Consider the following 54,857-nt stretch of genomic DNA (forward strand, 5'->3'; position numbering starts at 1 on the left):
ATTCCCAAACAGTGGAGCAGCAGTCTTCCAAGTACGCTAACTTTGGACCTATTCTGTCGTACATCAACCAAAACTATAACAAAATCACCAAAATCGAAGATATTGCAAAGTCGTTTTACATGTCCAAATATTATTTGTGTCATCGTTTTAAAGAAGCCACGGGACTTACGGTTATTCAATATTTAAATAACATTAAGATTCAACATGCTTGCAACTTGCTGATCAATACAAAGTTAACGATACTCGAGATTGGTAACGAATGTGGCTTCAACTCGTCCATGTATTTTTGTAAGATCTTTAAACAAACGGTATTTATGACACCAAGGGAATTTAGAAAGAAAGCTAGATAAGATCATCTGTTATAGTTTTAGGCTAAAATTCATGACAGCTTGTGGGACGCGTATAAGCGTAATACGGGCTTATCTTCTAACGAAAAGAGGAATGTAAATTGACTAGTCTTCCCCTGCATCCGGCTTTGTCCGGAAAAACAGTTGTGGTAACCGGCGGTTCCGGCGTGTTGTGCAGCTCCATGGCCAAGGAGCTTGCCCGCCAGGGTACCAAGGTCGCTATTTTGAACCGTACTGCTGATAAGGGCGAATTGATAGCCAAGGAAATTTGTGAGAGTGGTGGAGAATCCATCGCTGTTGCCTGCGATGTGACCGATGTTGAAAGCGTAAAGCAGGCTGAGGAGACGGTCCGTCGTCTGCTCGGTCCGTGCGATATTCTGATCAATGGAGCAGGCGGCAACCACCCCAGTGCGAATACGAGTTTGGAGACATTTCATCCTGAAGATCTGAACCAGTCTGGAATCACTACCTTTTTCGATCTCAGTGTACCTGGCTTCCGCAATGTGCTTGATTTAAATTTTATCGGGACTTTAATCCCAACACAGGTTTTTTCCAAAGGCATGATCGGACGACCTGGCGCTGTGGTCCTTAACATATCCTCCATGAGCGCTCCCAGCCCAATGACCAAGATTCCCGCTTACAGCGCTGCCAAAGCCGCCATCAACAACTTCACCCAGTGGCTGGCCGTACATCTAGCCGAATCTGGCATTCGGGTGAATGCCATTGCCCCCGGATTTTTCCTGACAGAGCAGAACCGACAATTGCTCACCAACGAGGACGGCTCGCTTACCGAGCGTTCGGCCAAGATTATTGCCCACACCCCTATGCGCCGTTTCGGTGAGCCTGAAGACCTCCTCGGAACGCTGCTTTGGCTGGCAGATGAAACCGCTTCTGGTTTTGTGACCGGTGCAGTCATTCCTATAGATGGTGGTTTTATGGCCTATTCGGGGGTATAGAATCTTCACTTTCCATCCCTTGCCCTTCTATTTACAATTACGAAGTGGCAAGGGGCTTAGTGTGTCAACAACGCTCTACTATGGTTTCAACTGAATCCGTTTACATAAATAATAAGTCGAAGGAAGCATTGCTCAATTGGTCATGCTTTAATTTATCACATTCTCCTATGCGTATATTCAAGCAGGATTACACTTGTCTTGTATACAAGATATCGAACCTCTATGAAAATTCTTCAATTCCATCCACCGCTTGACGGCAAACAACTAGACTCACGAGCAAAAAAATGAATAACACAGACCAGCATTATTTCTTGATATAGCCAGCGAACTGCCGGAGGAATTCGAGAGAATGTATATCCTTTCGGAGATGATGGTGAACCAGATCATCCATTTTGCTTGTATCCTGATTCAACATATATTCAAGCATAGTTTGGTGCTCATGCCAGATTTCCATCAGCTTCCCTGCTTCCAGCATATGGAGCTTGCGATATCTGATATAGTGAACATTTGATTGCTGAATCAGCTGCCAAAGAAATTCTCGGCCCACCAATTGGAACATAGTATGGTGGAACTGATCGTCCAAAATGAGAAATTGATCCGTAGCATGATCGTCTTCAATGACAGCCCTCTGCCTGTCCAAAATTTCGCTCAGCTTCTGTATATCGCTTAATGCAAATTGCGTAGAAAGCTCCTTCATAATCTCTTTTTCCACTGCGCTTCTCAAGTAGCTCATTTGTTCTACGGACTCCAGATCAATATATGAGACAATGTTCCCCTTCTTGGGAAAAATATCAATATAAGACTCCAGCGCAAGCTGTTTCAACACATCGCGCAGCGGAGTTCTGGACAACTGGAAGCGTTCTGACAAGGTCGTCTCGCTGAGCAGAGTCCCAGGCTTTAAGGTCAACGACAAAATATCATTTTTCAAAAGCTGCTTGATTTCTTCCTTTGTAAACATAACATTCCTGCCTTCACTTTATAAATCTAGTCTTATTATAAAGCATTTTGATGTGATAGACTCCTCAAAAATTGTCATTGACAAGGATAAACTTTGCATTTTATGATCAAGTCAATCTTGTATACAAGATTAAAAAAATCAATCAGGGAGGGTATCGTTATGAACATGACCTGGAGATGGTATGGGGAAGGCAATGACAATATTACACTGGATCATATCCGGCAAATTCCAGGAGTTATGGGCATTGTTTGGTCTTTACATGATAAGATAGCCGGTGAAATATGGGAAATGGAGCGAATTCAGGAGGTAGCTGATCAGATTACAAGCAAGGGCTTTAGTACGGCAGTCGTAGAGAGTGTAAATGTCCACGATGATATCAAAATCGGCCTCCCATCCCGCGAACAATACATTAACATTTATATTGATACCATTCGCAAATTGGCCAAAGTAGGAGTCAAGGTGATTTGCTATAACTTTATGCCTGTCTTTGACTGGACCAGAACGGAGCTTTATAAGGAACTGCCTGACGGATCTAACGCCCTCTTTTATGAAAAGGCTGCCATTACCGATAACCCCCGTCAAATGGTGGATCGGATTCTCAAGGGAGCCGGGAAGTTCACGATGCCAGGCTGGGAACCGGAGCGGTTGGCGAGACTGGATGAACTGTTTGCTGCTTACGCAGATGTCACCGAAGACAAGCTGTTTGACAACCTGAAGTATTTTCTTGAGCGCATCATCCCGGTTTGCGAGGAGGTTGACATCAAGATGGCCATTCATCCTGATGATCCGGCATGGCCCATCTTCGGGTTGCCGAGAATTGTCCGAAGTCGTGAGACCATCCGGCGCATCCTAGATGCAGTGAACAGTCCATATAATGGTCTAACCTTCTGCACAGGCTCACTGGGGACTAACCCTGAGAATGATTTGCCAGCTATGATTCGGGAGTTCCATGATCGTATTCATTTTGCACATATTCGTAATGTCAAGGTGTTTGAGAATGGCGACTTTATTGAAGTGTCACATCGCGGGAAAGACGGAAGCGTCGATATACCGGAAGTGGTTAGAGCTTATCACGAAAAAGGCTATCAGGGATATGTGCGCCCAGATCACGGTAGACATCTATGGGGAGAAGAAAAGAATTGTCGGCCAGGCTACGGTTTGTATGACCGTGCACTGGGAGTTATGTACTTGCTTGGTGTCTGGGATAGTCTCGCTCAAAGCAAAGGAGTGAAATAGATGCTCCAGCTTGACCGGAAAGGTCTTTTAGATAAGGCGGCCTGGGAAGCAGTAGGCATCGAACTGCCGAAGTATGATCTGGAGCTTGTAGCCCATAACACCCGAGTTAGACCGCAATGGGTGCATTTCGGCGCAGGCAATATTTTTCGGGGGTTCGTAGCCAATGCACAGCAACAACTGCTGAATAGTTTGAAAGCGGATACAGGTATAATTGCGGCCGAAACCTTTGATTTTGAAATGATTGACAAAGCCTACAAGCCTTACGACAATCTAACCTTGCTGGTGTTAATGAGTGCAGACGGTAAATTTCACAAAAGTGTGGTCGCAAGCATCGTTGAGAGCCTTGCAACGGAGCAGAATCGTCCGGACGACTATCTCCGTCTGCTTGAAGTATTTGAAAATCCGACTCTGCAAATGGCCAGCTTCACTGTCACGGAAAAAGGATACGGCCTCACCGGGCCCGACGGTAAGTATCTGGCTGTTGTGGAGAGGGATTTAGTGAATGGTCCTGAACAGCCGGTGCATGTGATGAGCATAGCTACTTCGCTTGCCTATCGGCGTTATTTAAAGGGACAACATCCAATGACCTTGGTAAGCATGGATAATTGCTCCCATAACGGCGATCTGTTAAAGGATAGTATGATTGCTATCGCCAAGGAGTGGACGCGCAGAGGCCTGGTAGAGAAAGGATTTGCAGACTATCTGCAGAATGAGGAAAAAATAACCTTCCCGCTGACTATGATTGATAAAATCACCCCCCGCCCTTCCTTACAGGTACAATCTGCTCTTCGAGAGCTGGGGTTAGCCGACATGGAGATTGTCGTTACCTCCAGACATACGTATACGGCTCCCTTTGTCAATGCTGAGGTTAGCGAGTATTTGGTCATTGAAGACAAGTTTACAAACGGGAGACCTGCACTGGAGGAAGCTGGCATCATCTTCACAAATCGGGATACGGTAGACAAAGTGGAGAAGATGAAAGTCACGACCTGTCTCAATCCGCTACATACAGCGCTGGCCCTCTCCGGTTGTCTGCTTGGGTATCAGCTCATTGCAGATGAAATGAAGGACCGCACCTTGCGTCGTCTAGTGGAAGCCATCGGCTACAAGGAAGGCTTGCCTGTTGTGGTTGATCCCGGAATTATCCAACCCCAAGCGTTCATTAACGAGGTATTGCAGGAACGCTTCGCCAATCCCTATATTCCAGATACGCCACAGCGGATTGCAACAGATACTTCTCAAAAGATGAGCATCCGTTTTGGCGAAACCATAAAGTCGTATGTTAGCACAGCAGGGCTTGATCCCACCGACCTGACTGCTATTCCCTTGACCATTGCGATCTGGTGTCGTTATTTGCTGGGGGTGGATGATCAAGGAGCACCCTTCAAACTCAGTCCGGACCCGTTACTGGATACATTGCAGGGGTATTTGCAGAATACGAAGCTAGGCGATCAGACCTCTGGGGTTCGCAACCTCCTTGAGGATGAAAAACTGTTCGGCGTCCGATTATATGAGATTGGTCTGGGCGACAAGATTGAAGCCATGTTTCATGAAATGCTATCAGGTCCCGGAGCAGTCCGAAGCACCATAGAGAAGTATGTGAACTAGAACTTACATTAAACAATCCCCCTGCCACGAAACTTTGGTCAGGGGGATTTGTAATTCTCATGTTTGTTAGCTTGTTGTCAACAGTAGAACCGGGCCACAACTCTGATTAGAATCCTGCCGTCCAACCCGCATCAGCAGCAATAACTGCCCCATTCACAAAGCTCGACTCGTCTGAAGCCAAGAAAAGGGCTATTTTCGCGATTTCTTCAGCCTGCCCTACACGAGGAATTACGCCTTGCGTGACCTTCGTTCGAGATGCGCCAAACTCATTCAAGTTATGAATCGTTGAAGTAATGTTGGTAGCTGTTGCACCTGACGCAATGGCATTGCATCGAATGCCTTTTTGAGCATACATAAATCCCGTGTTTTTCGTAATACCGACTACCGCATGCTTTGAGGCGGTATAGGCAGCGCCTGCATGCGCACCACTGAAGCCACCCGTAGATGCCGTATTTATAATTACTCCATTTCCTTTATCCAGGAAGATCGGGATTACTTTGCGAATCGCACGCATAACGCTTTTTGTATTAATATCGAATATCAAATCCCATGTCTCGTCGTCCACATCCCCTACTGGCGCCATGTTATCCATAACGCCCGCATTGTTAACCAAAATGTCGAGAGTTCCGAATTCATTAACAGCTGTATCGATCAAAGCATGTATATCATTCAAATCAGCAACATTGGTTTTTATTGCAATGGCGTTTCCTCCAGCTGATTTAATTCCTGCTGCAACCGCTTCTGCTCCTTCAATGTTCAGGTCTGAAAGAACAACACTTGCCCCTTCTTTTGCAAATAATTCTGCAATCGCTTTCCCCATTCCTGATGCTGAGCCTGTAACGACCGCAACTTTTCCTCCCAAACGCATGAAAGATCCCTCCAATGTTTTTTAATCAACCGTTCATTTGAAGTATGGATCAACTGCTAAATCAAAGTCAATTGTACGAAAGTACAGGCGAATAATCTATCTTTCATACCATAACCCTGATAGTCCCCTTGTAAGATAAAACTGTGTGTATCACGTTGATAAGGAGCAGGATGCATATTATTAAGAGTTTATCGATTTATTTTTACAATTTCTGTAGAATTATATATATACTTTTCCAGAGTAATGGTATATTCTAGTAAAAACAATGCTCATATAAAAAAATATGACCTTATGGAGGGACAGGCCTTGAAGAGACTTTTCGCTTTAAGTTGTGCTTTCTATCTGTTAATCGGCGTCACCAGCGTGGTGCTTGGGACATTACTGCCGACTTTACTGCCTCACTATGGACGGGGGTACAGCGATGGTGGATTGCTGCTGTTCCTGCAGTTTTTCGGATTTCTTGTCGGCGTTCTGCTCACTCCCTTCATGGCTCTACATATGGGCCGCAAGTCCATGCTATCTATTGCCTTGGCCAGTATTGTGATAGCAGGTACCGTATTGGGTGTACTCCCCTCATGGAATTGGGTCATCGCAATGGCCATCTGGATTGGCTTCGGCTCAGGTATTATTGAATCTTCCATCGGAGCGTTCACCATTGAGTTCACCGAGGAGCAAAAAGCCGTAGCGATGTCCAAGCTGGATGTCTATTTTGCACTTGGTGCACTTCTTATTCCTGCGATTGTAAGCCTGTATATTTGGCTTGGAATGTGGTATCTGACCTTTTACACCATCTCCCTTCTGACCTTTATCTTGGCGCTGTTTTGGCTTACTATGCCTGCTTCCGCCTCCTCTCATCTTACCCAAGCAGACATCCGCACTACTGAACGTTCAGTTGAACAAGCCCGTTACTCAGGACAGCATCGTGTATTGCTAGGAATCTTCATTATATTCTTCTTTGTTTATATGGGCCTTGAACTGGGGCTCATGAACTTCCTACCTTCTATTCTGACCGAAACGCTACAACTTCAGGGATCCGTAGCCTCGCTGGGTGTCAGCGTACTTTGGATTGCAATGATCATTGGTCGTATGTTCTCAGGAAGGATTGCAGAGTCAGCAGGATATATTCCTTTCCTACTATGGAGTGCAATCGGAACTTTCTGTTTCTTAGTCGCTATGGTGTTTATATCCAGCCAATGGGCTACATACCTTCTAATTTTTGGTGCAGGGATATTCATGTCTGGACTCTTCTGTATCGCACTTGTCTACGCCAACGTACTGATTCCGGGAATGACGGAGCGGACGACCAGTATTCTGATTGCGTCAGGCGGAATTGGCGGCTCAGTGCTTCAATACGTAATAGGCTGGAGCATGAGCGAATGGCCAGTGACAGCTAGCCTCTGGATCTTAGGAGGATTTACTTTGATTTTGCTGCTGGCACTTATTCTCACACATCTGTGGAATAATCGGGGCAGCCGAGTAATTGACTCCCTTGTCCATCAGGGCAAGGAAGGATGATATTGTTTTAGTCCTTAGGGGAGGTGAGGCCTATCGCGTTTTTGCTTTTCGGGCAGATTCTGTTGCTGCGGTTATCTCTCATATCTGTGAAATCGCAGGAACAGTCAAATTGTGGCTTCTTTGTCCATTAGGACATGGAAGGTGATTTTCTTATTTTGGGGAGGTGAGTTCAGCCTCGTTATGCTGATTGGGCGTTACTCTTTTTAAGGATGACTTAATGAAATGTATATTCTGATATGGAGGGGAAATATCGTGCATACCTTGACCAAAGAACGTTTCAGATACGGAAAAGGCATTACTTTGATTGACGATTCAGGTAAGGAGTATTTGGATGGCGTATCTGGCACCTTCAATCTGTCGCTCGGTTATAATCACCCTCATGTCGTCTCCAAAGTACAGGAGCAAGTCGCCAATCTTGCCCACATGTCTTCATCCTTTACCGAGCCTTACGTTGAAGAAGTCCTAGACCATCTAATCCAATATGCCCCGAACGGCATCGATGCCGGGTGGATGAGAGATATTACCGGCTCCACGGCGAATGAATGTGCTGTGAAACTGGCCCAGAAATATACCGGAGCAACTGATATCATCAGCCTGCATCTGTCACATCATGGACAGACCCAGTTCGCAACAGGCATTTCCGGTAATGCCTTTCGCCGCAAGAATTTTCCCAATTCAACTGCGGCATATTCTCTGCATGTGCCTGCCCCCTACTGCTATCGTTGTCCCTTTAATTCTTCACCAGACAAGTGTGGTCATCACTGTATTGAAGCCATATCGGACGCCATTGAATATGCAAGCTCAGGCTCTGTGGCCTGCATGATTATTGAACCCATTCTGGGCAACGGAGGTAACATCATCCCGCCTGCAGGATATTTCAAGCGCCTCCGTCAGTTATGCGACGAGCATGGGATGATTCTGATTGCTGACGAAGTGCAGACTGGGATTGGGCGGACAGGCTACATGTTCGCAAGTGAGCTGTTTGACATCCAACCGGATATTATTACTCTTGCCAAGGGTTTGGGCGGCATTGGTGTCCCGGTTGCGGCGGTCTTGATGCAGTCTCGTCTCGATGTCCTGGAGAAGCATGAGCATTCCTTTACCTCGGGCAGCAATCTGATCTCGGTCACGGCAGCCAAATCCACGCTGGAGGTTGTAAGCGAACCCGGTTTTCTGGAAGCCGTCCGGTCCAAAGGAAACCTGCTCGGATCCCTGCTGACCGAGATAGCTGACAAGCATGATTGCATTGGTGAGGCTCGTGGCGTCGGACTGATGTGGGGACTGGAAATTGTAGACGAGGACGATGGCCCGGATGCAGTGAAAAGCAATGGAATTATCGATCGTGCATTTGAGGAACAGCAATTAATCCTCAGAGGTTCCCGTTACGGTTATGGCAACGTGGTCAAAGTGAGACCTTCTCTCACGGCTACAGAAGATGAGATTGTCGAAATTGTTAAACGGCTTGACACCGTTCTTGCTACCCTTCACTAACGATCTGCCCAATAGGCCAAAGGAGGAATTATTCATGCTTGCACTGGTATACAAATCAGCTTGGGATGTCGCACTTGAGGAAAGACCTATCCCGGAGATTAAAAAAGATAACGATGTACTCGTCCGGATTCGGGCGACAGGCGTATGCGGTACGGATCTAGGCATCATTAGTGGCAAATATCATGCCGTGCCGTCCACGATCTTGGGCCACGAATCAGCGGGGGATGTGATCGCTGTAGGATCAGCCGTCAGTTCACTACAGCCTGGAGACCGGGTGGTAATTGATCCAACATACTACTGCGGGCAATGCGAAATGTGCAGGACAGGAAGACAGAATCATTGCACACACAAATCCGTAACAGAGACCGGAGTCAGCGCCGACGGTACGTTCACCGATTATTATGTGACTGAGGACCGTTTTTTGTACAAGCTGAAGGACCATATCAGCTACGAAGAAGCGACGCTGACCGAACCGCTGAGCTGTATGCTGACCGGAATCAACCAGATTAACCTGCTGCCTAACTTCACAACCGTTATTATAGGTGCGGGTCCGATCGGGATTCTGTACAGCTATGCTCTTGCTTCGAAAGGCGTAACTGGTTGCCTTGTTGACATCTCGGAGGAACGGCTCGCCATAGCGGATTCTATTGCCCCCGAACGGTGGTCCGCGCACGCCACACTGGAATCGGCCATTCATAAGCTGGCTCCGTTAAAAAATCAGGTGGACATGATTGTGGACACCACAGGAGTGGTCGGCACTGAGGTACTAAGCCAGCTTGCGAGCGGCGGGTATTTGATGCTGGTGGGGCTAAGAGATGGGATAAGCTCGTTTAATCCGAAAGAGGTAGTTGACCGTAGCCTTAAAATCATCGGCTCCATTGATTCTCTGGGCACGTTCTCCACGGCACATTACCTGATTGAGCAGCAAATCATTCCCGCCAAAAAAATCATTACCCACTCGTATCCGCTGGACGACTACCATGAAGCCTTCAAGACGCTTGGATGCAATATCAGCGAGCGGACACTTCAGCCTTCGTCGCAGGCGATCAAGATTGTGCTGCAATCGAATGGCTCCGGCAACTAAATTTAGCTACTAACAAGGGGGAGAATGGACATGACGAGCATCCATCATGTTACACCGACGAATAATGAATACACAGGAGACCTATCAGCGTCCGTTCCGGTCAAAGCGGTCATCTTCGACATGGACGGGGTGTTGGTAGACAGCGAACCGATTTATTTTGAAATTGAACGCAGCTCCTTTGCCCATTTCGGTGCACCCATGACGGAAGAAGAGCACCATACCTATGTCGGAGTGACACTCGAATCCATGTGGCGTCAAGTGCTGGACAGGCATCAACTCACTCATACATTGGAAGAGGCGCTTGCCTATCACCGAAAAAATGTGATGCAGACCATAACAGCACACGAGGGCCTGGTGGCGATCAACGGACTGGAACGGTGGCTGGACTGGCTACAGGAAAAAGGAATTCCGGTTGCAGTAGCCTCTTCCTCTCCACGGTCGTTGATTGATCTCATTATGGAAAAAACGGGACTGGGCCGTTACTTTGATATTCGAATCACCGGAGAAGAAGTATCCCAGGGTAAACCGGCACCGGACATCTTCCTATATGCCGCCGAACTGCTCGGCACAGCCCCCGCACATTGCATTGTTATTGAAGATTCGCGGAACGGTGTTCATGCAGCCAAGAGTGCGGGCATGCGCTGCATCGGTTTGCACAACCCAGGCTCGGGCCAGCAGGATTTGTCCAAGGCAGATCACAATATTTTCAGCTATGATGACCTGTGGGCGCTTAAAGAGAACTTGCCCTTCGGAGAATAGTTTCCTGCCAAGAGAAGGACCGTAAGATGCTGGAAGGCATATCTCCCCTATAAATATATTAAACCGCATAACCTTTAAAATGGATGAGGACATATATAAATATGCCCCATAGAGTACACAGTTGAGTATGTTAACCTACCCTGTGTGTACTCTATGGGGTATGCTTTACATCAAATATTTTTTAACCCCATTTTGTTACGCAAAAAACTGAACTTAGGAATGCCATAATCGGAATTTTTATAGTATGTATTTTATGTGTCAAGTAGCAGTTTTCCGCTTTGCCATCCTCATCAGTCCCGGCTTTCACACCCAAATACACCTCTTCCCTTTTGGGTCCATTAAAAACCATTTTATTATAAGACGCCTGCTCTTAATCATTACTTTATGTGCATATAAGCTAGTTTATAGTATCTCATATTGCTGTGCTCAGTTGTACAGTCGTTTTTCAATGATGTTCTACTGGAGGATCACTGTGAAGGTCTTGATCCCGCTCTGTAAAGTTCCAGCGAGTAAAGGTAACCTCAAAACCCTCTCGGGTTGGCGAACAGGTATAAGGACCGGCCTGATTTCCGGTGGTGTAGGGAAAACGCGCCACACGTATCGTTCGCCATCCGTGCTGCTCCGTCCTTGCGCGAATAATTACAGCATCCTTGATGATGGAAGCGCGCAGGGTGACTTCTTCACCGACCCACTCTGGCACAGCCGCAAGCGACCAGTCAGAATATCCAGCGGTTACGACTGTGGAAAGCTGAGGAATGCCGTCATTGATTTCTATCCCCGCTTTAATCCATTGCTCCGGGCCATGGTATAACAAAATACCTGCCTGATCGTAAAGCTCCGTAAATGATGCGAGTTGAAACGACACTTCCACCGCCGTGTTATGATTCCAATCCGATAATAGAGCGGACCCATCCTCAAATTCAAAACCATATAAAGTCTTTTTCCAGAAGTCTCTTCCCTTTTCAGGCGCAACCTTAAGAAAATCTCCTTCTTTCCGGGCATATAGAGGTGAATTGATCCAATTCCCTTCCTCCCATTCCATTCTCTTTTTAGTCATCTTTTTGTCCTCCCTTGTTCAATAAAGGTGTGTCGTTCTAAGCAAACATTAGATACCAATAGATCGCGATCTCGTCACTTTCTCTATTTAGACCTTTGTAGACGTAGGAGTCGAATCCACCGATCACAAAACCGCAGCTTTCATAGAATTTACATGCGCGAACATTATTGCTTTGTGTCTCCAGCATGATCCCTGGCATTCCGCCATCTTTCGCCCAGCGTTTAGCCTGTTCGATTAGTTTCTTACCGATACCGAGGCTTCTATATTGCTTGTCGACTTTGATATCTTCCACATATGCATATTTGTTCCAATTTCTTTTCAGAACAATTTGACCTACAACTTGATTATTTACGAGCGCTAAATATATGATTTGATCGGGATTGCTGATATAGTTCGAATAATCCTCAACTGTATCTTCCTCAAGCTGATCATCATCGTAGCTTTTTTTGCTAATAGGCCTCTCCTTCACCGTATATTCGATTTGCTGTCCCGTTAATTGCAAGACAAGGGTAGAATCCACGATAAAGCTACCATCAATGTTAGTACCACGCTCACCGTCCTCAGCCTTCAGTTCTCTGATTAAAATATCCATTTTCACCTCCCCCATCTTGAAGCAAAATCAAATTGCATTAATGCTGCACATTCTTCAAATCTACATCAGTTTAACGCTGTTCCGTTCTAACCATTATAACAAAGTTTCGCCATTTTCTGTATAATCCATCAAACATATTAAACCTTCTCCCATTCCCGATTCCGCTCATAAAGTGAGCTAGTAATAATACGGTCCAGCAGCTGCGTAAAGGTTATGCCTGCTGCAGCTGCACTCTTCGGAAGCAGGCTGTTAGCAGTCATTCCGGGTAAGGTGTTTACCTCCAGTACATAAGGTACATTCTGACACAAAATCATATCGACCCTTGCATACACCTTGCACTGCAGCAGCCGATAGCTGACAAGTGCCGTCTCGCGCACACGCTGCTCAATAACGGGAGGAAGCTGGATTACCTTCTCCTCAGCGCCGCCGATCTCATATTTCGCTTTATAGTCAAACCATTCAGAATGAGCGGAGCGAATTCTGATGATTGGTAATACCTCGCCATCCACAATTGAGCAGGTAAGCTCCGTCCCTTGAATAAAAGGCTCAACTAAAAGCGTCTGATCCAAACCGCAAGCCTCCTGAATAGCCGAGTGAAGCTCCATCTCATTATGCACAAGCTGGATGCCGATGCTGGATCCTCCCATATTTGGCTTCACAATAACGGGGTAACCCAACTGCTCTACCGCTTGCTGATCATAATCGTCCCTTCCCTGCCAGCAGAGGCCTGCAGGCGTATGCACCCCTGCCGACTTCAGCAGCATCTTGGACAGCTGCTTATTCATGCACAGGCTGCTTGCCAGAACACCGCTCCCTGTATAGGGAATGCCTAGTGTCTCCAGCGCTCCCTGCACCGTGCCGTCCTCGCCATATTGGCCATGCAGCGCCAACAGTGCAAAATCGATGCCTGCGTGCTGAACCTGTGCGATTAAATCCGCTGGCTGATCAATCGCAATTGGAACCACTTCATAGCGGCTGCGGTCCAAATGATTCAGCATCTCTTGACCTGTCTGCAGCGAAACCTCACGCTCAGTGGAAGTCCCTCCCATAATAACGCCTATCTTCATCATGACCCCCATTTTCTTGAAAAATCATAGTGCAATTACAGGCTGTTCTTATGACCACATGCCTTATGAAAGTTACGCACCTGTTGGCCTATGATCTGAATCCCCCGCTCGATCTGTTCATCGGATACTCGGGAAAAACCAAGCCGCAAAGTATTCGTCCCTTCACCTTCTTGTATAAAAAACTTGTCTCCAGGTGTATATATAACCCCTTGATTTATGCATACTTCAAGCAACTGGCGCGTATTTACGCCTGACGGAAAGGTAAGAAACACATGTAAGCCCCCATCGCCAGATAGTTGCGCCTCAGAGAGATGGGTTTCACAGCATGCCTTTGTAAGCTCGTATTTGCGCTTATACTCCATACGTGCTCTTTTTACATATTTCTCAAAATTTCCATTGAGCAGATATTGATATAATATCGATTGGTCGATCGTTGAGGTATGAATGGTGCGCGCCCGCTTAATGCTTTCCAGAGTGTCAATCAGCGCTCGATCTCCAAGCACCCAGCCTACTCGCAAGCCAGGGAACAGCACCTTGGAGAAGCTGCCTATATAGATTACTCCGTTCCCTCGCCCTGCTGTTGCTATTAATGGCGCAATATGAGCTCCTGAATAGCGCAGCTCCTCATTAAAACCATCCTCAATCACCGGAATCTGATAGCGCATCATTAAATTCATTACAGCGCTTCGCTTTGCTGGCGACATGACAATGCCTGTAGGATTGTGATAGGAAGGAGTCAAATAAGCGAGATCGAAGCTATTTGTCTGCTTCTGCAATACCGCTTCAAGCTGATCTACATTAATACCATCCCGCTCCATTGGAATACCGGTAATCTCAAAACCTTGTAGTTTTAAATTTTTGATCGCTGTGTGATGGGTTGGATTTTCACAAATTACCGTACCGCGGCGCGCTGAAGGGCGGAGTGCCGACAACACAATGTCAAAGCCTTCTGTAAACCCGCTTGTAATCAGTATATCCTTGCCGCTTATATCGACGCCCTTATTCTCCATATATCCCATCAGGTAATCGATCAGTGGTTTGTAACCCTTGGCATAGCCGTAGTTGAGCAGCACCTGCCCTTCGATTGCCATCCGATCCATAAAGGCTCGCCTTACATCTCCCAGATCAAACAGCTGCTCATCCGGTGCGATGCTTGTAAACGAGATGGTTCCTTTTGGGGTGCGAATGCCCTGCTTCATCATATCAAGCTCTGCAGCCGATACAGCGTACTTGCTCATTCTTGTCTTCCAATCAATCTGCCAGGCGAAGGAGGCGTCAGACCCTCCGTTATCCACAGCCAAACGGCCCACCATAGCGGCCACATAGCTGCCTCTACTCGGTATCGTATACGTAAATCCATCGTCCTCCAGACCTTCATAGGCTGCAATAACTGTATTGCGACTCACCTTGAGCACACTGCTCATTTCTCGTGTGGAGGGTAGCTTCTGATCCTTATGAAACGTCCCTTTTATAATTAAACGTTTAATATATTCTTTTACTTGTATCGCGACCGGACGGTCACCAACAAGCTTAAAATCTTGGAACATGGTTCATCACCCTCCATCTACAATGATGGCACAGGTAACAAAAGAAAAAAAGAACCACCGCCCCGGACTTTTCATCCTTCGATGGTTCCTTCGATTTTATTCCAGCACATCCGCATCATAACCGTGCCCCCAGATGGTTGTTTACCCAAAGATTATCTTTTGACTAATCTCGAAATCCTTAATGGTTGCATCCGGTCTTAAAACTTTATTTTGATCCAGCTCAGATAACGGACCACCATTTCTAACCTTCTTTATCCAATCATGATTTGCAAGTGCCCCTTTCCCTATAGTCTAACCCTGCTTGCCCTAATTACATGAAAATAACTTCGGCCTCATCCTCTTTTCCTGACCATTTATGCTGATAATCATTAACCTTAGCCTGGGAAATTCGAATGCCTACTGTAAAATCGGGGCCAACGGCTTGGCGAATTGCAGTAGCCACTTCAACCAAGAGTCGTATCCGGTTTTCAATGGATCCACCGTATTCATCTGTTCGACGATTCGTATAGTCCGTAAGGAACTAATCAAGCAAATAACCATTTGCTCCATGGATCTCCACGCCATCAAATCCTACGCTCTTCGCACGAACGGCTGAAGCAACAAATCCACGGATGACTTCCTCAATATCTTCTTTCGTTGCAGCGATCGGAGTAGAAAACGATTCAGCACCACCATAAAAAGCTAGAGGTTCACCCTTTGGAAGCACTTCTGACGGAGCTAGATTTTGGGACTTGAATCGATTTCCTTGTGATAAGGCTCCTGCATGCTCAAGCTGCACAACAATAGAAGAGCCTGCTGTATGAACAGCATCCACCACTTTTTCCAAGATGTGGTTTGCTCCTCATTCACTAAACTAGGCTGATTAAAATAACACTGGCTATACAATTCGTCTGTATATGTTCCTTCTGTTATGATTAGACCAAAGCCCCCTCTTAAACAATTTATTTAGTACCCCAATTCACATCCACCTCTAACATTAGATTCATTCGTAACACATTCAATACTTGATTTATGATCATCGAACAAGTACATTATTAACCGGTAAAATTGATGTTATCGAACGATTAATTCAACAAAATTGACTGTTATTAACGAAAGACGTGGACGTATGGAACTTCGTTATTTGATCACATTAAAAACCATTGTCGAAACAGGAGGCTTTAAAAAAGCAGCTGAACACTTGGGTTACGCTCAGTCTTCTGTCACGACACATATTAAGGAATTGGAATCTGAGGTCGGCAAGCCCATCTTTGATCGCTTAGGTAAGAAGGTGGTTCTAACCCATCACGGTCATCAGTTTCTCCCTTATGCACTTAAGATCATTGAGCTCTACACTCAGGAACTAACGACCAATGATGAACCTACCGGCAACTTGACATTAGGAATCTCAGAGTCGTTAATGATCTGCCGTATTCCATCATTGCTTGTTGAATATAGACAAATGTATCCCAAAGTCAATCTTTCTCTGAAATCTTTGGATTATCAAGATGTCTCTCATGCTGTTCAGACCGGTGAGATTGATTTCCTTGTCGCCTTGGAGAAAGAAGGCTGGGGAGCTAATGTGTTAAGAGCGGTTTAGGCATCTCCATGGTTCCTTTTTTCTCCGTTAAAGAGGAACTAGAACATAACAAGCATCAGGGTGAAGAGGTTGGACCAGACTGTCCTGCAATATCAACATATTTGGCATATCACAAAGATAAATGGCTCTCACCTGCTATGAAGGAAATGATCAAGCTCATTAAAAGACATGCGGAGAAATGGGTCTAGTTTCCTGTGAGGGTGATATCATATGTATTTTGTAGTTATAAATTATTCTTCTCTGTATATTGACATATCGCAAGTGACTTTCAGGGTCTTATATATCATGATGTACTATTTTAGGAGGAACGCAACCAGATGGATATTTGTTACTGTTATCACGGCAAACAAGTTTGTGAACCCAGCTATTCATGGGGACCCGGCATCAAAGGACAATACAAAATCATGTTTATCCATGCGGGTAGAGGCGTTTACCAGATTGACGGTAAGACCTTTCATCTTCAGCAAGGCGAAGGATTTATCGTATACGATAACATTCTTTGTTACATGGAGGCAGACCAAACTGATCCTTGGATTTATTCTTGGATAGCCTTTTCGGGTAACGGGGTTATACCTCTATTCGAGCAGGCGCACATTTCTCCCCTTCATCCCGTATTCAGGTACTCCCCGTTGTTTTGGTTTGATTCTTATTTGGAGGAATTTTCCGCCTGCGACGTGAACCACAGCACCAGTGAACTGCGAAGACAGAGCATTTTGTTCAGGTTACTTGCCGATTGGATCGAAATGTTGGTTGCTACGAGTCAACTACTGCCCGAGGTACGGCCCAAAGACGCCTACATCCGTAAAGCGGTCGAGTTTATTCGAATGAACTATAACCAAAGAGTTTCCATTTCCGAGGTCGCACACATAGTTGGCATTGATCGTGTCTATCTGTCCGTTCTTTTCAAGGAAATTCTTAATGTTCCCCCTCAGCAATACTTGTTGAACCTCCGGATGGACAAAGCAAGCGATCTGCTGGACAATTCGCAGCTGTCCATCACGGAAGTCTCCTATTCTGTTGGCTATAGCGACCCGCTGCTGTTCTCCAAAATGTTTAAAAAAGTGAAGGGACTTTCTCCATCACACTTTCGCGCAAGGCTTAAAAGAGACAGCTTAATGGGTCTTTCAAGCCTTGACTGATTTGTTCGTTTAATGAATCGTATTGTTGCTCTGACATTACCAGGGGACATCCCCGATATTATGCATAACCTGGTCGATCTCTTGAAGATCCGCTGCTGATAGCGGATCCGCATGTACTGCTAGCACGTTTTCCTCAATTTGACCTACACGGCTTGCACCGATTAGCACCGAATCGACGCCGCCTTCGCGTAGCGCCCATGTCAACGCCATTTGCGGTAGCGTCTGACCGCGGCGCTTCGCGATCGTCTCTAGCGCACGGAATTTGTTGATCCGCTCCTGAGATACGGCCTCCGGTTTCAGTGTGCGCTGGCCTGTTTTAAACTCAGTTTCCAGCTTATCGATGTATTTTCCCGTCAACTGTCCGCGACCAAGCGGGCAGAAAGCCACTGTGCCGGCTCCCACTTCAGTCAGTACGTCCTGCAATCCGTTCTCAATCCACCGGTTCAGCATGGAATACATAGGCTGGTGGACGAGCAGCGGTGTACCAAGGTTCTTAAGGATCATAGCTGCTTGCTTCGTTTCCTCCGGTCCGTAATTGGATAAACCGACATACAGTGCTTTGCCTGATTTTACAGCATGAGCAAGCGCTCCCATCGATTCCTCTAATGGGGTATCACCATCGGGACGATGATGGTAAAAGACATCGACATAGTCGAGTCCCATTCGCTGAAGGCTGCGGTCCAGGCTTGCAAGCAGGTTTTTTCTCGAACCCCACTCACCGTACGGGCCAGGCCACATATAGTAGCCAGCTTTAGTTGAAATAAACAGCTCATCCCGATAAGGTGCAAGGTCTTTTTTTAGTACGTGTCCAAAGGTCTCTTCGGCCGATCCGGGAGGCGGTCCGTAATTGTTTGCCAAATCAAAGTGCGAGACACCAAGATCGAAGGCGCGTAATATCATTGCACGACTATTCTCAAACGGTTTGTCCCCTCCAAAATTTTGCCACAAGCCGAGCGAAATGGCCGGCAGCCTGACGCCGCTCCGTCCAATCCGCCGATATTTCATTTGTTCGTATCGATTTTCTTGTGCGATATAAGTCACCTGATTTCATCCTTTCTCATTCCTAGCGAAATGCTGACCTCCCACGTACCCGCTTCTTATTTTTCATTTCATGCCTCCCTCAAGACATGTCATAAGGTTGAGGACTTAACCTTAGGCAGCTCAAGTATATCTAACAATTATTATGTATTGGAATGTCACTGTGATAAAAGTACATGTCATAATGTTATTAGATAACAGGACAGCTCCTAAAAAAGAAGCCAAGAGCGAGTAATGTGCTCTTGGCTTGCTTGAAAAGGCGCTGCATTCGACTTTGGATTTATTCTGCCAGCATAAATACCCTTGAATAGTTTCTCTAGAGGAATTTGCTCGCTTTCCCGATGGTGCTCTGATATCCGACCGAAGCCAGTCTTCACATGTCGTTTACCAATAAGTTCGTGTCAATGTAAGGGCTAATTCTTGGTTTGCTTTTCACCTATTTTTCGAATTTGTATCCAATACCAAACACGGTAGTAATCAGATCGCTTGCATCCAATTTCTTGCGAAGCCTTTGTATGTGTGTATCAACAGTCCGAGTATCGCCGACAAAATCATATCCCCATACAATATCCAGCAGTTCCGAGCGTGTGAACGTTTTGCCTCGGTGATTTATCAGAGTCATAAGTAAATCAAACTCTTTCGGAGTCAAGTCAATTGGAATACCATTTTGTTTGACAAGATGTTCCTCGACAATAATTTCGATTTGTTTAAACCGAATTACTTTACTCTCCGTATTTTTTCCATTGTTTGCTTGATCTACCCTCCGGAGGATTGTCCGAATCCGAGCAATAACCTCCCTTAAATCAAAAGGCTTTGTAATATAGTCATCCGCGCCGAATTCAAGACCAAGGATTTTATCGGTGATATCCGATTTCGCGGTAATCATCAAGATCGGTATGTTATAACTTGCAGTTACTTGTTTGCAAATATCTAATCCGCTTTGATCCGGCAGCATCCAGTCAAGTAGCAAAAGATTAGGTTGAAATTGTTGAAGTTCAACCATCCCCGCTGCTCCATTTGCCGTAGTTCGCGTTTCAAACCCCTCCATTGAAAGTCCGTATGATAATAAATCTGCTATTGGTGTATCATCTTCAATAATGAGAATTTTTGCTTTATTCATCATAACCCCCGTCTTCTCTCGTTAATCCGCGATATCATAATGTTAATGATTAGTTAGGGAATAATCAACTCGGAACATAATACAGTAATCTTTGCACCTTGGACTGCAGTTCATGAAAACATCAGCCGTTTCTGGCGTTTTGTGTCACACAACGAAGGATGCCTATTTTATAACAAAGAAAAACAACCTTGCTCCAGTCCGAGGACTAAGATAAGGTTGCACTTAAAAGGAGGTTTATTGATTCTATTTATAAGCCACACGTTAATGGCATTTTTGCACAACGGACAACATACCGCCAAAACATCCAGTGAATTGAATATTCACAAAAATACGCTACTTTACCGCGTAAATAAGATCAAAAAATTACTCAATTCCTCGCTTGATGAGGGTGACGAACTCTTCTCTTACCAGTTGTCTTTCAAAATTTTAGATTATATGTCCTCGCAGCTGTAGCCTTGTTTTTCCCAACTACAGTACACGGTACTTCATGAAGATCTGTTAGGAATGTGTTATTGCAGCGTCACGTTGTCAACGTAAACGGCTGACTTACCGCTGCTGTTCTCCGAGGCAAGAAATTGTACGCCGATTTCCCTAACATCGTCAAGATTAGGTATAGATGTAAGGTTGAACGACAGCGTCGTATCTCCAAAAGAATTAATCTTGACGGCTTTGCCAGCATACCAAGCCCAACCTGATCCTGTCTTGGCATAAATCTTGGCATGGAGTCCGTCACCTGCGGAATCCCAAGATGCATGTTTGACGGTCGCGCTTAGCGTGGTCTTACCACTTAGGTTGCGGCTTTGTGAGAGAAGCAGGTAGTGCTGAGAATTGGCAGACATGATGATATCCGCTTTAAGAGAATTACTGCCCTTGGATGACCACTCGTTTACGCTCCATGGACCATCGGATATATTCGAACCGGTCCAACCCTGCGTACTACCCTCGAAGTCATATAATGTGTTTGCGCTACTGCCACCGCAAGCCGCATTCTGCCTCCACTCGGCATATGGAGCGTGCCCAGCTAAAATGCTTTTCAGATAGTTACCTCCTGCTGTGAGACTCCCGTTCGTATTGAAAATACTGGCGCCTTCTGTCTTGTCATTAATCGCCCAGTTGGCCCATGACAGGTTATTCTGGTTCATCCAGTCAAGCCATTGGTTCGTGGAATCGTAATTAATGCCGCCGTCGCCATCCGCGTTAACAAAGCCCATCTCGGTAACAAACAGCGGGATACCCTTGCTCATTGCGTAGTTGGCTTTGTCCCGGAGCGACTGAAAATGAGATCCAGCGTAAAAGTGCAATGTATAGGCGATATTACCAGAGGATGTAATGGGGTCGTTCGCTGCCTGATCTACACTCTGAGACCAGAACGGCGTTCCAACGACAATCAGATTGTCGGAATGTTGACGAATGGCCGGGATAACTTGCTCAGCGTAACTTTTGATTGTCCCCCACGAGACTTGGGTAGGTTCGTTATAGATCTCAAAAATGACGTTATCATAGCTTCCATATTCCTGCGCCATCCGGCTGAAGAAACTTTTGGCAGCGTTGACGTTGTTGTGCGCGTCATGTGAGTGCCAATCGATAATGACATAGATCCCCTTTGCGATTGCCGCATTGACCACGTCACGAACTTTGGACTCATCGGCCGTGTTATACGGATTTCCGCTGGGGTCAACGCCATATGCCGCTCTTACGATCTCTACTTGAAATTCATCCACCATCCGATTCACCGTGGTGGTATTCCAAAATGGACCGGACCAGTTGCTCCAGAAGAAACTCGCCCCTTTGACCATCATCGGTCGATTCGTTTTGGAGCCGTTAATCTTGTTTCCACTTGCTTTCATTTCACCGAAATAGCTTACAGGGTTTGCGCAGGCAGCTGCAGAAGCGGGCGTTGCAGGTATGACCGCTTGAAAAAGCAGCGTTAATAAGCTGAACAGTAGGATCATGGTTAACGACTTAGTGAATGAATTGAACGACATTTTCATAATTCTCTTCTCCCTTTAATATGGCATGGTTACGCGAAAAACTTCGGCAAGTAGCCCCGATATTCATCAGCATATCGGCTGGATTCAAGAACAGTGACAGTATACAGACTAGTTAGCGAAAACGTTTTAGATTTTAATACCAATTTACTAGTTTTGTATCTTTCGCAAAAAGCATAAATTATTGATTTCAAAGAAGAATATGAAATTTGATCAGTCGGCATCAAGCTCTTAAAGCTTTATTATCGAAAACGTTTTCGATAATAAAAAAGAAAATGTTAGTGAAACCTCCTGTTCCCATAGATTCAACTATTAACATCTCCAGGCTTGCCTTAGGTTTACAACATATCTCCCTACGTCTTCCGGGTCATCACCTTCTTTCAAAATCATAACTATTCTAGTTTCCTCCCCTCTGACGCAATATGAAGCTTTCCCTTTTGTCCATAACTCGGGAATGAAACAAGAACGAGCAGAAGAATGTTTGATTCAAGGAAACTTATGTTAAGCGCTTACATCATAATTAAAATACAATTTGTTTTTGTGTTTGTCAATTCTTAAAAAACTATTCCTTATACTGTCCTGTCGAGTCTCGTACAACCAGATCTGCCGGGACAATCTCCGTCGGCGGTGAATAATCGGGATTCTCAATCATTCGGATGAGATGCTCTCCTGCTTTCATTCCCATTAGAGTAATGTTCTGATTGATCGTCGTAAGCTTAGGCATGGTCAGCTCCGCATAGAACGTGTTGTCAAACCCAACGACGGAAATGTGCTCAGGTACTCGCTTTCCGATTTCGCGAATTGCTTCGATCGCACCAGTCGCCATATAGTCTGAAGAGCAGATCACGCCGGACGGTGCTTCCGGAAGCTGTAGCAGGCGCTTCATCGCCTTATATCCACCTTCAATGCTGTATTCCTCTACCTCAACATATTTGGCATAGTAAGGAAGATCGTTCGAGCGCAGCCCTTCCTGATACCCGGAAAATCTCGTTTGACCAACCAGACATCCCAAATCCCCGGAAATAAAGGCGATGCGTTTATGTCCAAGTTCCACCAAATGCTGAACACCTAAGTAAGCACCTCTGCGATTGTCGGCTGTTACATAGCCGGTTCTAGGTCCCAGCAGATCGGTATCAATCATCATCGTCGGCATCTCAGCCTGAAGCAGATCCAAAAAATTTTGATTAGTTCGATCGACACCAAACATGACAACTCCATCTACATTGCGGCTGATGCAATGCTTAGTGAAGGTATAATCGGGATTACTAAGATTCGGTGATAGAAAGAGCAGGTCATAACCGCTATCTTCAAGAGACTTTCTTAACCCATCAAGAAGCTCCGAAATAAAAGGATTCGTGAAGAAATCCAGCAGGAACATCCCGACCGTCCAGGAACGCTTTTTCACGAGGCTTCGGGCAACCACATTCGGCTGGTAGTTTAGCAATTCAATCGCCTTGTTTACCTTATTCCTCGTTTTGCTGCTGACATCAGAATAATTATTAATCACTTTGGATACCGTTGCCACTGATACCCCTGCTTGTTTGGCCACCTCATGGATAGATGCCACTACACTCACCCCAAACCAAAATAAACGAATTCACACACAGTACATAACCATTTACTATATATTATACGCGATGCTCAGCCTCATAGGAAACGTTCAGTAATATCGAATAAACAAAAAAAGTCGCCAATATGGCGACTTCCAAGCGTATATGTTTTTGTCCATTGATAACAGTGACAACAAGTTTACCCTTTTCTTCTTTGTGCATTTTTAACTTCCTTTGCTTCTAGTTGATCTCCAAATAGTCAATGTATGCATCCCATGTTTCGTTTTCAGCTGTTAGAACGAGCTCAATCTCTTGATTTCCGGCTCCATGGCTGACATTGGTTAGAGTATAGACCGCGGGATTGCTCCCGCCGAAGTAGAAGGTCCCCTTTGCCTGTCCACCGATTTTTAGATCGACTCTGGCCATGTTGGAATTACTTGAAGCACCACGGAGTGAAAAATGATGGGTGCCGCTCGCAAAATATTGCGTGTACTTCACCAAATCATTGTTAGAATATAAAGCAACTCCGTTGAACGGCAAACTGATATTCCCGGTGTACTGACCGCCTTTGGTCATACTCTCGACTTCCACTTTTGTACCTGCGCTTGGAGGAGATGTAGAGCTGTCAGGCGCCACCGCGCGACCGGTGGTCGGCGAGATCATGCCAGAGCATAGGCTACGGCTCTTGAGATTTTGTGCAATCTGCGGGATCGCTTGGAGCGTCGTCTGGTACTGGTCATGCATAAGGAGCACGTCGCCGTTTTGCAACCTGTTCGCAGACGCTACGATTTGGGCCGTAGTGGCACCATTCCAATCCTGGGAATCAACGCTCCACAGCACTTCAGTAAGAGCATTTTGGCTCTCGATGGATTTCAAGGTCGAGTTGGTCGCACCGTACGGCGGACGGAACAGCTTTGGTGCAGTTCCAGTAATCGACTGGATCGCCTGCTGCGTCCGTGTGATTTCTGACGACATTTGCGAGCTACTCAACGTAGTCATATCCGGATGCGTATAGGAGTGGTTACCGACCCACATGCCTGCGTCCGCTTGGTCCCGTACCAGAGACGGACTATTCTGCGCGTTTTGCCCGATGTTGAACATCGTTGCGCGCAAACCGGCCTGCTTCAGAGCCGCAAGCAGTTTTGTCGTGTTACTGGTATTTGGGCCATCGTCGAACGTCAAACCTACGTAACCGTTCGCGCAACTCGCATCGGCAGCACTGGCGACAGACATCATCGGTACGGAGAACAATGTACCGATAAGCATCAGAGCCATTGTGCCTTTTACTAGCTTTGCTTTAAGCATAAAAGTATCTCCTATTCATATAGTATTTGTTTTCACCAAGATTTGGACTGAAAGATTTTCCGTTTGCATTCCCCTGCTCTGCTACGGGTTTAATTGCCAAAAACAGCCACGTATCTATTAATTGTAAACGTTTACAGATAGTATTTTATCATCGAATTCTTCATATTTAACCTGCAAAGAATTAACCTTATACTATAAAATGTTTAGTTTTTTGTATAAAAAAGCTGACATCATGATGTATCAATGTCAGCTCTATAAAAATTATTATTTCCTATTAATGATCCAAGGAAGCCTTTTCTCCCTTGAACACGATCATAAAAATGGCACCGCCTGTAATTACTACAGCTAGAAGTAGTAACGTTAAATTGCAGTATAAATATGCTGCAACGTCAGTAACGATTGGGAAAATAGAAAAGTTGAACCTCAGCTGTGTGAGCAGTCCGCCTACAACTGCGATACCGATCCCTTCCGCCAAAAAGCAGGAAAAATTCAAAAAACCCATACCTGAGCCAGATTCGTCAACACTTAGCGAGCCTGCCACAATGGTTGAGATGACCGTTTTGACAAAGGATAGTCCACCAAAAATCAAAACCAATGCTCCTGAGATGATCCAGGGGCTACGATCGGCAAAAAGTGAAACGATTAAAAGACCCGACCCCAGAAGCAATAACCCTGCAACCATGACAAAACGAGCTCCCTGCCTATCGACCAAAGAACCGCCAACGATCCCGAAAAGAATCACGCTAATCGTTCCTGGAAACAGAACACCGCCTCCAATAAGGCTTGTCGACATCTGGTGCACTTCTCTCATCATATAAGGGATCATAGACATGAATCCTGCAACGGTTCCTAGAAGTATTCCACCTACAAATACACCGACAATAAATCTTCTCCTCTTAAATAAAGCTGGTTCTATGAAAGGTTCCTTAGCTCTTCGAATTCTCAGCACAAATCCTATGAAAAGAATGACACTGATGTTCAAATACCACCATTCGTAATGTGTCGTAAATAAAGTGAACGAAACCGTTCCAAGAACAAAAAGCAGGCCTCCCGGAACATCAAGCCCACCTTTTTTCACAGGTTCGTCAGAGAGCGTCCGTAAGAAAAACGGTAGTGTGACTAGCGTCATCATGGGCAGGAAAAACAGATAGGACCAATGTACATAGTCCGCGATCCAGCCTCCAAGTATAGGACCAAAACCTTCTCCCAAGGCAACGGTCGATCCAATCATACCAAAAGCTTTTCCTTGATGCTGCATTTCGATACTTTTGGTAACGATGACCATAATCAGTCCAGGGACAGCAGAAGCACCTGCTCCTTGGATAAATCGCGCGGCAAGCAAAATCGGGAACCAGGCATGAAAAAGCAAGCCGATTAGCGATCCCCCGCCGTATATCATCATACTGATGAAAATCAGTTTTTTTACGCCGTAAATGTCCGATATTTTTCCGTAAACGGCCGTTCCTACGGCAAAAGAAAGAATGAAGCTGGTATTAACATAATTTGCAGCGGATGGCTTAATTCCAAATTGAGCGGCAATGTCGGGCAACGATACGTTGAACACCGTCTCATTCAATACGCTGAAAAATGCAAGCACGCACAGCCAAATCAAAGAATTAGGAATACGTTTCTCAATCGATTTTTCCATTATGCAAACCCCTTAAAAATACCAGGGATTACGCAGTTTATAGGGCCAGTGATGCGTTATCCCCTTTAATTTGTGCCCTTCTTTTCACTTTGTACTTCATTCTAACGCCTCCACAAAATAAAAGTAAAAATCTGTTTAATTGCAATTACCTAACCATATTATCACTAAAATAATAAAAATATCACCTGTTATTTTTGACGATAATCATTTCATGACGAAGTAAAGCAAAAACGGTTAGTTCCTACTCGTTGGATAACAATGTTTAGCCTCTGCGCTATCTTATTAACGCAATCTCCTACTTATTTATTTTCAATGGTAGATCATCAAAAACATATATGGAACTAAGTTGTTTGTTTGGAAATCGTCGCAAAATATTTTACAACTATCTCGCGGAATTCCTGAGCAGCCTGCGAAATATACCGATTCCTGTTCCATAATAAAGCAATTTCCCGTATCAATTCGTGATTCTCTACCTGGAGGTATTTGAGATGTTCCTGCGAATTTCGTGCCGTGCTCGGTATGAAAGCTATGCCAATTTCGGCTTCCACAAGAGTACTAAGCCTTGCAGGTTCATCCCCCTCATACACATATTTAGGCACAAATCCTTCCGACATGCATACAGAGTCCACTAAATCACGAGTACCATAGCCTCTCTTTACGCCGACAAACCATTCTTCCCTTAGCTCTGTCAAGGATACGCTATTTCGATCCGCAAGCCGATGCCCCTTTGGAACAGCTACAAGAATGGGGTCGATACATACGATTTTACATTCGATGTCATTCCCTTCAACAGGAGGTGAGGATAAGCAAAAATCAACCTCCCCTCTATGAAGAAGTGTAACCATTTCCTGCGTGGTCAGCATTTGCACATGAAATTGAATATAGGGTCGTTTTCTCCGAAACTCTCTAAGGATATTTGGCAATGTGCTTGCAGTGGTCACAGCTAATTCGAGAGTTCCAAGTTCTGGATTGGATAAGTCGCTAAGCTCCTGCTTCCCTTGTTCTAATTCAAACAAAGCCCTTTCTGCACGGTGAAGAAATTTGCTCCCGAACTCATTCAATCGCAGTTTTCTCCCTGTTCGATCGAATAAAGGGACCCCCAGATCTTCCTCCAAGCGTTGAATCGTTTTGCTGAGCGACGATTGAGTAACGTGCAGACTTCGTGCAGCTTCTGTTACATGTTCCAAACGAGCTACAGCGAGAAAATATTGCAGTTGAAGAAGTTCCAAATCGCATCCTCCATTCATTCCCTCAAGTCAATGAGATTATAACATCAAATGCATTGGAATGAATAATCGATTTCGAGTACGATGACATTAATTCGCTATAGGGGGACCAGAAATGAGTGTTCGCAGCTGGTGGTTAATGATTTCAGTTGGTCTAGGGATACTATTGAATCCATTAAATTCTTCGATGGTTTCTGTTGCTATTCCAAGTCTGCAAAAGGTATTTCGCCTTGACTTTACAGGTGTTTCCTGGATTATTTTTTCTTTCTATATTGCAAGCAGCATCGCTCAACCTGTCATGGGCAAAGCCAGCGATTTATTCGGTCGTAGAAAGATATTTCTTACAGGTCTTGTTGTATCATTCATTGCATCATTACTAGCCCCATTGTCACCAAACTTTGGATCGCTCATCGTGTTCCGCATTGTGCAATCCATCGGAACAAGCATGATGGTTGGGGTTGGAATGGCCATTGTTCGAATCCATATTACAGAGAAACAAGCGACTGCGCTGTCTGTTTTGTCCATTTTCCTATCAGGAGCGGCAGCAATTGGACCCTTTATTGGCGGGGTTTTGATTCATTGGTGGAATTGGCCTGCCATCTTTTTCATCAATATTCCGTTTGTGGTAGCCAGCTTTCTATTGGCTTGGAGGACTATTCCTAAGGACGAATCACCAACATCCGTTGCACGCAACATGTCCTTTCGTAAATGGTTTGATTTAATTGATGCAAGAGGAATCCTGCTCTTCACATTAGGGCTGGTTGCCTTGCTCGTTGGATTACTCTCGGCAAAATCATCTGGGCATATCTCGTTAGAAAACGTCATTGTCGGGTTAATAGGCCTCGGTGCGCTGGGGGCATTCGTACGATATGAGTTAAAAGCGACGTCACCCTTTATTCCTTTACGCACGTTCGCCAAATATCCTGCGTTGACTTGGGTTAATGTCGAATTCATGTTCGTTAACGTACTCTATTACTCGCTTTTTTTCGGGCTTCCGTCCTACTTGCAAGTGGTAAGGCATGTAAGCGAGTTCCAAACAGGGATTCTCATGCTAAGCTTAGGCTTGTGCTCGCTAGCTGCTTCTCCAATAGCAGGACGATGGATTGATAAATCAGGACCCAGACCGGCATTACTGGTATCCGCAATCCTGATGACATTGGGATCTGTGTGGCTTGTAACATTAAATCCAACTTCTCCGGTGATCAGCGTGTGTTTGGCTTTGGCTGCATTCGGTATTAGCAACGGACTGAACAATGTAGGTATGCAAGCAGCCTTGTTCCAAAGTTCTCCAAAAGAAATAATCGGTGTAGCATCCGGATTGTTTAATACATCAAGATATCTGGGAACCATTTTCTCTTCATTGTTGATAGGTATCGTAATGGGAGGTAAGTTCAGCTTCGAGGGATTTCAAGTGCTTGGGATTGTCCTTACGGTAATTGCATTGACTTTGGTATTCATGAGTCGGCGACGCCGGGAGTCAGGACAATTGCGAGAGTCATAGGTTCACCGTTTCTTCAAATAAACCCCTCTACTCTTTATTTAACGTTAATTTTTCAACGAAAGAGAAAGGAGTTTAGTTAAAAAACAGCCGAGCGATCGGCTGTTTTTGGTAGCGATGGGTAAGTGACAATAATTCCAGTTCACAGCCCTAATCCAGCTCTCAAATCCCTTTATGCAAAGGTAAATTAGCTTGTCTCATCAGGACAGTCATTTGCGCTCGATGGTGTGCTTGATGCATTACGGTAAAACGCAGTGAAGCCCTGTTCGCAGTAAAAATATTAAAAAATAGTTGGCACCATTCCCCCATCTATACGGATTGGAGAGCCCTTAAATGCGGCTGCATAAGGACTACATACAAATGTAGCTAGTCTACCTATTTCTATAGGTCTAATAAATCGTTGTATTTCGGATTGAGGCAGGTTTGCGGCCATAAATTGTTTCTCTTTTTCTAAAAAAGTCATATCATCATTGGCATAAATATCTTCAATAATTTGGTGTACATTTTCAGAAAGCGTTGGTCCTGGCATAATCGTATTGACTGTAACTTCTGCTCCTATTGTTAATTTAGATAAGCTTTTTGACAGTGATAACAGCATCGATTTGGTCATACAATACTGTGGCATTTGCCCTGAAGGCATGATTGCTTCTTCACTCGCAATAAAAATAATACGGCCATAATTGTTTTTCAACATTTTAGGTAAATAAAATTTAGATAATCCGTTTGCAGCAAGAACATTAGTACGGAAATATCTTTCCCATACTTCATCGTCAACGTCTTCATATTGCATAATTTCATAAATCCCCATATTATTCACTAAGATATCGATATTGGGGTATTTTTCAAACAAAACCTCCCTCTGCTCCAGATCCACAATATCGGCTGTAGCATTTTGAGGAAAGGTCGTTGGAAAATTTGATTTTATTTCATTTACAGTTTGTTCTACCTCTTTATTATTCCGTCCATTAATAAGTACATTCACACCTTCTTTAGCAAGCTCAATGGCTATTGCTTTACCTATACCTTTTGTAGACCCTGTAACTAAAGCTGTTTTATTGTTTAATCCCATATCCATAATACTTTTCTCCCTCTCATTCGTTTATCTTTGCTGGTAAGCGAATTCTTAGCTTATTTTAAAACAACCTTAAGCTCTGGTATCTGATTATATTACCTTGGGCAGCAATGCTCAGTAACTAGCATATAGCGCCAAAGTTCTTGTTTAACACGCCAGATGAATAAGGTCAGTAATTACAAGCTCTCTGTAGAATGAATGGAGTTGGGAAACTATTAATAGATAGTCGATCTTCCTAGCGATTCTTTTGATATCGAGTTGGTATCTAAATGTGTAGTGCGCCAATTTGAAGGAGTATCCCCTTCCCAAAGACGAAAAGCGCGGTAAAATGAGTTCTGGTCTTCATATCCAATCAAAAAGGCCACTTCTTTTATATCAAGCGAGGGATCTGCCAAGTATTCTAGTGCCTGCTCATGTCTAGCTTGTGTTAACAGTTGTTTAAAGCTCGTATTGTCGTCAGTAAGCCGGCGCTGCAAGGTACGATCGCTCATTCTGAGCTCCTTCGCCACAGCCTGAATGTCGGGGCGTCCTCCGGTGAGGCTACGTTTTATAATCCATTTGACCGCCTCAGTAATTGAGCGGCTGCACTGTTCATCCAGCGACCGGTCCAGAGCGGGTGTGAGAATCTCTAACAACTCTTGGTTGTATGAGACAAAAGTTCGGTCCAGATCTCTTCGATATAACGTCAATCGATTACATTTTGCACCAACCTGGACACTACACCCAAAATAAGCTTCAAGAACCTGCACATCTCCCATGGATTGCGAAAATTCTACGAGCTGCGCCGTCAAAGGCTGGCCAGTGCCTCGGCGCCCAAGCTCCAGAAGACATGCAAGTGTAATACCCGTCAGCATCGGTGGACCGGGCTGTTTGGTATATAGCCATTCCAGTTCTATGGTACAGTGCTCCCCTCCTCAGTGACACGTAAGGTTTCGGGAGGACATAGTTGTTTGTACCGAGCCATTCGGTTTAGAGCGTCGCGGTAGTCACGAGCGTGGTAAGTCGCTAAGACGGTCGGTGGGTACTTCGCTGTCTCAAAGACAGTTGCAAGCTTAACGATTCCTTTTGCAGTGTCACCAATGAGATCGGAATATGCCTGCCAGATCGCGAGATATTGTACGCTTGTGACTACGGGCTCATGAATAATGGTGAGCGGCAGTCTTGCTTTACAAGCTACGTCGTGAGCGGAAATTCCTAATTGATACAAACCTGTCCAAAATCCTGGTGGAATTTTAATATGGTCAGAAGTATGAGACTTCTTCATACATAGAGACCTCCTTTATTACTTCCATTTTACCTACTAATTGCACTCTCTGATCATTCCAGTATAGTGAATTTTGTTAATATATGCTTACTGAATGTTTGACCACCATAATAAAAAAGCAACCGGCATACCGGTTGCTTTTGAGTCATTTCTACTTCCAAGTTTATTTTCAAGAACATCAGGGTGTATCAACGTGTATGTTAAATTACTATGTTAAAGTATTCTATATTCATAACACCTGGCAGCATAAGAAGATTTTGTATCTAAAAACCTGTAGTATACTGTTTCGGGATCGTTATTTCTTTTTTCAAGTTTGTTGCGGCTTCAAGAGCCCAGTAAGGATTTCTTAACATTCCTCTCCCGACAGCCACAAGATCTGCATCTTCATTTCCTACTACAGCGTTAGCTAGGATCGGATCATCGAGTCTTCCGACTGCAATGACTGGAACTTCGAGTGCTTGTCTGATTTCTCGAGCAAGTGTCACTTGGTATGCTGCGTGACTGCCTGGTCTACCCCACGCAGCGATAGGTCCTTCCCCGCCTGAAGAAATATCAAAAATATCTACTCCTGCTTGTTGATATTCTTTGGCAAAAGAAATGCTTTCTTGAATGTCGTATCCTCCTGCTACGTATTCTTTAGCGGAAATGCGCATGATAAGCGGCATGTCTTCCGGCATCTCTGCCTTGGCTGCCTGAATAACTTCTCGACCAAATTTCAGGAGATCTTTCCCGTATTCATCATCTCTTTGGTTGGTAAGAGGAGAGTGAAATTGATGGATTAAGTATCCGTGAGCTCCATGTAATTCAATGGCATCAACTCCGGCCTTCACAGCACGTGCTACAGCACCGCGGAACTTCTCCACCATTTCATTAACTTCTTGTGTTGAAAGAGCTCTAGGTAATTTAGATTTCTCATCAAATGGAATAGCGGACGGAGCAACAGGCACTTCAGCATCTTCTGCTTTACGTCCAGCATGAGCAATTTGGATACCTACTTTTGCTCCATAACTATGGCAGGCATCTACAATTCTTTTCAATGCAGGAATTTGCTCATCAGACCACAATCCCAGGTCAAAGTCAGAAATACGTCCATCTGGTTCTACATCAGTCATTTCAACTATAATGAATCCAGTTCCACCAATTGCACGACTTACGTAGTGCATGAAATGCCAATCGGTAGCTATACCATCTTTCTTGTCAACAGAATATTGACACATTGGAGGCATGACGACCCGGTTCTTTAATTCCAAGCCTTTAAATTTATAAGCACTAAATAAATCTTTCATTAAGAAAGACCCCTTTCTAGGTTTTATAGTGAACACTATATTAAATGCATGCACATGCATATAATACAGCATGCATTTTTTATTTGTCAACTACCGTTTAAACTATGCATTTACGTAAATAAAGGCCCAGAGATTGTATTCTCTAGACCTAGGGTTAAATTTTACTCTATTCAGACATTAAATTTCGTATTAAGTTTTAATTTTATATGAAAGAATTATATTTTTTCAATGAGTGATTGTAATTTTTGCTTCAACTCATCTTTTGAAAGGACTGACTCCAGAATCTGGTTGAAGGTTTCGAGCGCTCTATCAAATTTCTTTTCACCAAAATCGGTCATGCTTGTATAGATTCCCCGACGATCATCTTCACATATATGTCTTTGCAAAGCTCCGCAGCTTTTTGCTTCCATTCTGACTACCAGTCTAGATAATGCACTTTGGCTTAACCCAACCATCTCTTGTAAATGCTGCAATCTCAATTTCTTTTCCTCGGTTTGAGATAAGAAATACAGAACCAAAAATTCATTTAAGGATAAACTATAGTTTTCTTGAAGTGCATGTTCCAATTCATCGTTTATGTTCGATTGGAGTTTAGTAAGGACAGCCAAATATTTAAAAGTTCGATAGTATTGTTGTTATGCATTTCGACTCACCCGTTCTATTCTAAAGTATAAATAACACATATTATAGGAGTCATTATAGGGAATAATTAATTCTATCAGGGTTACCGGAAATGGTCAAAACCCTTAAGAACAGATAGAGGTTATAAAAAATCCTTTCTGAAGCAGTGACTTAAGTGGTCAACACAAAAACACCTTTCAAAATCGGCCTCCCTTTTAGAAATGGAAGCATTCTCCTGAAGGTGTTTTTGTTTTGAAACCCATTGTAGTTTACTAATTATTTATGGTCAGATACTCTTTTGCGCATTCCAGCCAGTCCCAGTAACCCAAGTAAGCCAATCCATCCCCAATCCATATCGTTGTCATTATCTACGGCGTTTGTTCGTACACTGTTAGCGTTGTAGGTTGAATTGTTGTTGTGATAAGCGTTATTAGCTGTGTCATTGGCCACATCTACATTTGCACTTTGTGCTGATGAAGGAACGACTAAAGCTGCAAAGAAGAACATGGAAGCTACAGCAGTGACTATTTGTTTTTTCATAAAAAGGAATCCTCCCTGAAAGTGTGATGCATATAATTTCTCCAAAAAACTGCTCCTTATTCCATTGTGTAATTACAAATTTATGTGGATACTTTTAATCATTAATTGGAACTATAAGATCGGTGTAAAAAATATTAAAGGAGCGGTTATGATGGGAATATTAAGTGGAAATCCAAAAGATGAACCTATGCACTATGGTGAAATTTCCGGTGTTTGGCAATTTTCATTGGCCGCAAAAGGAGCTCTGTCTTTCTACCAAGCATTCCTGAATCATGCAGGAGATAAGGATTTGAAAAAAATATTGGATGCACTCATTGATCAAGCGAAACTTGAAATTAAAGAGTGTGATACACTCCTTACTGATAATGGGATTGCTCCAGCGCCAGCCTTACCAGAAAGACCTCCAGTGAAACTTGAAGATATTCCTGTTGGTGCGCGCTTTACTGACCCGGAGATTGCTGCTAAAATTGCGTCTGATACCTCATTGGGACTGGTGGCTTGTAGTCAAGTGATGGGGCAATCCATTAGAGAGGATATAGGGGCCTTGTTTGCAAAATATCATGCTACCAAAACTGCTTTAGGAGTTAAGATTCTTCAAATGACTAAAGAAAAAGGATGGCTGGTGCCTCCTCCCCTTCAAGTGAAAAGACCTGAAGCTGTTGAAGTTTAAAAATAGATTAAATCGCTTCTAGCTATATTCAGAACAGATTGAAAGTTAAAACAATAACCCCCATTATCCTTAATATGAGGACAATGGGGGTTAGATTTGTTTACAATTCATTAAATATCTCTTCGAATCACGCTTTTGTTCGCTGCCGCCTCAAAAATTGTCTCAATCAGCACCAGTACACGGTGCACTTCTTCGCTTTTGATCGCAAGCTCGGCTTTTCCTTCAATGGTGGAGACAAAATTTTCGTAAAAGCTTTCTGCAGCAGCAGGTATTTTCTCAATCGGGAACTTAAGGGTGGATTCCTCAGACGGAGGTGCCATCGTTTTGGTCAATCCTTGACCTGCTTGAATCGGTTTGGGTTCCACGTGAGCGACATCTGGATTCCGAGTGACAATCTCTCCGCTCAAATCCCAATCCTTGATCACTGCGGTTCCTTCGGTTCCTTTAACATACCAACGCGGCAACTTTACGTAATTCGTTGTACCTACTTCAATGACCGCTGTAAGACCGTCCTTAAACTCAATGAAGCTACTAAAGCCGTCATCCACTTCTGTCCCCAAAATATAACTTAAGGTAGCGGTCACACTTTCGATTTGACTGTCCGTAATCTGAAGTAGCTGATCCAACAGATGCACTCCCCAATCCAGCAGCATTCCTCCACCATACGCCTTCAATTGCCGCCAATCGCCTGGAATGCCGTTAGCTCCCTGAACCCGCGATTCCAGATGGAAAAGATCGCCAACAGTCTTCTTACTGATTAAATCTTTGACAATACGGAAGTCTTCATCCCATCTGCGATTCTGATGTACTGTAAACAGACGATTTTCTTGCTTGGCCACCTCGACAATATCTAAGAAATCTGCGCTCGTGATCGTAACGGGCTTTTCACAAATAACATGTTTGCCAGCTTGCAATGCTTGGATTGCAATTTCTTTATGAACGTCATTAGGCGTTGCTATTAATACAATATCTACGTCCTGATCGCCGAGAACGGCATCTAGACTGGCATAAGTTTTATAGCCGGCTGCTGCAGCCAATTCCATCCGATAATCGACAATATCATATACACCGCCAATGGCAAGCTGCTCAATAGGTTCAATTAATTGAACGTGGTAGCTTCCCATACCTCCATAACCAATAATAACTACATTGTATTTCCGATTGTCCATTTTCATTTTCCTTCCACTCCTAAATTGAGCCACCACCTATCAAACGGTTGCTCACGGATCGAATTCAATTGTAAATCGGTTACTGCCATGCAGGTCATCCGTAAGATGTTATTGCATACGCTTTCATTATAAAGGAAATCTTTCCCCAAAAAAAGGGGGATATTAAGATCTAGGGGATTCAGTATTGGATAAATACTCACTCAAGATTTCCTGCATTGACTTCTTTGAATTTTGAAACTGTTTTATTCGATGACCATTAGCACCAGACGGGTGAGGGAACCCCCACAGAATTTTCTTTTCTTGAATTTTCTGTTCATCAAGCAAGCGACGAAGAACAGTCTCGACTGACTTTCCTAATGGAATAATAAGTGGATAATCCAAACATTCTAATTCAGGAAGAAAAGATTCAAGCACTGCTCCATACAAAAAAGCATGATTAATCATGGAAGGTTGATGTCCATTGTAATTCTCTTTATTTACGAAGACTGGAAAACGAATTAAGGAAGTTGTATGTAACAACGAGCAATCTGAATCAAATAGTTTACGTACATGCGACACTTTCAAAAAATCATGCAATCCTATTTCTTGAAGCATATTTATTAAGTTGTCTCGCATGGAACCAGCCATCCTAGCTGCAAATTTGGCTTTTTTACAAGCTTCCTCATATGACTGTTGATCCTTCAAAGTTACTATGGCAGTTCGAAAGGCAATTTCCATCTGCTGCCAACCGGGTGTAATACCAACTAGCACTACTTTCGCGGAAGAATTGATATATTCATTATGCGGGGAATAGAACATTTCAACGTCTCCCGAAGACTTTAATTTGAAATCATTAATCAGTAATTCGTTTTTAGAATACTTTTGCTTTACCGGTAACGAATTCATCACAGCAACTATACGCTTTTGATGAGTGGAACAGATCAGGTTACATCCTCCTTACGAGCTTATATTTGAGTATATATTACAGTTTTACAAGAGAGGTGTTCTTCACACCCCCCACATGTATTTACCAATAAATATCCATCCTTATTGTGGCTGTAAGTTTGCGTAGCTCAGCTCTTTCTATCTTCTTGGGTAATTAAAGAACTGTAAGCGGGAATCGTCACCGTTTCTTTCCTTACTTTAGCATCCTTTGAGGTAGAGAAAACCACTTTCCGCTTTTCCTTATCTCGATCTTTCATCTGGATGGTAACCGGCTCTCCTGACAGATTATGATATACATACAATGTTTCTTTGCCTGAAGAACGTTCGTATGCCGTCACGCTGGCAGAACCTGCTTGGATCGGCTCTAGACTGTCGCTGCGAAGAGCCTCATGTTCTTCCCTCAGACGGATAAGCGTGCGGTAGCTTTCCAGCAGAGAATCATTGTCCCGCAACTGCGCTTCCACCGATACTTCGCCTTTGTTGTATTTGGGTTCCTCCCACTTTGTTTGACCGAGGCCTTCTCCCTTGTACCAGCGCATAGGCTCTCGAAGATACTCATCGGGCTTCTCTCCCTTCATGCCGATCTCTTCCCCATAATAGAGAAACGGCTGACCCGGCAACGTCAAAAGAATGGATGCAGCCAGCTTGGCTTTTCGTACATCCCCGCCCAGCTCGCTCATAACTCGGGTTTGGTCATGATTGCTTAAAAATGGAGCATCGAGTGCCGCCTTATTGTATGATTTGTACAGCTTCAGCGTTTTCTCGGAGAATGTAGCAATACCTTGATCTCGACCGTTTTTCACAGAGTTCAATATCGTTCCGCCCAGGTCAAAATTAAACAGAGAGTGGAGCGATTCGTAATAAGGAGCTATTGTCTCCGGTTTATCCCATACCTCTCCTGCCAGATATACGTTTGGATTTATCTTTTCCATCTCGGAACGGAATTCATTCCACCACGTAATGTTTTTATCGGCACCGTCCTTCGTTTGCCCTTTAAAAATATGCATCGCCGCATCAAGCCGGAAGCCGTCTGCACCTTGCTGTAGCCAATACTTACCGACTTTGATCATTTCCTTGCGGACTTTGGGATTATCAAAATTCAGATCCGGCATCCCGGACCAGAAGGTACCGTAAAAATACCCTTCGCCATTCGGATTCTTATGCCATACCTGCTGGCCCCATGATCCCTTTTCATCCAGGTTTGTATTCTCATCAGCCCATACGTAATAGTCATGGTATTTGCTTTGCGGGTTGGCACTAGCCTCCTTGAACCAAGGGTGCTCGCTACTTGAATGATTGATAACAAGGTCAATGATCACCTTGACACCTTTTCTTTTTGCTTCTTTCGTCAAGGTGCGGAAATCATTCAGATTCCCGTACTGCGGGTCCACTTGATAGTAGTCAGTTACATCATATTTATGGTAGCTTGGAGACGGATTCAGTGGCATGAGCCAGAGGCCGCTGACCTGCAAATCCTTACCCGAACGGGGATTGCCGTCGTTTAAGTAATCAAGCTTTTGCGTAATACCTTTTAAATCACCATGTCCGTCCCCGTTCGAATCATAAAAAGAATTGATATAAATTTCGTAAAACACGCCGCTTCCAGCAGAATTCGGAGGCTTATGCCCGTTCATATCCTGCTCGGCCATTGCACTTGAGGCGAACATCGTGAGCATAGGCACCGTTAACAGGATCGTGGACCATTTTCTTAAGCGTTTGTTACGAGTCAAAACATATCAGCTCCTTTAATTGTTATGGGTGCGCCTTCATTATAAAGAAAAACCACCCAAAAAAAGGGGATATTATTATCTATTATAGTGGAAAATATCGATTTTATTGTTTGATGTCTGTATCGAACAAACTGCCTGGGTTAGAGGATCTTTTTCTGATCCTTAACCCAGGCAGTTTGCTTGCAAGTCTATTTTTATCCTTTTACAGCGGAACCTACCGTCATCGCCCGCTCCACTTGTTCACTCAAGAACAGATACACGAGTACCATCGGTAAGGAGGCAATAGTCATAACAGCCCCCATGGCTCCCCAATCTGTACTATAAGAACCTTGGAAGAAAAGCAAGCCTAGCGGCAATGTCTTCATATTTTCATCAGAAATGAGAATATAGGCCAAAGTGAACTCATTCCAGTTGTTCAAAAATTGAAAAATGGCTACAGTTGCAATTGCAGGTAATGCAAGGGGTACAATGATTTTCAGGAACAGTCTATAAATATTAGCTCCATCCATGCATGCTGCCTCTTCTATCTCCTTAGGGATTCCTGTAAGGAACCCATAGAAAATCATGGACGAGAAAGGAAGGCCAATTGCGATATAAGGAAGAATAAGAGCTCCATACGTATTCGTTAGATTAAAATCGCGAACCAGAATCGCCAGCGGTATCATGATAACCTGAAGTGGCATAAACATTCCTATGGTCATATAAGTCCGGACAGTAGAACGAAATCTCCACCTCATACGAGCCACTGCGAAGGCAAACATCAGAGCTAGTAAAAGGATAAACAGAGTCGAAATCGTTGATACGACCAGACTGTTCAGAAAGTAACGGGGAATATTAAATTGTGTCCAGGCATTAATATAATTTTCGTATCGAAAATGCGTTGGCAGTCCAAATGGGTTAGAGACGAAGATCTCATCGTTGTTCTTTAACGAGTAGGATACCATCCAAAACAACGGGTAGACCGAAACAATTAGATACAACCACAGTGGTATCTGCAGGGCAGCATGTCTGAACTTGCTCAAAGCGGTTTTACTCATTTCGTTCTCCTTTTCAATACACGCCTCATCAGGCGGTTTGTCCGCGGTCGAACAGCTTATTGATAACTACAGTTGCCAATAACGAGATTAATACAAGCAGCACGGATACAGCACACGCATAACCATAGTTGCTCTCCATAAAAGCATAGCGATAAATCATGAATGTCATTGTGTAGTTTGTAGTGCCGGGCCCACCATTTGTCATAATCAGCATCTGCACAAACGCCCCTATTCCAGAGGTTATCGCGATAATGAAGCAAAATTTGTATGTTTCCCTCATTAAAGGAAGCGTAACATGCAGATGCGCTTTCCATTTGCTGCAACCGTCAATTGTGGCCGCCTCAAAGTAGTCTTCGGGTATTGACTTAACTCCCGCATATAACAACGAGAATTGGTATCCCATAAACTGCCAGGCATTAACAAAGGCGATGGCAATAATGGATGTTGTTGGGGAGCTCAACCAATTTTGCTGATACGGGATGTTCAAGAGTTCAAACAGTCGGTTGATTAATCCGTTGGTTGGATCGTAGATTGCAATCCATAGCTGGCACACCACGGTTACCGATAGGACAACTGGGATAAAATAAGCCGTTTTCAGTATTTTCCGCCCGCGTGTACGTGGGTCCGCACAGATTAGTGCCAATATCGTTCCCAGTCCGATCTGAAAGACTGCCAGTACAATCGCAAAGATCAATCCGTTCTTAAGCGAAGTCCCAAGTAGAGGATCGGAGAATAATTCTCGGTAATTATTCAATCCCGAAAAGGTCAGCGTACTAAGACCATCCCAATCATAAAAGCTGCGAAGAACGGTTTGCAAAACAGGATAGATTAGAATCACGCTATACAGTATCAAAGCAGGGAGGAGAAACAGTGCGAGCGCCGGTTTGTTCCCCAAATATTTATTCATGTCTTGCTTCCACCCCTTATCTTTGGAACAGCACCCCCCAGCGCCTTATGCCGCCAAGGGTTGCCGATTCCCTGAATTCTCAGTTTTCTTTATTCAATGTGCTATTCAGATTGCTCACAAAATCGTTTTCAGAAAAGTTGTCTACCATCATATTTTGAGTATTGTCATTAATGGTGTTCTGAATTTTTGTATTGCTCAGAAGTTGAGCATATTCCTGCGCATTAGGCAGCAACTCTTTGACAACTCGCTGCATCATTGCTGGAACATTGGAGGCCATTGGCTTATCTACTTTCACTGAAACTATCGGACTTCCAAGTTGAGTGTATCTGTACTCTGCTGACTTCGAGGCAAGGAATGCCGCTACCTTTACGGCTGTTTCCTTATTTTTGCTATTCGCTGATACTGCATAACCTTGCGGAGAACCTGAGCCGTCAATAAAATATTTGGACTTCTCGTAGGTTGCTTCATCCTTTGCAGGCCAGTACATCCAGTCGACTTGATCGCCCAGCTTTTCCTGGGAACTGTAAATTTCCCATTGTCCATTCACGAACATGGCAGCTTTGCCCTGATAAAATAGGGAGGATGCCTGATCATAATTGGTGTTCGTAGCGTTGGCATCGAACAATCCGGCTCTTTGCAGTTGCTTCATTTGCTGTGCTGCTGTTACGAATGCTTCTGGCAATGCTTTTACACCCTTCTCCTCAAGTGCTCCAAATCCACGCGGCTGCTCTCTTGTAACCAGTCCGTTATAAAAAGCGGTCGTAATCCATTTTTCCTTTGCAAAGATCGACATCGGTACATAACCAGCAGCTTTTAACTTTTTCGCTGCATCGGCCATCTGATCAATCGTCTTAAGCGGTGTTTTGATTCCTACCTTCTCAAAAATGGACTTGTTGTAATAAATCATTTGGAATTCAATACCAGTTTCAGGGTAAGCATACACATGATTGTCAGGAGCTACCAAACGCGATTCAACTCCCGGGTTAAGACTCTTCTTGAATTCGGCTGTTGTGTCATAGTTGTCAAGAACCTCGACATTTTTCGATTTTGCAAAAGTTTGCAGGACAGACCAATCCGCTAAATAGACATCCGGCATGTTGCCCGTTGCCGCATATGTTTTAAGCTTCTGGCCTCCGTCCTGCACGGCAGGATCCAGTTCAATTTCTACGTTTGGCATCTTCTTTTTGAGCTCTGCCACCGCATAATCGAACGGCTTAATGGTATCGTCATCGAAATGCTGTGCATACACCTTCAATTTGATCGTTCCGTCCCCTGATCCGTTATTGGAAGAGGCTGAGTTGTCTTCGCCACAAGCAACCAATCCAACGGACATGGTGAGTACTAGCAAGGCTGCACTCCAAATTTTAAGATTTTTTTTCATTTGTTTTATCCCCCTCATGAAGAGTCTTTGATGATTGCGCTTTCATTTGCTTGACTACAGTATACCGCTGCCTCTATTCTTCTTTAAGGAATAAAACGGGTATTATCAGTAAAAAACGGGACAAATAGAGCAGCGGTCCTCCATATAGGAAAACCGCCAGGCTTAAATTGATGTGTTCTGCCTCACAAGGCAGATACTATCTCTTTTTGAGTTGCTCATATTCAGTGGGTGTCATACCAAAACGTTTCTTGAAACATTTGCTGAAATAATTGGGGTCACTGTAACCGACACTTTCAGCGATTTCTGACAGCTTCCGATTGCCTTTCAGCAGAAGCTCCTTAGCCTTCTTCATTCGGATGTGTGTAATGTGATCCACTATGGAAAAGCCAGACTCCTTGCGGAATACGCGGCGCAGGTAGCTGGGATCGACGAATACTCCGCACGACACCTGCTCAGCAGACAACTCTGCGTCTGCATAATGTTCCTCAATATAGTTGATCGCCGCCGCGAATAAATTGGAAGCCTTCGTAGGACGCATATTCTCCATCAGCAGGATCAGCTTGCGGTATAGGGCGAGCATCCAACCTTCAGCAGCCTCCCAGGAATCTAACTCTCGCAGCCGTTCGTAAGGAGACTTGTCTCCTCCGTTTTCCCATAGCTGGTCATAAGGAATGCCACGTTCACTGGCAAAAGAAAGGGCTAAAGATACGATTCCCATAAGCATCGCATCTGCGTATTCATCTCCCCATTTATATTTACTAAGCTGGCGGATTGCCTTGCGGACCTCCTCTAGCGTTTCACTGTCTTTCATTCGGAGGTCAAGCACAACCGCATCGCGTAGATGACCCAAATCAGGCATACCTGCTCTGCTATGCAACACTTCGCCGTCCTGTCCCCTTAACTCTGCACTTTCACTCTCCTGTGGAAGCACTGGTAATTTCGCTTTAATACGCTCCAACATTGAGAGCATTTCTTCTGCATTGAACGGTTTCAGCAAATAATCCTGCACTCCAGTTCGAACGGCCTTCTGTAGATATTCAAACTCGTTATGCCCGGATATGAATACAATTACGATTCGTTCGAACTTGACTTTCAACCTCTCGGCTAATTCAATTCCGTCAATAAAGGGCATATTGATATCAACGAGGGCAAGGTGCGGCTGATGCCGCTCGGCTTCCTGAAGTGCTTCCTGCCCGTTCCTTGCTTCACAGCAAACCCGAAAGCCGTGACTTTCCCAGTCTATCTTAATTCGCAGAAAGTCTCGGAACAGCGGCTCATCATCAACAATCATCACTTTATACATCTTGATGTACACTCCCCTTTGGCTGCGTTGGTAGCGACAGGTCAACAATGGTTCCCTCTCCGAGAACACTCTGCACGGATATCCCATACTCCTCGCCAAAATACAGGCTCAGCCGTTGCTGAACGCTATAGGTACCGATTGATCGTATTCCTTCTTTCGGTAAATGTCTGGACATAATGTTCTGAACTTGAATTTCGTCCATTCCCACACCGTTGTCCTCCACCCGGACGATCACCCTATCGTTCTGTGTAAAAGCGAAAATACGGATAAAACCTTTGGTTCCTTTCTTCTTAAGACCATGGTAAATCGAATTCTCGACAAGTGGCTGGAGCGAGAGTTTCGGGATCGGTGTACCCGCAAGCTCTGGAGGGATATCCACTTCATAGCGGAACACATCGGGATAACGGATTTGCAGAATAGTCAGGTAATCATCAGTAATCTGAGCTTCCTTTTCTAAAATAATGAGTTCCCGTCCTTTATTTAGCACCATTCGATAAAAATCTGCCAGCGCCTTCGTAGTATCTCTAGCCTCATCATTACGATCCAACTCATTCAGTGCATAAATGGTATCTAAAGTGTTGTACAGAAAATGCGGTTTTATTTGAGCCGTCATCAATGCGAGTTCATATTCACGCTTGCGGTTTTGCTCCTGCCTCACTTCATCCAGCAATTCCCGAATCCGTCTTATCATAAAGTTAAAAGCTTCAGCAATGGTACCGATTTCATCTTCTGTTCGGACTATCGCAACCGATTGTAAATCGCCGGCAACTACTTTTCGCATGGCTCTAGTCAGCTGTTCGAGAGGACTAACGACCATTTTGGACAGGAAGCTAGCACCGAGCCAGGAAAAAGCAAGACAAAATACGCCGATTAAGAGTGAAAGCCTTACATTTTGCCGGACATCAGCTGTAAGCAGGCTAAGAGAAACAATATTGACCAGCTTCCAACCCATCCGGTTATAATCATTGACCGTTACGAGATTGCCGCCATCCTCAAATGAACATGTTTTTGGGGACACATCAGATCCACAGCCTTGGATGGCCTCCGCTAACTGTGAACTCACTGGCTTCATCAGCATCCCATTGTCTTCTGCCACAGCCACACGCATCTCGTTATCTAAAAAATAATAAGATTTGGGCGCATCGGGATCGCTGGAACGAAAATAATCAGACAAACCTTCTTCCTTCACTAACAGAAAAAGCGTTCCATAGGGTTCGCCGGTGTCTATATTAATGACCATCTTTCCCAGCGTCAAAACCGGAGAGTTGGGATCCGGTGTTAGGAAATCTCTCTTATCCATATCAAACCAGAGTGCTTGTCCATAGCTTTCGGATTCCCTTACCCGCTTGAGCATGCTATAGACTTTACTATCATCCCCACTCTCGGTATAAGAAGCAAAAATTGTCCCTTCATTATCAATAAATACCGCCGCATCCACTTCGCGAAAGATTGATAAATCAATAGATAGACGACTTTGCATCAGGTTACCAAATTGAACACGATCTATGGCAGTATCAGGTCTAGCACCGTATGAATCATACATCCGGTTAATATTCGTGACCATAATGTTGGCCGCCGTTTCCACACTACTGAATATGTAGTCGGTCCGGGACAGGATGAGCTGAGATTCGTCAACTACGTTGCTGGTCGTTTGCTCTATCAATGAACGACTGAAAAATTGGTTGGACACAAGTCCAAGAATGAGCAGAGAAATAATGATCAGCGGGAGAAATACCGCTATAACCTTGCTTTTAAAGCGAAGGCGACCAAACCACTTACGAGCTAGGGACAGAATATTCAAATAAGACCCCTCCGTCATCAGAGAATATTCATCATGTTAACACAACTAATCTGAACAGTAGTAGAACTAAAATAATGTTAAAAAAATTCAACAATCCATCTTGAAAGTGCCAAAAGTATGTGTTAGGATAAAGTCGATTTTTAGTAAAATTATTAACTAAAAAGGTGTGAGCTCTTTGGCAACCATTAAAGACATTGCCCGCGAAGCGGGAGTGTCTGCCGCAACCGTTTCAAGGGTTTTAAATAACGATCTGTCACTATCCGTGAGTCCAGACACCAAAAACAGAATTTTTTTAATTGCTGAGCAGCTCGGGTATAAGCCTTCCCGCCTGAGGCAGTTAAAGAGGAACACGGAACGTGCCGGGAAAACGGTCTCCCTCCTGCTGTGGTGTTCCATTGAGGAGGAAAGAGACGATCCGTATTACGCCTCGATCCGCCGTGGAATCGAACTGCGCTGTGAAGAGCTTGGCCTGACATTGGGACAGACGCTGCGAGGCCGTTCATCTCTCGACACCTTGCAGAAGGTGGATGGTCTGATTGTCGTGGGCGGCGTTGATCCTGAAGAGGTGTCCAAGCTGTATCCGGACAAGAACACCATTGTCCTTGTCGACCAGTACCATGAGCAGCTGGAATACGATTCCGTACGACTCCATTTTCGGCAGGCGGTTGACCAGGCACTTGGACATCTGCTCGAGCTTGGCCACCGACAAATCGGATTTATTGGCGGGAAGAGCGATGGAGAGCGAAGGGCGCATTATTTTGAACGATTCATGCGGGAACGAGGTTTGTATAATCCGAAGTTCGTCCGCATAGGCGCCTGGAGTACTGCGGATGGGTATCTAATGATGAACGAGCTTCTAGCCGAGCAGGAACGACCGACAGCCTGCTTCGCTGCCAGCGATCCGCTCGCCATTGGAGCCCTCCGCGCCCTTCATGGACATGGAGTCAAGGTACCCGAAGATATGGCTGTTGTCGGCTTCGACGACATTGAGATGGCGGCCTTCGTGCAGCCTCCGCTAACTACTGTACGTGCCTATCCCGAACAAATGGGAAAAGCTGCCGTGCAGTTGCTCTCTGAACGGTTTGAGGGACGTGAACCACCTGCGTACAGCGTGATCGGGACTAAGCTTGTCATACGGGAAAGCTCATGCATCAACAGTAAAATCAATATTTGAGAGTCAATCGAGATGATAACCCCCTAAGGAGTGAATATCATGAACATTCATGTTAACGAAGCGCTTGGTTTGTTTCACCTGCAGTCCAAGGATTGCAGCTATATTATCCAGTTGGTAGAAGGATATCCTGCACATGTCTATTGGGGAGCTCAGCTTCATCATGACCAAAGTCTCGCAAGTATATTGGAGCTTAGAGAACGCTGCTCCTTCTCCCCCACTCCTGTTTCTTCCAATCGCACGCTTTCTTTGGATGCGCTTCCACAGGAATATCCACAGTATGGGACAAGTGACTTCCGTCAACCGGCTTATCAGGTTGCGCTTGCGGATGGAACTCGAACTACGGAGCTAAAATATAGGGGCCACCGTGTTGAACCGGGCAAACCAAAGCTTGAAGGCCTCCCTTCCGTCTATACCGAATCGGATGATGAAGCAACAACTCTCCTGTTGTTCCTTGAGGACCAGCACTCAGGTCTTAAGGCTACACTGCTCTATACTGTATTTGCGAACCACAGCGCTATTGCTAGGTCTACTCTTTTTGAACATAAGGGAAGCGCTGTCATGAATATTGAGCAGGCGATGAGCGCCTCTGTCGACTTCGCCGATTCCAATTATCAAGCTCTCTATCTATCTGGCGCCTGGGTTCGGGAAAGACATATCCAACGCCGCGATCTTGGCCCCGGCGCCATTCGGTTGGAAAGCCGGCGAGGCTCCAGCAGTCACCAAATGAATCCCTTTCTGGCCCTGCTTCGTCCAGATGCAACAGAAGATCGTGGGGATGTGTACGGCTTCAGTCTAATCTACAGCAGCAATTTCGTTGCGCAGGCGGAAGTAGAGCAGTTTAATCAGACCCGTGTAAGTATCGGAATCAATCCTTTTGACTTCTCCTGGCGGCTTGAACCGGGTCAGTCATTCCAGACCCCTGAAGCCGTGCTGGTCTTTTCCGAAGAAGGTCTTGGGGGCATGTCGCGCACCTATCACCGACTCTACCGCACACGTCTGTGCCGAGGAACTTATCGCGACAAGGAACGTCCGATTCTCGTGAACAATTGGGAAGCCACATATTTTGACTTCGACGCCGATAAAATCGAGGCGATTGCCAAAGAAGCGGGACCTCTTGGAATTGAGCTATTTGTTCTTGATGACGGTTGGTTTGGCAAGCGCGACAACGACAACAGTTCGCTTGGGGACTGGTTCGAAGACCGCCGCAAGCTACCTGGAGGTCTCACCGACCTAGCCAAACGGGTTAATGAACAAGGATTACAATTTGGCTTGTGGGTTGAGCCGGAAATGGTATCACCTGATAGTGAGCTGTACCGCACCCATCCCGACTGGTGCCTACATGCGGAAGGTCGGCGGCGGACGGAAGGCCGATCCCAATTGGTGCTGGATCTCTCCCGCAAGGAAGTATGCGATTACTTGTACGAGACGCTGAGCTCCGTATTCTCGATCGCCCCAATTACTTATGTCAAGTGGGACATGAATCGTAATATGACGGAGATTGCTTCGGCTACCGCTACTAGCGAACGTCAAAAAGAAACTGCGCACCGTTATATGCTCGGACTTTATGATCTGCTGGAACGCCTGACCTCACGCTTCCCGGACATCTTGTTTGAAAGCTGTTCTGGTGGAGGTGGACGATTCGATCCCGGGATGCTCTACTATATGCCGCAGACATGGACCAGTGATGACACTGATGCTATTGAAAGATTGGCTATCCAGTACGGCACCAGCATCGTGTATCCGGCCAGTACCATGGGGGCCCACGTATCGAACGTGCCGAACCACCAGGTGGGACGAAACACCTCCCTCGCCATACGTGGCGACGTGGCAATGAGCGGGAATTTTGGCTACGAGCTTGACCTTACTGCATTTACGAATGAAGAAAAAGAGCTTGCTGCCAGACAAATTGCCCAGTATAAAGAAATCCGTTCCCTTGTACAGCAGGGAGATATGTATCGACTTCTTAGTCCGTTTGAGGGCCGAGGCAATACTGCCTGGATGTTTGTTAGCGAAGACCAGTCCGAAGCTTTTGTCGCTTACTTCCGTGTGTTGGCTGAGCCAAATGGTCCTATCCGGCGACTAACTCTAAAAGGACTTGACCCAGCTAAAAAGTATATAATCGAAACCGGGGCAACCAGCAATACTTCAGAACCTGTCGGTGGTACCTTGGCTGAAGATGGCGTCTCCCCCTTCCGTGTGGCGTTCGACGGTGAAACTTTTGGAGGTGACCGTCTAATGAAGATTGGACTTGTTGTCTCGGATCTCACTGGGGATTTTGCCAGCTCTACCTTCCGCCTTAAAGCTATCTCCTGTTAATCATAGTTCAGCCGGTGACGATAAAAAATTAAAACAAGGCAGGTCGATTTTCCGACCTGCCTTGTTTAATAACTTTGTGACCATTTAATAGCATCCTTGATTTTGATTCTCCATATCATATGATCAAAGCCTTTTCCCCAATAATCTTTTAATAAATAATCAGGAGTTCCAAACTTCTTTTCCCATATTTTTTGTGCAATACGATACCCACTATCTAAACAAAATTCTTCTACTCCTCTATCTTTCAACGCCAGATACATTGATTTCAATAATAAATTTCCTACTCCAATCTTCTGGTAGTCAGGGTGAACAAATACAGTTCCTACCTCGCACAAATTTTTTAATGCATCATTGGTAGATTTACTTATAAGTTCACTTGCCGGGCCATATTCAATTGAACCCATTATTCGATCCCCGTCTACAGCGATTAAAAAATATCGTTGCTCACCGTGGCTTTCTAAGTCACTTTCCAAATACGCTCTTTTAGTCTCAATTTCATCCTCTATATCCTCCAGCTTGCTTCCAATACCTTCTTTAGCAAATGTGTCTGTAATCACTATTCTAAACAATTCATTTAACTTTTCGGCATCTTTAACTTTCGGTCTTCTGATTTCTACATCATTCATCTAGATTTCCGCCGACGTACGATTCAGTACAGACCCTATTGAAAGTACACTACTCAGTAGTTCCATTAAACTTGTTATTTCATAAGTGGGTTGAATACCAGACGTATTTGTTTTTCTGGCAGGGTTGAACCAGCAGGTATCAATTCCGTACTTATTCCCTCCTTGAATATCAGAGGTTAAAGAATCGCCGACCATAAGGACCTTACTTTTATCTGAGATGGCTAGCTTGGCAAATGCGTAATCGAAAATACCAGCTTGTGGCTTTTGGCAACCCACTTCTTCTGAAATGATCACCTGCTCAAACACATCACGCAGCGGAGAGAGCTGAATTCTGGAGGTTTGTACCTCTTTGATTCCATTCGTAATAATCGCCAAACGATACTCAGATAGTACGTCACATAGTTCAACCGCTCCGTCCATCAAAAAAGCACCTTCACCCAAATAACGTAAATAAGCAGCACTAAAGGCGTCCGGATTGAAGTCTAGCTTATGGACAGTAAACAATCGTTTAAATCTTTCCACCCGCAACTGTGCCGAGGTAATAAGTCCTTCCTCTGCTTCTCGCCACAACACACTATTAATCTCATCATAGCTGGATTTGTACTCTGTGGCCCCTTGCGGCAATCCAAATTGGGTGAACGTATTATGTAGCGCATGGCTCTCTGCCATTTTAAAATCAAACAGCGTATCATCAACATCAAACAAAATAATTTCGTATTTCAAAACGACTTCCAACCTCCATATCAAATGGAAATAAACTATCATTACAGTATGATCTCTCGGTTATTATACAGAACCTCATTGATCCGTCAAGTCATGACAAAAAGAATGGAGTAATATTTTCTATGAGTTTGAGCCAGTGCGAAGTAACATGCTTCGTGCCAAACTACCACCATAGCGATTTATAAATGAAAGGAGAATGCTAACTCAAGCTGTCCTCGATGCTTCAGTGACAAGCCTAAAGATAAACATTCTCCTTTTAAAATTCAAACTATTTGTTCTCCATTCGTAGATCTTTAGGGTCAACCTGCCATCATCTTCAGGTCTGTTTCCAGTACCGGAATCGACTGTTTTAAAAACCTAGTGATTTTCATTAATCCATTCGGTTAATGTTTGATCAAAATAATGAGGTTCTTCAAACATCGGATTATGGCCACTATGCTCAAAAACCACCTTTTTTACGTTCGTGTAGCTATCATCGACCCGATCCCACAATGAAACAGGCGCGACTAAGTAATCAGTTCTTCCAAGACCAATAAACATGGGCTTATCGACATCTCCCAAGGACTGTATCAAATCTATCTTTCCGAAGGCTTCTCCCCATAAATAATCAATGATAGGCATGTTCGTGTGCACATCATTCCACATATGAGCTGCATCATAGGTATAATCATAAAAACTTTGGGCTCTCATACGTATACACATGTGAACAAATCTTCTGTCGGGATCTCTTTTGATATCATCCTCTAATAAAACAATATCTTTTTCAAAACGTTCTTTTCTGGCTGGACTGGCCGTTTCATAAAAGTATGACAAGCTTTGCCGTTGTCTTTCTTGGCTGTTCGTAGGCGCTGAATTTAATAGCACCACTTTTTCAACATAGTCTGGGTATTGTTTAGCATATTCCAAAGCCATAAAAGCATGCCCGGAATGTCCTAATATGATAAATGGATCTAAATGAAGGCATTGTCTTGCTGTTTCTATGTCTTTGATGACTTTATCCAATGTATAGTCTTCTGGTTTTAAAGCACGAGTCGGTTTTGCAAACCCTCTATGATCTAAGAAAATAAACTGAAACTTTTTATATAAATGGTCTGAAAATATGCGAGGATAATATACACTACTGCCGATCACCAATATCGGCTTTCCGTTACCTCTTATAGTATATTTCAGCTCAAATCCATCACTAATAACTGTTTGATAAGTGCTCATCTTCATCGTCTCCTTTTCTTCTTTAAATCACTCCCTTTCCGTTGTTTAAATCCCTTGTATTCTCCATAGATCGTTCCAGCACTACAACTCACCTCTGAAAGTCTGTTTATTTTATGAGAAAAGTTTAACATGATTTTTTCTAAAACAAAACCGAATTTGGATCTTCTAATCTTGCCGTACAAGTCGGAGATACAAAGTGGCAAAAGGAAATTACCGTAAACTTCAAGCCTTAAGTGTCCTCCAGCAGCAGCACTATACAAGGAACAACCAGAATATTGTAGTGCTTTTAACCAAAGGCATGGCATGAGCCTTTCCTGTGAATGATAAATGAATCGGATATAAAAAAAGAACACAGCCATTAAGGCTGTGCTCTTTTTTTGTGCTTGGCAACGTCCTACTCTCCCAGGACCCTGCGGTCCAAGTACCATCGGCGCTGGAGGGCTTAACGGTCGTGTTCGGGATGGGTACGTGTGGAACCCCTCCGCTATCGCCACCAAACATGAATTTGCCTCGCAAATTCTTCCGTAAGGTTATTCGGTTCATCACAGATTCTATGAATGAATCGCCATACGCTTGTCGTATGTACTTCTACATACCTTCAAGGTTACACCCTGAAAACTGGATCCGAAACTTCATTGCGTCTTATCTTTAGGATAAGCCCTCGACCGATTAGTATTGGTCAGCTCCATGCATTACTGCACTTCCACCCCCAACCTATCTACCTCGTCGTCTTCAAGGGGTCTTACTAATTGGGAAATCTCATCTTGAGGGGGGCTTCACGCTTAGATGCTTTCAGCGCTTATCCCTTCCGTACATAGCTACCCAGCGGTGCTCCTGGCGGAACAACTGGTACACCAGCGGTACGTCCATCCCGGTCCTCTCGTACTAAGGACAGCTCCTCTCAAATTTCCTACGCCCACGACAGATAGGGACCGAACTGTCTCACGACGTTCTGAACCCAGCTCGCGTACCGCTTTAATGGGCGAACAGCCCAACCCTTGGGACCTACTTCAGCCCCAGGATGCGATGAGCCGACATCGAGGTGCCAAACCTCCCCGTCGATGTGGACTCTTGGGGGAGATAAGCCTGTTATCCCCAGGGTAGCTTTTATCCGTTGAGCGATGGCCCTTCCATGCGGTACCACCGGATCACTAAGCCCGACTTTCGTCCCTGCTCGACTTGTAGGTCTCGCAGTCAAGCTCCCTTCTGCCTTTGCACTCTTCGAATGATTTCCAACCATTCTGAGGGAACCTTGGGGCGCCTCCGTTACTCTTTAGGAGGCGACCGCCCCAGTCAAACTGCCCACCTGACACTGTCCTCGTACCGGATCACGGTACCAAGTTAGAACCTAGATACGATCAGGGTGGTATCCCAAGGATGCCTCCCCTCAAGCTGGCGCTCAAGGTTCAACGGCTCCCACCTATCCTGTACAGATCGTACCCAAATTCAATATCAAGCTGCAGTAAAGCTCCATGGGGTCTTTCCGTCTTGTCGCGGGTAACCTGCATCTTCACAGGTATTAAAATTTCACCGGATCTCTCGTTGAGACAGCGCCCAAGTCGTTACGCCATTCGTGCGGGTCAGAATTTACCTGACAAGGAATTTCGCTACCTTAGGACCGTTATAGTTACGGCCGCCGTTTACTGGGGCTTCGGTTCATAGCTTCGCTCTTACGAGCTTACCACTCCCCTTAACCTTCCAGCACCGGGCAGGCGTCAGCCCGTATACTTCGCCTTGCGGCTTCGCACAGACCTGTGTTTTTGCTAAACAGTCGCTTGGGCCTTTTCACTGCGGCCCCCTCGGGCTATTCACCCTACCGAGGCACCCCTTCTCCCGAAGTTACGGGGTCATTTTGCCGAGTTCCTTAACGAGAGTTCTTCCGCGCGCCTTAGAATTCTCTTCTCGCCTACCTGTGTCGGTTTGCGGTACGGGCACCTTCTCCTGGCTAGAGGCTTTTCTTGGCAGTCTGAGATCATGACCTTCGCTACTATAATTTTCGCTCCCCATCACAGCCCAGCCTTACGATGTGCGGATTTGCCTACACATCAGCCTCACTGCTTAGACGGACATCCATCAGTCCGCGTCACTACCCTACTGCGTCACCCCATCGCTCATAGCGGATTACGGTGGTACAGGAATTTCTACCTGTTGTCCTTCGACTACGCCTATCGGCCTCGCCTTAGGTCCCGACTTACCCTGAGCGGACGAACCTTCCTCAGGAACCCTTAGGCTTTCGGCGGATCTGATTCTCACAGATCTTTTCGTTACTCATACCGGCATTCTCACTTGAATGCAGTCCAGCGCTCCTTCCGGTACACCTTCAACCCGCATTCAACGCTCCCCTACCCCTGATGCAAGCATCAAGCCATAGCTTCGGTGGTGTGTTTAGCCCCGTTACATTTTCGGCGCAGAGTCACTCGACCAGTGAGCTATTACGCACTCTTTCAATGGTGGCTGCTTCTAAGCCAACATCCTGGTTGTCTGTGCAACTCCACATCCTTTCCCACTTAACACACACTTGGGGACCTTAGCTGATGGTCTGGGCTGTTTCCCTTTCGACAATGGATCTTAGCACTCACTGTCTGACTCCCGGAACTAAATCTATGGCATTCGGAGTTTGACTGAGCTTGGTAACCCTTGCGGGCCCCGCACCCAATCAGTGCTCTACCTCCACGATTCTTCTTTCCGAGGCTAGCCCTAAAGCTATTTCGGGGAGAACCAGCTATCTCCGGGTTCGATTGGAATTTCTCCGCTACCCCCACCTCATCCCCGCATTTTTCAACATGCGTGGGTTCGGGCCTCCAGTGCGTGTTACCGCACCTTCACCCTGGACAGGGGTAGATCACCCGGTTTCGGGTCTACGTCCACGTACTCATTCGCCCTATTCAGACTCGCTTTCGCTGCGGCTTCAGCTCTTCACCTTAACCTTGCACGGGAACGTAACTCGCCGGTTCATTCTACAAAAGGCACGCCATCACCCGTGATTTTTCCAAAGGAAAATATCATAGGGCTCTGACTTCTTGTAAGCACACGGTTTCAGGATCTATTTCACTCCCCTTCCGGGGTGCTTTTCACCTTTCCCTCACGGTACTGCTTCACTATCGGTCGCCAGGGAGTATTTAGCCTTGGCAGATGGTCCTGCCGGATTCATACGGGGTTTCACGTGCCCCGCACTACTCGGGATCCGTCTCGGAGGGAACAAGTTTTGAACTACAGGGCTTTTACCTTCTCTGGTGGGCCTTTCCAGACCTCTTCATCTAACCGGTTCCTTTGTAACTCCATGTGAGACGTCCCACAACCCCAAGGAGCAAGCTCCTTGGTTTGGGCTAATCCGCGTTCGCTCGCCGCTACTGACGGAATCACTATTGTTTTCTCTTCCTCAGGGTACTTAGATGTTTCAGTTCCCCTGGTCTGCCTCTCACTCACCTATGAATTCAGTGAGTAGTGACTGTCGATGAAGACAGCCGGGTTTCCCCATTCGGACATCCCCGGATCAAAGCTTGCTTACAGCTCCCCGAGGCGTTATCGTTGTTCGCCACGTCCTTCGTCGGCTCCTGGCGCCTAGGCATCCTCCGTGTGCTCTTTGTAGCTTAACCTAGTATTTACATCGTAAATACGATTTGCTTTGAATTTCGGTTCAACACTCACGTGTGAATGAAATTCAAGGCAGCTACCTTTATTTCACTTGTTTACACAAGATCAGCTTAAAGGAATATTCTAAAACGCAATTTCGTTTCGGTATCCAGTTTTCAAGGTGCAATTCGCTTCGTCGAAGCGAAGCCCGATGAATATTTCGGTTCCACACGATGTGTGAATGAAACATTCGTCGAAACTTGAGAGTTTGAACTCTCAAAACTGAGCAACGAGTGAGTATGTTCAGGATATCCATTTCATTCACACGAACGTGATGAACCGAATTGAATATCCG

Annotated in this window: 42 protein-coding genes, 2 rRNA genes and 4 pseudogenes (1 of these 48 running past the window's edge); 15 read left to right on the top strand and 33 right to left on the bottom strand. The window is 44.9% G+C overall.

The annotated features are described in order from the left end of the window. Together G7035_RS22880 and G7035_RS22885 are read left to right on the top strand one after the other, a co-directional pair. Positions 1-350: the end of an AraC family transcriptional regulator gene (locus G7035_RS22880; protein WP_017426901.1), read on the top strand. It extends 463 nt beyond the left edge of the window; 350 of the gene's 813 nt are visible here — the last part of the coding sequence; its start codon lies off the left edge, out of view; its stop codon occupies positions 348-350. Between the two features lie 98 nt (positions 351-448). Beyond that, the gene (locus G7035_RS22885) at positions 449-1,303 is read left to right on the top strand and encodes an SDR family oxidoreductase (protein ID WP_019687260.1); all 855 of its coding nucleotides are present in this window, start codon (positions 449-451) and stop codon (positions 1,301-1,303) included. Positions 1,304-1,607: 304 nt separating this feature from the next. Here G7035_RS22885 and G7035_RS22890 read toward each other — a convergent pair whose 3' ends face one another. Next, the gene (locus G7035_RS22890) at positions 1,608-2,261 is read right to left on the bottom strand and encodes a GntR family transcriptional regulator (protein ID WP_019687259.1); all 654 of its coding nucleotides are present in this window, start codon (positions 2,259-2,261) and stop codon (positions 1,608-1,610) included. Between the two features lie 159 nt (positions 2,262-2,420). On the opposite strand from G7035_RS22890, the gene uxuA reads away from it, so the two are divergent. Further along, positions 2,421-3,497 (top strand): mannonate dehydratase, encoded by a 1,077-nt coding sequence (gene uxuA, locus G7035_RS22895; RefSeq protein ID WP_019687258.1) that lies wholly within the window; start codon positions 2,421-2,423, stop codon positions 3,495-3,497. After that, entirely contained in the window at positions 3,498-5,105 is a 1,608-nt protein-coding gene (locus tag G7035_RS22900; protein WP_019687257.1) for a mannitol dehydrogenase family protein, read from the top strand. A gap of 106 nt (positions 5,106-5,211) precedes the next feature. On the opposite strand, the gene G7035_RS22905 is transcribed toward G7035_RS22900, so the two are convergent. Further along, the gene (locus G7035_RS22905) at positions 5,212-5,973 is read right to left on the bottom strand and encodes an SDR family oxidoreductase (protein WP_019687256.1); all 762 of its coding nucleotides are present in this window, start codon (positions 5,971-5,973) and stop codon (positions 5,212-5,214) included. Between the two features lie 306 nt (positions 5,974-6,279). Between G7035_RS22905 and G7035_RS22910 the strand changes: the two genes are divergently transcribed. The 4 genes from G7035_RS22910 to G7035_RS22925 all read left to right on the top strand — a co-directional run bounded on the left by G7035_RS22910 (position 6,280) and on the right by G7035_RS22925 (position 10,822). Continuing rightward, complete coding sequence (locus tag G7035_RS22910; RefSeq protein ID WP_019687255.1) at positions 6,280-7,488, top strand: MFS transporter; 1,209 nt, start codon at positions 6,280-6,282, stop codon at positions 7,486-7,488. Between the two features lie 222 nt (positions 7,489-7,710). Beyond that, entirely contained in the window at positions 7,711-8,979 is a 1,269-nt protein-coding gene (locus G7035_RS22915; protein ID WP_019687254.1) for an aspartate aminotransferase family protein, read from the top strand. A 34-nt stretch (positions 8,980-9,013) separates the two neighbouring features. Then, positions 9,014-10,063 (top strand): 2-amino-2-deoxy-D-mannitol dehydrogenase GutB1, encoded by a 1,050-nt coding sequence (gene gutB1 / locus G7035_RS22920; protein ID WP_019687253.1) that lies wholly within the window; start codon positions 9,014-9,016, stop codon positions 10,061-10,063. Positions 10,064-10,093: 30 nt separating this feature from the next. Beyond that, positions 10,094-10,822 (top strand): HAD family hydrolase, encoded by a 729-nt coding sequence (locus tag G7035_RS22925; RefSeq protein WP_019687252.1) that lies wholly within the window; start codon positions 10,094-10,096, stop codon positions 10,820-10,822. A 445-nt stretch (positions 10,823-11,267) separates the two neighbouring features. Here G7035_RS22925 and G7035_RS22930 read toward each other — a convergent pair whose 3' ends face one another. The 5 genes and pseudogenes from G7035_RS22930 to G7035_RS22950 all read right to left on the bottom strand — a co-directional run. After that, complete coding sequence (locus tag G7035_RS22930; protein WP_016818781.1) at positions 11,268-11,879, bottom strand: DUF1349 domain-containing protein; 612 nt, start codon at positions 11,877-11,879, stop codon at positions 11,268-11,270. A 37-nt stretch (positions 11,880-11,916) separates the two neighbouring features. Continuing rightward, a complete protein-coding gene (locus G7035_RS22935) occupies positions 11,917-12,471 on the bottom strand; it encodes a GNAT family N-acetyltransferase (RefSeq protein ID WP_019687251.1) in 555 nt (184 codons plus the stop codon). Between the two features lie 137 nt (positions 12,472-12,608). Next, positions 12,609-13,538, bottom strand: coding sequence for a D-alanine--D-alanine ligase (locus G7035_RS22940; protein ID WP_019687250.1), 930 nt, complete (start codon positions 13,536-13,538; stop codon positions 12,609-12,611). 35 nt (positions 13,539-13,573) lie between these two features. Then, positions 13,574-15,085 carry an aminotransferase-like domain-containing protein gene (locus tag G7035_RS22945; protein WP_019687249.1) on the bottom strand — a complete coding sequence of 504 codons (1,512 nt, stop codon included), beginning with the start codon at positions 15,083-15,085 and terminating at the stop codon, positions 13,574-13,576. 141 nt (positions 15,086-15,226) lie between these two features. Continuing rightward, positions 15,227-16,018 (bottom strand): annotated as a pseudogene (locus G7035_RS22950) (NADH:flavin oxidoreductase); the annotation flags it as partial. Between the two features lie 175 nt (positions 16,019-16,193). Between G7035_RS22950 and G7035_RS22955 the strand changes: the two are divergent. Further along, a pseudogene (locus G7035_RS22955) lies at positions 16,194-16,852 on the top strand (LysR family transcriptional regulator). Positions 16,853-16,981: 129 nt separating this feature from the next. Beyond that, positions 16,982-17,803 (top strand): helix-turn-helix domain-containing protein, encoded by an 822-nt coding sequence (locus tag G7035_RS22960; protein ID WP_019687247.1) that lies wholly within the window; start codon positions 16,982-16,984, stop codon positions 17,801-17,803. Positions 17,804-17,839: 36 nt separating this feature from the next. Here the strand turns inward: G7035_RS22960 and G7035_RS22965 are convergent, their stop codons facing one another. Together G7035_RS22965 and G7035_RS22970 are read right to left on the bottom strand one after the other, a co-directional pair. Continuing rightward, positions 17,840-18,844: an aldo/keto reductase gene (locus G7035_RS22965; protein WP_017426888.1), complete on the bottom strand. Its 1,005-nt coding sequence runs from the start codon at positions 18,842-18,844 to the stop codon at positions 17,840-17,842. Between the two features lie 433 nt (positions 18,845-19,277). Next, positions 19,278-19,961, bottom strand: a complete 684-nt coding sequence (locus tag G7035_RS22970) for a response regulator transcription factor (RefSeq protein WP_025364861.1) — start codon at positions 19,959-19,961, stop codon at positions 19,278-19,280. 264 nt (positions 19,962-20,225) lie between these two features. Here G7035_RS22970 and G7035_RS22975 point away from each other — a divergent pair, with 264 nt between their 5' ends. Continuing rightward, complete coding sequence (locus tag G7035_RS22975; RefSeq protein ID WP_019687246.1) at positions 20,226-20,414, top strand: helix-turn-helix domain-containing protein; 189 nt, start codon at positions 20,226-20,228, stop codon at positions 20,412-20,414. A 56-nt stretch (positions 20,415-20,470) separates the two neighbouring features. Here the strand turns inward: G7035_RS22975 and G7035_RS22980 are convergent, their stop codons facing one another. From G7035_RS22980 to G7035_RS23000, 5 genes are all read right to left on the bottom strand, one after another. Continuing rightward, complete coding sequence (locus G7035_RS22980; RefSeq protein ID WP_230877341.1) at positions 20,471-21,946, bottom strand: glycoside hydrolase family 5 protein; 1,476 nt, start codon at positions 21,944-21,946, stop codon at positions 20,471-20,473. Between the two features lie 565 nt (positions 21,947-22,511). Further along, the gene (locus G7035_RS22985; RefSeq protein ID WP_019687244.1) at positions 22,512-23,516 is read right to left on the bottom strand and encodes a LacI family DNA-binding transcriptional regulator; all 1,005 of its coding nucleotides are present in this window, start codon (positions 23,514-23,516) and stop codon (positions 22,512-22,514) included. A gap of 223 nt (positions 23,517-23,739) precedes the next feature. Continuing rightward, positions 23,740-24,804 carry a polysaccharide deacetylase family protein gene (locus G7035_RS22990; RefSeq protein ID WP_019687242.1) on the bottom strand — a complete coding sequence of 355 codons (1,065 nt, stop codon included), beginning with the start codon at positions 24,802-24,804 and terminating at the stop codon, positions 23,740-23,742. 274 nt (positions 24,805-25,078) lie between these two features. Beyond that, on the bottom strand, positions 25,079-26,452 hold the full coding sequence (locus G7035_RS22995; protein ID WP_019687241.1) for an MFS transporter: 1,374 nt from the start codon (positions 26,450-26,452) through the stop codon (positions 25,079-25,081). A gap of 341 nt (positions 26,453-26,793) precedes the next feature. Continuing rightward, positions 26,794-27,681 carry a LysR family transcriptional regulator gene (locus tag G7035_RS23000; RefSeq protein ID WP_016818769.1) on the bottom strand — a complete coding sequence of 296 codons (888 nt, stop codon included), beginning with the start codon at positions 27,679-27,681 and terminating at the stop codon, positions 26,794-26,796. Positions 27,682-27,793: 112 nt separating this feature from the next. On the opposite strand from G7035_RS23000, the gene G7035_RS23005 reads away from it, so the two are divergent. Continuing rightward, entirely contained in the window at positions 27,794-29,179 is a 1,386-nt protein-coding gene (locus G7035_RS23005; protein WP_019687240.1) for an MFS transporter, read from the top strand. Between the two features lie 159 nt (positions 29,180-29,338). On the opposite strand, the gene G7035_RS27865 is transcribed toward G7035_RS23005, so the two are convergent. The 6 genes and pseudogenes from G7035_RS27865 to G7035_RS23035 all read right to left on the bottom strand — a co-directional run bounded on the left by G7035_RS27865 (position 29,339) and on the right by G7035_RS23035 (position 33,959). Continuing rightward, a complete protein-coding gene (locus G7035_RS27865) occupies positions 29,339-29,485 on the bottom strand; it encodes a DinB family protein (protein WP_080561160.1) in 147 nt (48 codons plus the stop codon). Further along, positions 29,457-30,251 carry an SDR family NAD(P)-dependent oxidoreductase gene (locus G7035_RS23015; protein ID WP_019687239.1) on the bottom strand — a complete coding sequence of 265 codons (795 nt, stop codon included), beginning with the start codon at positions 30,249-30,251 and terminating at the stop codon, positions 29,457-29,459. The genes G7035_RS27865 and G7035_RS23015 overlap by 29 nt, the downstream gene beginning before the upstream one ends. Before the next feature lie 212 nt (positions 30,252-30,463). Beyond that, positions 30,464-31,512, bottom strand: a pseudogene (locus G7035_RS23020) (AraC family transcriptional regulator). 263 nt (positions 31,513-31,775) lie between these two features. Then, entirely contained in the window at positions 31,776-32,798 is a 1,023-nt protein-coding gene (locus G7035_RS23025; protein WP_019687237.1) for an NADH:flavin oxidoreductase/NADH oxidase, read from the bottom strand. Between the two features lie 215 nt (positions 32,799-33,013). Further along, positions 33,014-33,441: pseudogene (locus G7035_RS23030) on the bottom strand (MarR family winged helix-turn-helix transcriptional regulator). 254 nt (positions 33,442-33,695) lie between these two features. Beyond that, a complete protein-coding gene (locus tag G7035_RS23035; protein WP_019687235.1) occupies positions 33,696-33,959 on the bottom strand; it encodes a WGxxGxxG family protein in 264 nt (87 codons plus the stop codon). 151 nt (positions 33,960-34,110) lie between these two features. Between G7035_RS23035 and G7035_RS23040 the strand changes: the two genes are divergently transcribed. Continuing rightward, complete coding sequence (locus G7035_RS23040) at positions 34,111-34,629, top strand: DUF3231 family protein (RefSeq protein WP_019687234.1); 519 nt, start codon at positions 34,111-34,113, stop codon at positions 34,627-34,629. Positions 34,630-34,739: 110 nt separating this feature from the next. Here the strand turns inward: G7035_RS23040 and G7035_RS23045 are convergent, their stop codons facing one another. The 8 genes from G7035_RS23045 to G7035_RS23080 form a co-directional block, all read right to left on the bottom strand. Next, a complete protein-coding gene (locus G7035_RS23045) occupies positions 34,740-35,804 on the bottom strand; it encodes a Gfo/Idh/MocA family protein (protein WP_019687233.1) in 1,065 nt (354 codons plus the stop codon). A 156-nt stretch (positions 35,805-35,960) separates the two neighbouring features. Then, positions 35,961-36,683, bottom strand: a complete 723-nt coding sequence (locus G7035_RS23050; protein ID WP_230877806.1) for a hypothetical protein — start codon at positions 36,681-36,683, stop codon at positions 35,961-35,963. 167 nt (positions 36,684-36,850) lie between these two features. Further along, positions 36,851-38,452: an alpha-amylase family glycosyl hydrolase gene (locus tag G7035_RS23055; protein WP_019687231.1), complete on the bottom strand. Its 1,602-nt coding sequence runs from the start codon at positions 38,450-38,452 to the stop codon at positions 36,851-36,853. 194 nt (positions 38,453-38,646) lie between these two features. Next, positions 38,647-39,489: a carbohydrate ABC transporter permease gene (locus G7035_RS23060; RefSeq protein ID WP_013371135.1), complete on the bottom strand. Its 843-nt coding sequence runs from the start codon at positions 39,487-39,489 to the stop codon at positions 38,647-38,649. A gap of 28 nt (positions 39,490-39,517) precedes the next feature. Next, entirely contained in the window at positions 39,518-40,396 is an 879-nt protein-coding gene (locus tag G7035_RS23065; RefSeq protein WP_016818758.1) for a carbohydrate ABC transporter permease, read from the bottom strand. A 79-nt stretch (positions 40,397-40,475) separates the two neighbouring features. Further along, positions 40,476-41,777 (bottom strand): ABC transporter substrate-binding protein, encoded by a 1,302-nt coding sequence (locus G7035_RS23070; protein ID WP_019687230.1) that lies wholly within the window; start codon positions 41,775-41,777, stop codon positions 40,476-40,478. Positions 41,778-41,973: 196 nt separating this feature from the next. Then, a complete protein-coding gene (locus tag G7035_RS23075) occupies positions 41,974-43,080 on the bottom strand; it encodes a response regulator transcription factor (RefSeq protein WP_016818756.1) in 1,107 nt (368 codons plus the stop codon). Next, entirely contained in the window at positions 43,073-44,881 is a 1,809-nt protein-coding gene (locus G7035_RS23080) for a cache domain-containing sensor histidine kinase (protein WP_019687229.1), read from the bottom strand. Before G7035_RS23080 ends, G7035_RS23075 begins: the two co-directional genes overlap by 8 nt. A gap of 175 nt (positions 44,882-45,056) precedes the next feature. Between G7035_RS23080 and G7035_RS23085 the strand changes: the two genes are divergently transcribed. Together G7035_RS23085 and G7035_RS23090 are read left to right on the top strand one after the other, a co-directional pair. After that, positions 45,057-46,055: a LacI family DNA-binding transcriptional regulator gene (locus G7035_RS23085; RefSeq protein ID WP_019687228.1), complete on the top strand. Its 999-nt coding sequence runs from the start codon at positions 45,057-45,059 to the stop codon at positions 46,053-46,055. Positions 46,056-46,094: 39 nt separating this feature from the next. Continuing rightward, on the top strand, positions 46,095-48,371 hold the full coding sequence (locus tag G7035_RS23090; protein ID WP_019687227.1) for an alpha-galactosidase: 2,277 nt from the start codon (positions 46,095-46,097) through the stop codon (positions 48,369-48,371). Between the two features lie 65 nt (positions 48,372-48,436). Here the strand turns inward: G7035_RS23090 and G7035_RS23095 are convergent, their stop codons facing one another. The 5 genes from G7035_RS23095 to G7035_RS23115 form a co-directional block, all read right to left on the bottom strand. Further along, on the bottom strand, positions 48,437-48,997 hold the full coding sequence (locus G7035_RS23095; protein WP_019687226.1) for a GNAT family N-acetyltransferase: 561 nt from the start codon (positions 48,995-48,997) through the stop codon (positions 48,437-48,439). Further along, positions 48,998-49,720, bottom strand: coding sequence for a YjjG family noncanonical pyrimidine nucleotidase (locus tag G7035_RS23100; protein WP_016818751.1), 723 nt, complete (start codon positions 49,718-49,720; stop codon positions 48,998-49,000). It abuts the gene before it with no gap. 357 nt (positions 49,721-50,077) lie between these two features. Then, a complete protein-coding gene (locus G7035_RS23105) occupies positions 50,078-50,929 on the bottom strand; it encodes an alpha/beta fold hydrolase (protein WP_019687225.1) in 852 nt (283 codons plus the stop codon). A gap of 381 nt (positions 50,930-51,310) precedes the next feature. Further along, a 5S ribosomal RNA gene (rrf, locus tag G7035_RS23110) occupies positions 51,311-51,427 on the bottom strand. A 151-nt stretch (positions 51,428-51,578) separates the two neighbouring features. Beyond that, positions 51,579-54,525: ribosomal RNA gene (locus G7035_RS23115) — 23S ribosomal RNA — on the bottom strand. Positions 54,526-54,857: the final 332 nt, after the last annotated feature.

The organism is Paenibacillus polymyxa (assembly GCF_015710975.1).
GTDB classification, from domain to species: Bacteria; Bacillota; Bacilli; order Paenibacillales; family Paenibacillaceae; genus Paenibacillus; species Paenibacillus polymyxa.

Excerpts from the sequence above, each read along its gene's own strand:
- G7035_RS22970 (WP_025364861.1), bottom strand. The coding sequence starts at position 19,961 with ATGAATAAAGCAAAAATTCTCATTATTGAAGATGATACACCAATAGCA.
- uxuA (WP_019687258.1), top strand. The coding sequence starts at position 2,421 with ATGAACATGACCTGGAGATGGTATGGGGAAGGCAATGACAATATTACA.
- G7035_RS22915 (WP_019687254.1), top strand. The coding sequence starts at position 7,711 with ATGTATATTCTGATATGGAGGGGAAATATCGTGCATACCTTGACCAAA.
- G7035_RS22945 (WP_019687249.1), bottom strand. The coding sequence starts at position 15,085 with ATGTTCCAAGATTTTAAGCTTGTTGGTGACCGTCCGGTCGCGATACAA.
- gutB1 (WP_019687253.1), top strand. The coding sequence starts at position 9,014 with ATGCTTGCACTGGTATACAAATCAGCTTGGGATGTCGCACTTGAGGAA.
- G7035_RS23065 (WP_016818758.1), bottom strand. The coding sequence starts at position 40,396 with ATGAATAAATATTTGGGGAACAAACCGGCGCTCGCACTGTTTCTCCTC.
- G7035_RS22975 (WP_019687246.1), top strand. The coding sequence starts at position 20,226 with ATGGCATTTTTGCACAACGGACAACATACCGCCAAAACATCCAGTGAA.
- G7035_RS23015 (WP_019687239.1), bottom strand. The coding sequence starts at position 30,251 with ATGGATATGGGATTAAACAATAAAACAGCTTTAGTTACAGGGTCTACA.
- G7035_RS22990 (WP_019687242.1), bottom strand. The coding sequence starts at position 24,804 with ATGCTTAAAGCAAAGCTAGTAAAAGGCACAATGGCTCTGATGCTTATC.
- G7035_RS23095 (WP_019687226.1), bottom strand. The coding sequence starts at position 48,997 with ATGAATGATGTAGAAATCAGAAGACCGAAAGTTAAAGATGCCGAAAAG.
- G7035_RS22925 (WP_019687252.1), top strand. The coding sequence starts at position 10,094 with ATGACGAGCATCCATCATGTTACACCGACGAATAATGAATACACAGGA.
- G7035_RS22980 (WP_230877341.1), bottom strand. The coding sequence starts at position 21,946 with ATGTCGTTCAATTCATTCACTAAGTCGTTAACCATGATCCTACTGTTC.
- G7035_RS23105 (WP_019687225.1), bottom strand. The coding sequence starts at position 50,929 with ATGAGCACTTATCAAACAGTTATTAGTGATGGATTTGAGCTGAAATAT.
- G7035_RS27865 (WP_080561160.1), bottom strand. The coding sequence starts at position 29,485 with ATGGGGGAATGGTGCCAACTATTTTTTAATATTTTTACTGCGAACAGG.
- G7035_RS23070 (WP_019687230.1), bottom strand. The coding sequence starts at position 41,777 with ATGAAAAAAAATCTTAAAATTTGGAGTGCAGCCTTGCTAGTACTCACC.
- G7035_RS22900 (WP_019687257.1), top strand. The coding sequence starts at position 3,498 with ATGCTCCAGCTTGACCGGAAAGGTCTTTTAGATAAGGCGGCCTGGGAA.
- G7035_RS23035 (WP_019687235.1), bottom strand. The coding sequence starts at position 33,959 with ATGAAAAAACAAATAGTCACTGCTGTAGCTTCCATGTTCTTCTTTGCA.
- G7035_RS22935 (WP_019687251.1), bottom strand. The coding sequence starts at position 12,471 with ATGGATATTTTAATCAGAGAACTGAAGGCTGAGGACGGTGAGCGTGGT.
- G7035_RS23075 (WP_016818756.1), bottom strand. The coding sequence starts at position 43,080 with ATGTATAAAGTGATGATTGTTGATGATGAGCCGCTGTTCCGAGACTTT.
- G7035_RS22995 (WP_019687241.1), bottom strand. The coding sequence starts at position 26,452 with ATGGAAAAATCGATTGAGAAACGTATTCCTAATTCTTTGATTTGGCTG.
- G7035_RS22940 (WP_019687250.1), bottom strand. The coding sequence starts at position 13,538 with ATGAAGATAGGCGTTATTATGGGAGGGACTTCCACTGAGCGTGAGGTT.
- G7035_RS23045 (WP_019687233.1), bottom strand. The coding sequence starts at position 35,804 with ATGAAAATGGACAATCGGAAATACAATGTAGTTATTATTGGTTATGGA.
- G7035_RS22905 (WP_019687256.1), bottom strand. The coding sequence starts at position 5,973 with ATGCGTTTGGGAGGAAAAGTTGCGGTCGTTACAGGCTCAGCATCAGGA.
- G7035_RS23005 (WP_019687240.1), top strand. The coding sequence starts at position 27,794 with ATGAGTGTTCGCAGCTGGTGGTTAATGATTTCAGTTGGTCTAGGGATA.
- G7035_RS22930 (WP_016818781.1), bottom strand. The coding sequence starts at position 11,879 with ATGACTAAAAAGAGAATGGAATGGGAGGAAGGGAATTGGATCAATTCA.
- G7035_RS23025 (WP_019687237.1), bottom strand. The coding sequence starts at position 32,798 with ATGAAAGATTTATTTAGTGCTTATAAATTTAAAGGCTTGGAATTAAAG.
- G7035_RS23040 (WP_019687234.1), top strand. The coding sequence starts at position 34,111 with ATGGGAATATTAAGTGGAAATCCAAAAGATGAACCTATGCACTATGGT.
- G7035_RS23090 (WP_019687227.1), top strand. The coding sequence starts at position 46,095 with ATGAACATTCATGTTAACGAAGCGCTTGGTTTGTTTCACCTGCAGTCC.
- G7035_RS23050 (WP_230877806.1), bottom strand. The coding sequence starts at position 36,683 with ATGAATTCGTTACCGGTAAAGCAAAAGTATTCTAAAAACGAATTACTG.
- G7035_RS22890 (WP_019687259.1), bottom strand. The coding sequence starts at position 2,261 with ATGTTTACAAAGGAAGAAATCAAGCAGCTTTTGAAAAATGATATTTTG.
- G7035_RS23060 (WP_013371135.1), bottom strand. The coding sequence starts at position 39,489 with ATGAGTAAAACCGCTTTGAGCAAGTTCAGACATGCTGCCCTGCAGATA.
- G7035_RS22960 (WP_019687247.1), top strand. The coding sequence starts at position 16,982 with ATGGATATTTGTTACTGTTATCACGGCAAACAAGTTTGTGAACCCAGC.